The 56486-nt window shown below is 61.8% G+C and carries 54 protein-coding genes, 4 tRNA genes and 1 pseudogene (2 of these 59 only partly in view); 16 read left to right on the top strand and 43 right to left on the bottom strand.

Translation table 11 applies throughout. The annotated features are described in order from the left end of the window. The 8 genes in view from nuoG to ACS3WA_RS07415 are tightly spaced (at most 13 nt apart) and all read right to left on the bottom strand, a layout consistent with a single transcriptional unit that may run on beyond the window. Positions 1–857 carry the 5' portion of an NADH-quinone oxidoreductase subunit NuoG gene (gene nuoG / locus ACS3WA_RS07450; protein ID WP_438277885.1) on the bottom strand. Its footprint begins 1219 nt before the window's first position, so only the first 857 of its 2076 coding nucleotides appear in the window; its start codon is at positions 855–857; its stop codon lies off the left edge, out of view. Positions 858–861: 4 nt separating this feature from the next. Then, a complete protein-coding gene (nuoF, locus tag ACS3WA_RS07445; RefSeq protein WP_438277884.1) occupies positions 862–2187 on the bottom strand; it encodes an NADH-quinone oxidoreductase subunit NuoF in 1326 nt (441 codons plus the stop codon). Beyond that, entirely contained in the window at positions 2187–2942 is a 756-nt protein-coding gene (gene nuoE / locus ACS3WA_RS07440; protein ID WP_438277883.1) for an NADH-quinone oxidoreductase subunit NuoE, read from the bottom strand. The genes nuoF and nuoE overlap by 1 nt, the downstream gene beginning before the upstream one ends. A gap of 13 nt (positions 2943–2955) precedes the next feature. Continuing rightward, entirely contained in the window at positions 2956–3918 is a 963-nt protein-coding gene (locus tag ACS3WA_RS07435; protein WP_438278034.1) for an FkbM family methyltransferase, read from the bottom strand. Next, positions 3918–5126 carry an NADH-quinone oxidoreductase subunit D gene (locus tag ACS3WA_RS07430; RefSeq protein WP_438277882.1) on the bottom strand — a complete coding sequence of 403 codons (1209 nt, stop codon included), beginning with the start codon at positions 5124–5126 and terminating at the stop codon, positions 3918–3920. Before ACS3WA_RS07430 ends, ACS3WA_RS07435 begins: the two co-directional genes overlap by 1 nt. Next, positions 5126–5746, bottom strand: a complete 621-nt coding sequence (locus ACS3WA_RS07425; protein ID WP_438277881.1) for an NADH-quinone oxidoreductase subunit C — start codon at positions 5744–5746, stop codon at positions 5126–5128. The genes ACS3WA_RS07430 and ACS3WA_RS07425 overlap by 1 nt, the downstream gene beginning before the upstream one ends. A gap of 11 nt (positions 5747–5757) precedes the next feature. Further along, positions 5758–6372: a NuoB/complex I 20 kDa subunit family protein gene (locus ACS3WA_RS07420; protein ID WP_438274690.1), complete on the bottom strand. Its 615-nt coding sequence runs from the start codon at positions 6370–6372 to the stop codon at positions 5758–5760. Next, positions 6363–6728 carry an NADH-quinone oxidoreductase subunit A gene (locus ACS3WA_RS07415; protein ID WP_438277880.1) on the bottom strand — a complete coding sequence of 122 codons (366 nt, stop codon included), beginning with the start codon at positions 6726–6728 and terminating at the stop codon, positions 6363–6365. Before ACS3WA_RS07415 ends, ACS3WA_RS07420 begins: the two co-directional genes overlap by 10 nt. Positions 6729–7056: 328 nt before the next feature. Here ACS3WA_RS07415 and ACS3WA_RS07410 point away from each other — a divergent pair. Beyond that, a pseudogene (locus ACS3WA_RS07410) lies at positions 7057–7238 on the top strand (hypothetical protein). Positions 7239–7393: 155 nt separating this feature from the next. Here ACS3WA_RS07410 and ACS3WA_RS07405 read toward each other — a convergent pair. Continuing rightward, a tRNA-Asp gene (locus ACS3WA_RS07405) sits at positions 7394–7470 on the bottom strand. A gap of 177 nt (positions 7471–7647) precedes the next feature. Between ACS3WA_RS07405 and ACS3WA_RS07400 the strand changes: the two genes are divergently transcribed. The 3 genes from ACS3WA_RS07400 (at position 7648) to ACS3WA_RS07390 (ending at position 9839) form a co-directional block, all read left to right on the top strand. Then, complete coding sequence (locus ACS3WA_RS07400) at positions 7648–7983, top strand: HU family DNA-binding protein (RefSeq protein WP_319796536.1); 336 nt, start codon at positions 7648–7650, stop codon at positions 7981–7983. A 150-nt stretch (positions 7984–8133) separates the two neighbouring features. After that, entirely contained in the window at positions 8134–9387 is a 1254-nt protein-coding gene (pepT, locus tag ACS3WA_RS07395; RefSeq protein ID WP_438277879.1) for a peptidase T, read from the top strand. A gap of 125 nt (positions 9388–9512) precedes the next feature. Continuing rightward, positions 9513–9839, top strand: a complete 327-nt coding sequence (locus tag ACS3WA_RS07390; RefSeq protein WP_438277878.1) for a hypothetical protein — start codon at positions 9513–9515, stop codon at positions 9837–9839. A 9-nt stretch (positions 9840–9848) separates the two neighbouring features. On the opposite strand, the gene ACS3WA_RS07385 is transcribed toward ACS3WA_RS07390, so the two are convergent. The 7 genes from ACS3WA_RS07385 to ACS3WA_RS07355 all read right to left on the bottom strand — a co-directional run bounded on the left by ACS3WA_RS07385 (position 9849) and on the right by ACS3WA_RS07355 (position 18165). Beyond that, a complete protein-coding gene (locus ACS3WA_RS07385) occupies positions 9849–10706 on the bottom strand; it encodes a class I SAM-dependent methyltransferase (protein ID WP_438277877.1) in 858 nt (285 codons plus the stop codon). Between the two features lie 28 nt (positions 10707–10734). Beyond that, a tRNA-Val gene (locus tag ACS3WA_RS07380) sits at positions 10735–10811 on the bottom strand. A gap of 326 nt (positions 10812–11137) precedes the next feature. Then, a complete protein-coding gene (gene lon, locus ACS3WA_RS07375; RefSeq protein ID WP_438277876.1) occupies positions 11138–13564 on the bottom strand; it encodes an endopeptidase La in 2427 nt (808 codons plus the stop codon). Between the two features lie 318 nt (positions 13565–13882). Next, positions 13883–15157 carry an ATP-dependent Clp protease ATP-binding subunit ClpX gene (gene clpX, locus ACS3WA_RS07370; RefSeq protein WP_292614073.1) on the bottom strand — a complete coding sequence of 425 codons (1275 nt, stop codon included), beginning with the start codon at positions 15155–15157 and terminating at the stop codon, positions 13883–13885. Positions 15158–15600: 443 nt separating this feature from the next. After that, positions 15601–16236, bottom strand: a complete 636-nt coding sequence (locus tag ACS3WA_RS07365) for an ATP-dependent Clp protease proteolytic subunit (RefSeq protein WP_438277875.1) — start codon at positions 16234–16236, stop codon at positions 15601–15603. 330 nt (positions 16237–16566) lie between these two features. Next, positions 16567–17928: a trigger factor gene (gene tig / locus ACS3WA_RS07360; protein WP_438277874.1), complete on the bottom strand. Its 1362-nt coding sequence runs from the start codon at positions 17926–17928 to the stop codon at positions 16567–16569. A 152-nt stretch (positions 17929–18080) separates the two neighbouring features. Further along, positions 18081–18165: transfer RNA gene (locus ACS3WA_RS07355), tRNA-Leu, on the bottom strand. Positions 18166–18405: 240 nt separating this feature from the next. Here ACS3WA_RS07355 and ACS3WA_RS07350 point away from each other — a divergent pair. Next, a complete protein-coding gene (locus ACS3WA_RS07350; protein WP_438277873.1) occupies positions 18406–19737 on the top strand; it encodes a multicopper oxidase family protein in 1332 nt (443 codons plus the stop codon). A gap of 191 nt (positions 19738–19928) precedes the next feature. Here the strand turns inward: ACS3WA_RS07350 and ACS3WA_RS07345 are convergent, their stop codons facing one another. Then, positions 19929–21428, bottom strand: coding sequence for an NAD(P)H-hydrate dehydratase (locus ACS3WA_RS07345; protein WP_438277872.1), 1500 nt, complete (start codon positions 21426–21428; stop codon positions 19929–19931). A gap of 349 nt (positions 21429–21777) precedes the next feature. On the opposite strand from ACS3WA_RS07345, the gene ACS3WA_RS07340 reads away from it, so the two are divergent. The 3 genes from ACS3WA_RS07340 to ACS3WA_RS07330 all read left to right on the top strand — a co-directional run bounded on the left by ACS3WA_RS07340 (position 21778) and on the right by ACS3WA_RS07330 (position 25032). Continuing rightward, positions 21778–22116 (top strand): P-II family nitrogen regulator, encoded by a 339-nt coding sequence (locus ACS3WA_RS07340; RefSeq protein WP_011510702.1) that lies wholly within the window; start codon positions 21778–21780, stop codon positions 22114–22116. 104 nt (positions 22117–22220) lie between these two features. Continuing rightward, positions 22221–23630, top strand: coding sequence for a type I glutamate--ammonia ligase (gene glnA, locus ACS3WA_RS07335; RefSeq protein ID WP_438277871.1), 1410 nt, complete (start codon positions 22221–22223; stop codon positions 23628–23630). Positions 23631–23934: 304 nt separating this feature from the next. After that, positions 23935–25032, top strand: a complete 1098-nt coding sequence (locus ACS3WA_RS07330) for an AI-2E family transporter (RefSeq protein WP_438278033.1) — start codon at positions 23935–23937, stop codon at positions 25030–25032. On the opposite strand, the gene ACS3WA_RS07325 is transcribed toward ACS3WA_RS07330, so the two are convergent. The 4 genes from ACS3WA_RS07325 to ACS3WA_RS07310 form a co-directional block, all read right to left on the bottom strand. Then, positions 25029–25325 carry an antibiotic biosynthesis monooxygenase family protein gene (locus ACS3WA_RS07325; protein WP_438277870.1) on the bottom strand — a complete coding sequence of 99 codons (297 nt, stop codon included), beginning with the start codon at positions 25323–25325 and terminating at the stop codon, positions 25029–25031. The genes ACS3WA_RS07330 and ACS3WA_RS07325 overlap by 4 nt on opposite strands. 57 nt (positions 25326–25382) lie before the next feature. After that, entirely contained in the window at positions 25383–25604 is a 222-nt protein-coding gene (locus ACS3WA_RS07320) for a hypothetical protein (RefSeq protein WP_438277869.1), read from the bottom strand. 200 nt (positions 25605–25804) lie between these two features. Beyond that, a complete protein-coding gene (ldtR, locus tag ACS3WA_RS07315) occupies positions 25805–26320 on the bottom strand; it encodes a transcriptional regulator LdtR (protein ID WP_438276385.1) in 516 nt (171 codons plus the stop codon). Positions 26321–26711: 391 nt separating this feature from the next. Continuing rightward, positions 26712–27176: a DUF6163 family protein gene (locus tag ACS3WA_RS07310; protein WP_438277868.1), complete on the bottom strand. Its 465-nt coding sequence runs from the start codon at positions 27174–27176 to the stop codon at positions 26712–26714. Between the two features lie 164 nt (positions 27177–27340). Here ACS3WA_RS07310 and hemB point away from each other — a divergent pair, with 164 nt between their 5' ends. The 3 genes from hemB (at position 27341) to ACS3WA_RS07295 (ending at position 29938) form a co-directional block, all read left to right on the top strand. Beyond that, the gene (hemB, locus tag ACS3WA_RS07305; RefSeq protein ID WP_438277867.1) at positions 27341–28405 is read left to right on the top strand and encodes a porphobilinogen synthase; all 1065 of its coding nucleotides are present in this window, start codon (positions 27341–27343) and stop codon (positions 28403–28405) included. 127 nt (positions 28406–28532) lie between these two features. Further along, entirely contained in the window at positions 28533–29075 is a 543-nt protein-coding gene (locus ACS3WA_RS07300) for an RDD family protein (RefSeq protein ID WP_438277866.1), read from the top strand. 80 nt (positions 29076–29155) lie between these two features. Further along, positions 29156–29938: an arginyltransferase gene (locus ACS3WA_RS07295; protein WP_438277865.1), complete on the top strand. Its 783-nt coding sequence runs from the start codon at positions 29156–29158 to the stop codon at positions 29936–29938. A gap of 171 nt (positions 29939–30109) precedes the next feature. Here ACS3WA_RS07295 and ACS3WA_RS07290 read toward each other — a convergent pair whose 3' ends face one another. From ACS3WA_RS07290 to rpoZ, 12 genes are all read right to left on the bottom strand, one after another. Beyond that, the gene (locus ACS3WA_RS07290) at positions 30110–31498 is read right to left on the bottom strand and encodes an Nramp family divalent metal transporter (protein ID WP_438277864.1); all 1389 of its coding nucleotides are present in this window, start codon (positions 31496–31498) and stop codon (positions 30110–30112) included. Positions 31499–31638: 140 nt separating this feature from the next. Continuing rightward, positions 31639–32010, bottom strand: coding sequence for an arsenate reductase (glutaredoxin) (gene arsC / locus ACS3WA_RS07285; protein ID WP_438277863.1), 372 nt, complete (start codon positions 32008–32010; stop codon positions 31639–31641). Between the two features lie 28 nt (positions 32011–32038). Further along, complete coding sequence (gene parC, locus ACS3WA_RS07280) at positions 32039–34288, bottom strand: DNA topoisomerase IV subunit A (protein WP_438277862.1); 2250 nt, start codon at positions 34286–34288, stop codon at positions 32039–32041. A 107-nt stretch (positions 34289–34395) separates the two neighbouring features. After that, positions 34396–35142 carry a DNA repair protein RecO gene (gene recO, locus ACS3WA_RS07275; protein ID WP_438277861.1) on the bottom strand — a complete coding sequence of 249 codons (747 nt, stop codon included), beginning with the start codon at positions 35140–35142 and terminating at the stop codon, positions 34396–34398. A 42-nt stretch (positions 35143–35184) separates the two neighbouring features. Further along, entirely contained in the window at positions 35185–35562 is a 378-nt protein-coding gene (locus ACS3WA_RS07270) for a hypothetical protein (RefSeq protein ID WP_438277860.1), read from the bottom strand. 6 nt (positions 35563–35568) lie between these two features. Next, positions 35569–36480, bottom strand: a complete 912-nt coding sequence (era, locus tag ACS3WA_RS07265; RefSeq protein WP_438277859.1) for a GTPase Era — start codon at positions 36478–36480, stop codon at positions 35569–35571. Further along, positions 36477–37277, bottom strand: coding sequence for a ribonuclease III (gene rnc, locus ACS3WA_RS07260; protein ID WP_438277858.1), 801 nt, complete (start codon positions 37275–37277; stop codon positions 36477–36479). The genes era and rnc overlap by 4 nt, the downstream gene beginning before the upstream one ends. After that, a complete protein-coding gene (gene lepB, locus ACS3WA_RS07255) occupies positions 37274–38032 on the bottom strand; it encodes a signal peptidase I (protein ID WP_438277857.1) in 759 nt (252 codons plus the stop codon). Before lepB ends, rnc begins: the two co-directional genes overlap by 4 nt. A gap of 413 nt (positions 38033–38445) precedes the next feature. Next, positions 38446–38865: a holo-ACP synthase gene (acpS, locus tag ACS3WA_RS07250; RefSeq protein ID WP_438277856.1), complete on the bottom strand. Its 420-nt coding sequence runs from the start codon at positions 38863–38865 to the stop codon at positions 38446–38448. Next, the gene (locus ACS3WA_RS07245; RefSeq protein ID WP_438277855.1) at positions 38862–39632 is read right to left on the bottom strand and encodes a pyridoxine 5'-phosphate synthase; all 771 of its coding nucleotides are present in this window, start codon (positions 39630–39632) and stop codon (positions 38862–38864) included. The genes acpS and ACS3WA_RS07245 overlap by 4 nt, the downstream gene beginning before the upstream one ends. Before the next feature lie 259 nt (positions 39633–39891). Further along, positions 39892–42147: a RelA/SpoT family protein gene (locus tag ACS3WA_RS07240; RefSeq protein WP_438277854.1), complete on the bottom strand. Its 2256-nt coding sequence runs from the start codon at positions 42145–42147 to the stop codon at positions 39892–39894. Positions 42148–42565: 418 nt separating this feature from the next. Beyond that, a complete protein-coding gene (gene rpoZ, locus ACS3WA_RS07235) occupies positions 42566–42958 on the bottom strand; it encodes a DNA-directed RNA polymerase subunit omega (RefSeq protein WP_292620507.1) in 393 nt (130 codons plus the stop codon). A gap of 340 nt (positions 42959–43298) precedes the next feature. Here rpoZ and ACS3WA_RS07230 point away from each other — a divergent pair, with 340 nt between their 5' ends. Further along, entirely contained in the window at positions 43299–43928 is a 630-nt protein-coding gene (locus ACS3WA_RS07230) for a LabA-like NYN domain-containing protein (RefSeq protein ID WP_438277853.1), read from the top strand. Next, positions 43906–44595 (top strand): uracil-DNA glycosylase, encoded by a 690-nt coding sequence (locus ACS3WA_RS07225; protein WP_438277852.1) that lies wholly within the window; start codon positions 43906–43908, stop codon positions 44593–44595. Before ACS3WA_RS07230 ends, ACS3WA_RS07225 begins: the two co-directional genes overlap by 23 nt. Before the next feature lie 133 nt (positions 44596–44728). On the opposite strand, the gene ACS3WA_RS07220 is transcribed toward ACS3WA_RS07225, so the two are convergent. The 5 genes from ACS3WA_RS07220 to dapA form a co-directional block, all read right to left on the bottom strand. After that, complete coding sequence (locus ACS3WA_RS07220) at positions 44729–44893, bottom strand: hypothetical protein (RefSeq protein WP_438277851.1); 165 nt, start codon at positions 44891–44893, stop codon at positions 44729–44731. A 205-nt stretch (positions 44894–45098) separates the two neighbouring features. Next, positions 45099–45680, bottom strand: coding sequence for a peroxiredoxin (locus ACS3WA_RS07215; protein ID WP_438278032.1), 582 nt, complete (start codon positions 45678–45680; stop codon positions 45099–45101). A gap of 95 nt (positions 45681–45775) precedes the next feature. Beyond that, on the bottom strand, positions 45776–46249 hold the full coding sequence (gene smpB / locus ACS3WA_RS07210) for an SsrA-binding protein SmpB (RefSeq protein ID WP_438277850.1): 474 nt from the start codon (positions 46247–46249) through the stop codon (positions 45776–45778). Between the two features lie 147 nt (positions 46250–46396). Further along, the gene (gene mscL / locus ACS3WA_RS07205; protein WP_438277849.1) at positions 46397–46816 is read right to left on the bottom strand and encodes a large conductance mechanosensitive channel protein MscL; all 420 of its coding nucleotides are present in this window, start codon (positions 46814–46816) and stop codon (positions 46397–46399) included. A gap of 64 nt (positions 46817–46880) precedes the next feature. Continuing rightward, a complete protein-coding gene (gene dapA, locus ACS3WA_RS07200) occupies positions 46881–47771 on the bottom strand; it encodes a 4-hydroxy-tetrahydrodipicolinate synthase (protein WP_438277848.1) in 891 nt (296 codons plus the stop codon). Positions 47772–48000: 229 nt separating this feature from the next. Here dapA and ACS3WA_RS07195 point away from each other — a divergent pair, with 229 nt between their 5' ends. Continuing rightward, a complete protein-coding gene (locus ACS3WA_RS07195) occupies positions 48001–50256 on the top strand; it encodes a transglycosylase SLT domain-containing protein (RefSeq protein WP_438277847.1) in 2256 nt (751 codons plus the stop codon). Between the two features lie 81 nt (positions 50257–50337). Here the strand turns inward: ACS3WA_RS07195 and ACS3WA_RS07190 are convergent, their stop codons facing one another. The 3 genes from ACS3WA_RS07190 to ACS3WA_RS07180 form a co-directional block, all read right to left on the bottom strand. Next, the gene (locus tag ACS3WA_RS07190; RefSeq protein WP_438278031.1) at positions 50338–50637 is read right to left on the bottom strand and encodes a DUF3551 domain-containing protein; all 300 of its coding nucleotides are present in this window, start codon (positions 50635–50637) and stop codon (positions 50338–50340) included. A 291-nt stretch (positions 50638–50928) separates the two neighbouring features. Continuing rightward, positions 50929–52443, bottom strand: a complete 1515-nt coding sequence (locus tag ACS3WA_RS07185) for a porin (protein ID WP_438277846.1) — start codon at positions 52441–52443, stop codon at positions 50929–50931. Positions 52444–52753: 310 nt separating this feature from the next. Then, the gene (locus ACS3WA_RS07180) at positions 52754–54271 is read right to left on the bottom strand and encodes a porin (RefSeq protein WP_438277845.1); all 1518 of its coding nucleotides are present in this window, start codon (positions 54269–54271) and stop codon (positions 52754–52756) included. A gap of 602 nt (positions 54272–54873) precedes the next feature. On the opposite strand from ACS3WA_RS07180, the gene ACS3WA_RS07175 reads away from it, so the two are divergent. Continuing rightward, positions 54874–54967, top strand: a tRNA-Ser gene (locus ACS3WA_RS07175). Between the two features lie 105 nt (positions 54968–55072). Here the strand turns inward: ACS3WA_RS07175 and ACS3WA_RS07170 are convergent. Beyond that, complete coding sequence (locus ACS3WA_RS07170; protein ID WP_438277844.1) at positions 55073–55528, bottom strand: VOC family protein; 456 nt, start codon at positions 55526–55528, stop codon at positions 55073–55075. A gap of 158 nt (positions 55529–55686) precedes the next feature. On the opposite strand from ACS3WA_RS07170, the gene arr reads away from it, so the two are divergent. Next, on the top strand, positions 55687–56109 hold the full coding sequence (arr, locus tag ACS3WA_RS07165) for an NAD(+)--rifampin ADP-ribosyltransferase (protein WP_438277843.1): 423 nt from the start codon (positions 55687–55689) through the stop codon (positions 56107–56109). A gap of 369 nt (positions 56110–56478) precedes the next feature. On the opposite strand, the gene ACS3WA_RS07160 is transcribed toward arr, so the two are convergent. Further along, positions 56479–56486: the 3' end of an I78 family peptidase inhibitor gene (locus ACS3WA_RS07160; RefSeq protein ID WP_438277842.1), read on the bottom strand. The gene runs 289 nt beyond the window's last position; only the last 8 of its 297 coding nucleotides appear in the window; its start codon lies beyond the right edge, outside the window; the stop codon is at positions 56479–56481.

The following is a 56486-nucleotide window of genomic DNA, read 5'->3' as shown; positions in this document are numbered from 1 at the left end:
CGGACGTAGGGGCGATCGAGCCGCTGGGTGCGCAAGCCGTCGACGATGTGGCGGGTCTTGTCGGAAATCCACTCCTCGTTCACCGCCTCGTTGACACGCGGCAGGATGCGCATCACCTCGCGCCCGCGCGTATCGACCCGAATGGCGGAGCCGACCGCATCCATCACGTCGATCGATTGGGTCTTGCCGAGTTCCCAAGGCCGCGCCGCGAACGCATAGGGCTTCGACGTCAGCGCGCCGACCGGACAGATATCGACGAGGTTGCCTTGCAGTTCCGACGTCAGCGCGCTTTCAAGATAGGTGGTGATCTCCATGTCCTCGCCGCGGCCGATCGCGCCCATTTCCGGCGCGCCGCACACCTCCGCGCAGAAGCGGACGCAGCGCGTGCACTGGATGCAGCGGGTCATCACCGTCTTGACCAGCGCGCCGAGATACTTGTCTTCGACTGCGCGCTTGTTCTCGGCGAAGCGCGAGGTATCGACGCCGTATCCCATCGCCTGATCCTGCAAATCGCACTCGCCGCCCTGATCGCAGATCGGACAGTCGAGCGGATGGTTGATCAGCAGGAACTCCATCACGCCTTCGCGCGCCTTCTTCACCATCGGCGAGCGCGTGGAGATTTGCGGCGGCTCTCCGTTGGGACCGGGACGGCAGTCGCGCACGCCCCAGGCGCAGCTCGCGACCGGCTTCGGACCGCCTTTGATCTCGACCAGACACATCCGGCAGTTGCCCGCGATCGACAGCCGCTCGTGGTAGCAAAAGCGCGGAATCTCGGCGCCGGCGGCCTCGCACGCCTGCAACAGCGTGTACTCGGCGGGGACGTCGATCTCTTTGCCGTCGATGATAAGCTTCGTCATGGCCCTACTCCGCCGCCACCATGTGCGCGGGATCGAGGATGCCCTGATCGTCGCGGTCGGCCTTATGCGAATAGTCGGCGATGCGCTCCTCGATCTCGTGACGGAAGTGCGCGATCAGCCCCTGGATCGGCCAGGCCGCCGCATCGCCGAGCGCGCAGATGGTGTGGCCCTCGACCTGCTTGGTGACTTCGAGCAGCATATCGATCTCGCGCTTGTGGGCGCGGCCCTCCGCCATCCGCGTCAGCACCCGCCACATCCAGCCGGTCCCCTCGCGGCACGGCGTGCACTGGCCGCAGCTCTCGTGCTTGTAGAAATACGAAATCCGCGCAATCGCCCGGATCAGGTCGGTCGAGTTGTCCATGACGATGACGGCGGCGGTGCCGAGGCCGGAGCGCAGCTTGCTCAGGCTGTCGAAATCCATCGGCGTATCGATGATCTGCTCGGCCGGCACCATGCGCACCGAGGAGCCGCCGGGAATGACTGCCTTGAGATTGCCCCAGCCGCCGCGGATGCCACCGCAATGGGTATCGATCAGTTCGCGGAACGTGATCCCCATCGCCTCTTCGACGTTGCAGGGGCGCTCGACGTGACCCGAAACACAGAACAGCTTGGTGCCGACATTGTTGGGACGGCCGATCGCGGCGAACCAGGCCGCGCCGCGCCGCAGGATGTCCGGCGCCACTGCGATGGACTCGACGTTGTTCACGGTGGTTGGGCAACCGTAGAGCCCGACATTGGCCGGGAACGGCGGCTTCAGCCGCGGCTGGCCCTTCTTGCCTTCCAGGCTTTCCAGCAGCGCCGTTTCCTCGCCGCAGATGTAGGCACCCGCGCCATGGGCGACATAAAGATCGAACGGGAAGCCGTGGATATTGTCCTTGCCGATCAGCCGGGCCTCATAGGCCTCGTCGATGGCGGCCTGGAGGTGCTCGCGCTCGCGGATGAATTCGCCGCGAATGTAGATATAGCCGGTATGGGCACCCATGCCGACGCCGGCCAGCAGACAGCCCTCGATCAAGAGATGCGGATCGTGCCGCATGATCTCGCGGTCCTTGCAGGTGCCGGGCTCGGACTCGTCGGCATTGACGACGAGGTAGCTCGGGCGGCCGTCGGCATTGTCCTTCGGCATGAAGGACCATTTCATGCCGGTCGGGAAACCCGCCCCGCCACGGCCGCGCAGGCCCGACGCCTTCATCTCGCTGACGATCCAGTCGCGGCCCTTGTTGACGATGGCCTTGGTGCCGTCCCATGCGCCACGGCGGCGGGCGCCGGCGAGCCGCCAGTCGTGGAGGCCGTAGAGATTGCGGAAGATGCGATCCTTGTCGTCGAGCATCAGGTCTTGCCCTTCCTGGTCGCGTCGTCAGCGGGCGGTTTCGGCGTGGGGCTTTCCCGCCGGCTTGCGGAGTCGGTCGGCTTCTTGGCGTCCGCATCCGTCAATGCCGGCTGAGCGCTCGCACGCCGCCCGCCCTCGCCCTTCCCGGCCGCCGTATCCAGGGTGGTCGGACCGCCGACGGGAGCGGAAAACTGGCGATCAATCTGCGGGCCGGGCTTCGGCGGATTGCCGGAAGCAAACCCGTCCAGCACCTTGCCGAAGTTCTCCTTGGTCAGATCCTCATAGGTATCCTTCCAGATCAGTACCATCGGCGCGTTGACGCAGGCGCCGAGGCACTCGACCTCTTCCCACGAGAAGTCGCCGTCCTTCGAAAGATGGAAGGGCTCGTGATGGATGCGGCTCTTGCAGACGTCGAGGATGTCCTCGGCGCCGCGCAGCCGGCACGGCGTGGTGCCGCAGACCTGGATGTGGGCCTTCCTGCCGACGGGCTGCAACTGGAACATCGTGTAGAAGGTGGCGATCTCCAGCATCCGGATGTAGGGCATGTCGAGCAAATCGGCGACCGCGCGGATCGCCGCCTCGGAGATCCATCCACTGTTCTGTTCCTGCGCGCGCCACAAAATAGCGATGGCCGCGGACGCCTGACGACCCGCCGGGTATTGTGCGATCTGCTTCTTGGCCCAGGCAAGATTCTCCGCGCTGAACGCGAAGCTCTCGGGCTGCTTTTCTTTTGGTGCCAGGCGACGAACGGACATCGTACTCCAGCTCTCAATGAACACGTTGCGACGCGGTCGCGTTCAGGCGACGAAAACGATCTTGCCAGAATGCGCTCGAGGTTCCGAACACGTTGTAGCCGACGTGGGAAGCGACCTTGATGCGATCCAGAATGGAGAGTTCGGTCAACGTCTCGAAGCGGCCGTTGGCCGGATCGTGCACGATCAGCGTGAGCGGCGTCTGCTCAAGAATGTAACGCGAGACGGTGTGGTTCGGATCGTTGCCGTGCTCCTCGCACAGGACCACGGCGTCGCCTCGCAGCACGCGGGTGCCGCCCTTGATGGCTTCGATCTCGACGCCTTCGACATCGAGCTTGATGAGGTACTTGCCGTCGGGCGAAATTTTGCCGTCGTCGAGCAGATCATCGAGCGCCAGCACCGGCACGCTCTCCCCGCCCGCACCGGCACCGCCGGCGATGCTGAAGGCCTCGTGCTTGGTGCCGGACAGGCGCGCGGTGCCGCGCGATGCGCCGATGGCGCTCTGCATCACCTCGAAGCGGTTGCCGTTGATCCTGGCGTTGCTCGAAAGCTTGGCGAAGTTCTTCGACGACGGCTCGATCGCGATCGCCTTGCGCGATCCGAACGGTTTGCTGGTGACCAGCACCGACCAGTAGCCGTAATTGGCGCCGCAATCGAGCAACGTGTAGTCGACGTCGGCGGAGTCGCGAAACAGCAACTCAAGCTCGTCTTCATACTTGAAGGAGCGATTGAGCAGCTTGCTCCAATAGCCGTCGCCATAGGGAAACGCGAACGTGGCATCGGAATTGAGCCTGACGGCGATGTCGCGCTCGGGCAACGTCTTGCGCAGCAGGTTGGCGCAAATGTTGTAGCCGCGATGCGAAAACAGCGACGACACCTTGGAGCCCGCAACCAGCGCCAGTGCCGCCGCGCGTTCCCAGGCGCTGGCGCCTTCGAGAACGCCGGAGGTCCGGTCGAACTGGATCGGCGGCTGTGCGATCACCGGTCAACCTCTCCGAACACGATGTCGAGCGAACCGAGAATGGCGGAGACGTCCGCCAGCAGATGCCCCCGGCAGATGAAATCCATCGCCTGCAGATGCGCGAAACCCGGCGCGCGGATCTTGCATTTGTAGGGCTTGTTGCTGCCGTCGGAGACGAGGTAGACGCCGAACTCTCCCTTGGGCGCTTCCACCGCCGCATAGACTTCGCCCGCCGGAACGTGGAAGCCTTCGGTGTAGAGCTTGAAGTGATGGATCAGTGCTTCCATCGAACGCTTCATCTCGCCGCGACGCGGCGGGAAAATCTTGTTGTCCTCGACCGCCACCGGCCCCTGCCCGTCGGCGGCGCGCAGCTTGGCGATGCACTGCTTCATGATCCGCGCCGACTGCCGCATCTCCTCCATGCGGATGAGATAGCGATCGTAGCAGTCGCCGTTCTTGCCGATCGGAATGTCGAAGTCCATCTCGGCATAGCATTCGTAAGGTTGCGACTTGCGCAAATCCCAGGCCGCGCCGGAGCCGCGAACCATGACGCCGGAGAAGCCCCATTCCCAGGCCTGCTTCAGGGTCACCACGCCGATATCGACGTTGCGCTGCTTGAAAATGCGGCTGGCGGTCAGCAACTGGTCGAGGTCGGCGACGACCTGCAGGAACGGATCGCACCAGGCATCGATGTCGTCGATCAGCTTCGGCGGCAGGTCCTGATGCACGCCGCCGACGCGGAAGAACGCGGCATGCATCCGCGAGCCGGAGGCGCGCTCGTAGAACATCATCAGCTTTTCGCGCTCTTCGAAGCCCCACAGCGGCGGCGTGAGCGCGCCGACGTCCATCGCCTGCGTGGTGACATTGAGGAGATGCGAGAGAATGCGGCCGATCTCGCAGTAGAGTACCCGGATCAACTGGCCGCGGCGGGGCACCGCGATCCCCAAAAGTTTTTCGGCCGCGAGACAGAAGGCGTGCTCCTGATTCATCGGCGCGACGTAATCGAGCCGGTCGAAATAAGGAATCGCCTGAAGATAGGTCTTCTGTTCGATCAGCTTCTCGGTGCCGCGATGAAGCAGGCCGATGTGCGGATCGACGCGCTCGACCACCTCGCCATCCAGTTCCAGCACCAGGCGCAGCACGCCGTGCGCTGCCGGATGCTGCGGACCGAAATTGATGGTGAAGTTGCGCATACCGGGGGTTTCGGTACCAAGTGCTTCGGTCATCAGCCACCCGCCTTGCCGCCGGTCGCCTTCTCGTCGCCCGGCAGCGGATAATCCGCGCCTTCCCATGGCGACATGAAATCGAACTTGCGAAATTCCTGATTGAGACGCACAGGCTCGTACACTACCCGCTTCTCGGTATCGTCGTATCGCACCTCGACGAACCCCGTGAGCGGAAAGTCCTTGCGCAGCGGATGTCCGTCGAAGCCGTAATCGGTCAACAAGCGCCGCATATCCGGGTGTCCGGTGAAGATCACGCCGTAGAGGTCGTAGGTCTCCCGTTCGAACCAGTCGGCGCCGGGAAACACCTCGATCAACGACGGCACCTGCGTGGTTTCCGAGGCCTCGACCCGCAGACGAATGCGCCTATTCAGCGTCGGCGACAGGAAGTGATAGACCACGTCGAAGCGCTTCTCCCGGCCGGGATAATCGACCGCGGTCACGTCGGTGATATTGACGAAGCGGCAGCGCTGATCGTCGCGAATGAAACGGGCGACCTCGACGATCTTCGCGGCCTCGACCGTAACGCTCAATTGACCGAACGACACGGAATGCCCGATCGCCGCGCCGGGAAGCGTGGCAACGATCATCTGACCCAAGGCATCGAGTCTGCTGTCGTCCATTCCTTCAACCTCTAGCGTTCGATGGTTCCGGTGCGCCGGATCTTTTTCTGCAGCAGCAGGATGCCGTAGAGAAGCGCCTCCGCCGTCGGAGGACAGCCAGGCACGTAGACATCGATCGGCACGATCCGGTCGCAGCCGCGCACCACCGAATAGGAATAGTGATAGTAGCCGCCGCCGTTGGCGCACGATCCCATCGAGATGACGTAGCGCGGTTCCGGCATCTGGTCGTAGACCTTGCGCAGCGCCGGCGCCATCTTGTTGGTCAGCGTGCCGGCCACGATCATCACGTCCGACTGGCGCGGCGAAGCGCGCGGCGCGAAACCGAAACGCTCGACGTCGTAGCGCGGCATCGAAACCTGCATCATCTCCACCGCGCAGCAGGCAAGCCCGAAGGTCATCCACATCAGCGAGCCGGTGCGCGCCCAGGTGATGAGATCGTCGGCTGCAGCGACGAAGAAGCCCTTGTCGGACAGTTCGTGCTTGACCTCGAGGAAATAGGGATCGCCGGCGCCCACCGGCCGGCCGGTCCGAGGGTCGAGAATCGAAGCTGCTGCCGGATCCGCGACCGGACCGCCGGCAGAGGAAGCAGCATTCGCGAACCTGGCGGTAGGGGAGCTCAATCCCATTCGAGCGCGCCTTTCTTCCATTCGTAGGCAAAGCCGACGGTCAGCACACCGAGAAACACCATCATCGACCAGAAGCCCGTGGCGCCGAGCTTGCCGAACGTGATCGCCCAAGGGAATAGAAATGCGACCTCAAGGTCAAAAATGATGAAAAGAATTGCGACGAGGTAAAACCTGACGTCGAACTTCATGCGGGCGTCATCAAACGCATTGAATCCGCATTCGTAGGCCGAAAGCTTCTCCGGGTCGGGCTGCTGATAGGCGACGATAAAAGGAGCGATCAACAGCACGGCACCGATGACGGCCGCTATACCGATAAACACCACAAGCGGGAGATAGTTCTGTAAAATGCCGGTCATCGGCGCTTCCCCTCGCTGCGGCCGCTCGACCCCGCAGTTTTGTTAGACTTTGGAACTTTTGAGAGGCTTTAGCTTAGTGCAACAGGGGTGGCAAGATAGCCCATTTTGACGCACCCGAGAGGGAGATTTTGCGGGTTGACAGGAGCCGCGGATGACGCGGCAGTTCCCCCCGCGCCCGCCCGCGCAATTCCATCGAACTCCGCCCGCCCGCCTTTGGAAAAACAGGGAACGAAACCATTTTGGGAAGGCCGCGAAGCCTTTTTGAAACAGACCGGATTTATTCCTTCTGCCAACGGCGCATGCGACGCCGGAAGAACAGGAGGCAACCATGAACCATTCGATCAAGAGCGCGGACCGCACCACCCACCTGAAGATCGTGGCCGTCGCGCCGCGCTGGCGACGTTCGGCACCTCCGTCCGGCCGGGCACCGACGCCGTCCAGACCGTTCGCGTCCTCAAGGCCGGCCAGCCGACGATGATATCCAGTTCGGGGACATCGCTGGTGAGGTGATCCTGGGTTCGGATCAGTGACCAAAGCGACCCTCGGATGGCCCGCGATGTCAGGGAAACGCTCAGCCGAACGAAACGACGCACGGAGTCGGATCGTTGCTTATCCTGATGAGTCGAATCGGAACGATCGGATTGAGGCTAAATATCTGAAAACACTGGCGCGAGAGACGGGACTCGAACCCGCGGCCTCCGCCGTGACAGGGCGGCGCTCTAACCAACTGAGCTACTCCCGCGGACGCCATGTATCCGCGCAGGTGTCAGGGCTTAAAGGCGGGGCCTTTCCAAGTCAAGGCGGTTGCAAATCCCCTTGGACGACGGGCATTTTCGACGGATCAATGCAAAAAACAGGCTGTTTACAGGCAAAACCGGGTGGTCGGCACCTCCCCGAATCGACCAAGGCCTGATACGCCTTGGCTTCCGAAGCCAGCAACGACGAGGAAAGCCATATGGCGAAGAAGGCAGCGACCCCGAGCACCGTGACGCTGAAGCATCTCGCGGCGGCATTGGCCGACGACCATGAGTTGTCGAAGAAGGCCACCGAGGCCATCCTAGGCGATATGGTCACCCGCATCACCAAGCACCTCAAGAAGGGCGACCGCATCCGCATCGTCGGTCTCGGCATCCTTCAGGTCCGCAAGCGCGCGGCCCGCATGGGTCGCAACCCCGCCACCGGCGAAGCCATTCACATCAAGGCTTCGAAGAAGGTCGCGTTCCGGGCCGCAAAAGAGCTCAAGGAAGCGGTCTGACCAAAGGCGCGGGATCGGAACGGTCCGGTTTGAACGCCTAAGGTTTTTTCGGCAAACCGGATCGCCAGGCCGTCGTCATGAACCGGATCGTCATGGTCAGTTGACCTGATCTCCGGCTAGATTGCCGCGCTGCGATATCCTTTCGATACGATGGCCGCTCCGATGATATTCAACCACACGGTGACGGAGCGCTTCCTGCGCTACGTCGTCATCGATACCCAGTCGGACCCGACGTCTCCGACCTGTCCGTCCACGGAGAAACAGAAGAACCTTGGCCGCCTGCTGGTGCGTGAACTGCAGGAGATCGGCGTGGCGGACGCCCATCTCGATCAGCACGGTTATGTGTACGCGACGATCCCGGCGAACAGCACCAAGCAGGTGCCGGTAATCTGCTTCTGCTCGCACATGGACACCTCGCCGGACTGTTCAGGGGCAAACGTCCGGCCACAGATCGTCAGGAATTATCGCGGCGGCGACATCAAGCTCTGCGGCGATCCGTCGCAGGCAATCCGTACGGCCGACAACCCGGTGCTAGTCGAGCAGATCGGCAATGACATCATCACGTCCGACGGCACGACGCTGCTCGGCGCCGACAACAAGGCCGGCATCGCCGAGATCATCGACGCCGCCCAGGTTCTGCTTGCCAATCCTCAGATCAAGCATGGCACCATCAAGATCCTTTTCACGCCTGACGAGGAAATCGGGCGCGGCGTCGACAAGGTCGATCTGAAAAAACTGGGCGCCGCCTTCGCCTACACCATCGACGGCGAGACCGCGGGTCACATCGAGGACGAGACGTTCTCCGCCGACGGCGCCGTCATGACCATCGAGGGTGTCAGCGCCCATCCGGGCTTCGCCAAGGGCAAGATGGAGCACGCGATCAAGATCGCATCCCGCATCGTCGAGCGGCTTCCGAAGGACACGTGCTCGCCCGAGACCACCGACGGGCGCGAGGGCTTCCTGCATCCGACCGGCATCAGCGGCACGCTGGAGCGCGCCACGCTTAGTTTCATCGTGCGCGATTTCACCGATGCCGGCCTGAAGGAAAAAGAAGCCCTGCTGGAGAAAATCGTCCGCGAGGTCATGGCGGATTTCCCGCATTCAACGTACCGGCTGGAGATCCAGCCGCAGTATCGCAACATGAAGCAGATCGTGGAGCGCTATCCGGAGATCATTGACAACGCGGTGGAAGCCATTCGCCGCGCCGGGCTCTCGCCGGTCAAGGGCAGCATTCGCGGCGGCACCGACGGCTCGCGGCTGTCGTTCATGGGCCTGCCCTGTCCGAATATCTTCGCGGGCGAACATGCGTTCCATTCACGCACCGAATGGGTCAGCGTGCAGGACATGGAAGCGGCCGTCCGCACCATCGTGCATCTCGCGGCGATCTGGGAAGAACGCGCCTGACGGCTGTGACACCGCGGTAACCGAAGGCGTGGATTGCCGCAGCGGATCGGGCGCAACCCGATCGACATCGTTAATCTTTCCTAAATGTCGGGCGATATGATCCTCGAAACAACGAGGACAGAAAAATGCGCACCAGCTTGCTCGCGGTCATCGGCCTCGCCGCGATGGGATCGACCGGGTTGGCTGCCGACCTTCCCGTGCATAGCCGCATCGGCAAAATCTTCGCCGAGCCTGCCGCTCCTTCGCGCGCGAGCATCGTGCGTGAGGAAGACAAGGATTATCCCGAAAGCGCGCTCTATCGTTTCCGGTTTCCGCCGCCGCCAGTGCCGGGCTATTACGGAAGACCGAACGATTTCTACTATCGTCCCTACTACGAAGATCGTTCGGTCCTGAGCTATTATTTCGACCGGCTGCCCTACGCCTGCGGATTCTACGGCTACTGCCAGGACTAGAGGCGCCGCTCAGGAATTTTGCGCGGTCACGACCCAGATCGACGCCGGAAGCATAACCGCCTGCCCTTCGGCGAACGGAGCGAGCGCCTCATGGACTGACTTCCTGACGATGGCAACGACGTCGGCAGGCTGACCCTCAATCGCGCGGCTGGTGGGGCCGACCTGAAGCGCAGACTCGACCGCGGCATCGAGCCCACCGCCGATCGCGATATCCAATGTGAGGTCGCAAGCCTCCATTGACGTGTCGGAAAAGCCAGCCTTGCCGAGGACGCGGTGAACGCGGGCTTCGGACGCGAATGAAAACGGACCCGGATCCTCCGGTCCGACTTCGGGCAGTTTCGGGACATGACGGTAGGCAGCCTGCAGCGGCGCCATCAGCCAGGGATTGGCACGCGCTTCGCGCCAGCATACGAAGGTCAGGCGGCCGCCCGGCCGCAATGCCTTCCTGAGATTGGCGAACGATGCGGCCGGCTCGGCAAAGAACATCACGCCGAACCGGGAGACGATCAGGTCATACCAATCCGGCTTGAATGGATAAACACTCGCGTCGGCGAGCCGGAATTCTATCCGCGCGTTTCGCGGCGCGATTTGCCTCGCCCGTTGCAGCATCGGCGCCGAGACATCGACACCGAGAACGCGGCCGGCAGCGCCGACCTTCTCGGCAAATGCCCGCGTGGTGGCGCCACAGCCGCAGCCGACATCGATGACGCGCTCGCCCGGACGGGATTTGGCGCGATCGAGCAGGATGGCCGACACCGGCTCCAGCATCTCATCCTGAGCCTGCTGCCGATCGACCCAACGCTGACCACCGGGTCCATTCCAGTAAGCGATCTGGTCCGCGTTCGGTGTCTGGGGACCTTCCGCCATCGCCGCTCCCGCAGGAACCTGAAATCAATGGTAGGCGGCGAGAGATTCGAACTCCCGACCCTCTCGGTGTAAACGAGATGCTCTAACCAGCTGAGCTAGCCGCCCTCGCCTCCTGTTTATAGCGTTTTCGAGCGAAGTGGAATCCGGTTCGCGTGAACAAAACGCGTCAAATCAAGAATCTAGAATCTTCTACCGTTTCCATGAAACGTAGAAGACTCTAGCGCCGACGCCTCCCGGCGCGCAAGCCGCCGGTCGCGGTCACATGTTCGGATTCGTCGGATACACGTTGCGGGTTGAGAGCCGAGAAACCGCACACGCGTTGCGGTCCTTGTTCCCTTCGGCGCTCTGCCGCCAGTCACGACCGCCTCATAACGCAAACGGCGCCCGCGAAGGGCGCCGTCTGGTCGAGTCGTTTATGACGCTCCGTGCACTCAGTGCGCGGTCAGGCCACCCGCCGCCTCGTCAGCCGCATCGGGATTGACCGGGAGTTTGGTATCCTCCTCCCAGACAATCGGCTTTGGCTGCCGCACCAGCGCCTTGGCGATCACCTCGTCCATCCGCGCGACCGGAATGATCTCCAGTCCACCCTTGATGGCGTCGGATATCTCCGTCAGGTCCTTGGCGTTTTCGTCCGGGATCAGCACCGTCTTGATGCCGCCGCGCGATGCAGCCAACAGCTTCTCCTTCAGGCCGCCGATCGGCAACACCCTGCCGCGCAGCGTGATCTCGCCCGTCATCGCGATGTCGCGGCGGATCGGAATGCCGGTCAGCACCGAGACGATCGTCGTCGCCATCGCAACGCCGGCCGAGGGACCATCCTTCGGCGTGGCGCCCTCGGGCACGTGGACGTGGATGTCGCGCCGCTCGAACAGCGGCGGCTCGATCCCGAAGGTGATCGCGCGCGAGCGGACATAGGACGCCGCCGCCGAGATCGATTCCTTCATCACGTCGCGCAGGTTGCCGGTGACCGTCATGCGCCCCTTGCCGGGCATCATCACGCTTTCGATCGTCAGCAACTCGCCGCCAACGTCCGTCCATGCCAGACCGGTGACGACACCAACCTGATCGTCGGTCTCGATCTCGCCGAAGCGATACTTCGGGACTCCGAGAAATTCCTCGACGACCTTCTCGGTCACCTTCACCGACTTCTTCTTCGAGAGCATCAGCTCCTTCACCGCCTTGCGGGCGAGTGTGGAAAGCTCACGCTCCAGATTGCGCACGCCGGCTTCGCGGGTGTAGCGGCGAATGATCAGCAGAAGCGCGTCGTCATCGATCGACCACTCCTTCGAATCAAGGCCGTGCTTGCTGAGCGCGTTCGGGATGAGATGCTTGCGGGCAATCTCGACCTTCTCGTTCTCAGTGTAACCCGCGATCCGGATGATCTCCATGCGGTCCATCAACGGTCCGGGAATATTCAGCGTATTCGCGGTCGTGAGGAACATCACGTTGGAGAGATCGTAGTCGACCTCGAGATAGTGGTCGTTGAAGGTCGAGTTCTGCTCGGGGTCGAGAACCTCAAGCAGTGCCGACGACGGATCGCCACGAAAATCGGCGCCCATCTTGTCGATCTCGTCCAGCAGGAACAGCGGGTTCGAGGTCTTGGCCTTGCGCATCGACTGGATGATCTTGCCGGGCATCGAGCCGATATAGGTCCGGCGATGGCCACGGATCTCCGCCTCGTCGCGCACGCCGCCAAGCGACACGCGCACGAACTCGCGGCCGGTCGCTCGCGCGATCGACTTGCCGAGCGAGGTCTTGCCGACGCCGGGCGGACCGACGAGGCACAGGATCGGTCCCGTCAGCTTGTTGGCGCGCGACTGCACCGCGAGATACTCCACGATGCGGTCCTTGACCTTCTCCAGCCCATAATGATCGGCGTCCAGCACCTCCTGCGCGGCGTTGAGATCCTTCTTGACCTTGGACTTCTTGCCCCACGGAATCGACAGCAGCCAGTCGAGATAGTTGCGCACCACGGTGGCTTCCGCCGACATCGGCGACATCTGCCGCAGCTTCTTCAACTCATGCTGGGCCTTCTCGCGAGCTTCCTTCGAGAGCTTGGTCTTGGCGATCTTCTCTTCCAGATCGGCGAGTTCGTCGCGGCCCTCGTCGTCGCCGAGTTCCTTCTGAATCGCCTTCATCTGTTCGTTGAGATAATACTCGCGCTGGGTCTTCTCCATCTGGCGCTTGACGCGCGAGCGGATGCGCTTCTCGACCTGCAAGACCGAGATTTCGCTCTCCATCAGTCCGAGCACCTTCTCAAGGCGCGCCGTCACCGACAGCGTCTCCAGGATGCCCTGCCGATCCGCGATCTTGGCGGCGAGGTGCGAGGCCACGGTGTCACCGAGCTTGGCAAAATCCGTGATCGCCTGCACCACTCCCACCACTTCGGGCGAGATCTTCTTGTTCAGCTTCACATAGCTTTCGAAATCCGACACGACGGAACGCGCAAGCGCCTCCGCTTCGACGCTGTTGGTGTCGGTGTCGGCCAGCGCGACGGCGGTCGCTTCATAATAATCGGAGCGGTCGGAATATGTCTCCACACGCGCGCGCTCGAGGCCCTCCACCAACACCTTCACGGTGCCGTCGGGGAGCTTCAGCAATTGCAACACGCTGGCGAGCGTTCCGATCTTGTAAATCGAGTCCGGCGCGGGATCATCGTCCGACGCGTTCTTCTGCGTCGCGAGCATGATCAGCGCATCGTTCTTCATGACCTCTTCAAGCGCCTTGATCGATTTCTCGCGGCCGACGAACAGCGGCACGATCATGTGCGGAAAAACAACGATGTCGCGAAGCGGAAGTACCGGATAGGTATTGGTTTCGCCGTGAACGATAGCTGGCCGGGGTTTTGAGGCGGTCATAGCCTTGTTCCTTTTGTTGCGCCCCCTTGTACGCAGCCCGCTAATCACGCGCAACCGCCACAAGGTGCCGAGTTTTCCGGAGAAGGATGGGGCTTTGCGAACCGATGCCTCACCTGCCCTGGCAGCCGCGAACGCTATATGCGTCGCCGCCGATAGCATTAGGTGGCCATCGACCGTCAGCGTGTCAAGTTAAAGGACAGCAGCCATTTCAATGGTCTGCTTCCAGCGCGCAGATTGCCGCTTGTATAGCCGACGGCCGCCGCACGGAACGACCGGCGGCGAGCCTTGTGGCAACATGAGCGCCTGAAAACGCCTGGATCAGGCGCTGGCGCTGGTCTCGCTCGCGCGATCGGAGCGGTCCGCATAGATGTACAGCGGCCGCGCGGTTCCCTCAACCACTTCCCGCGAGATGACGACCTCTTCGACTCCTTCAAGACCCGGAAGGTCGAACATGGTCTCGAGCAGGATGCTTTCGAGTATCGAACGCAATCCGCGCGCGCCGGTCTTGCGCTCGATCGCCTTGCGAGCGACCGCACCGAGCGCCTCGTCGGCAAAGGTCAGTTCGATGTTCTCCATCTCGAACAACCGCTGATACTGCTTCACCAGCGCATTCTTCGGATCGGTCAGGATCTTCTTCAGCGATGCTTCGTCGAGATCCTCCAGCGTGGCGACGACAGGCAGACGCCCGACGAACTCCGGGATCAGGCCGTACTTCAGCAAATCCTCCGGCTCGACATGCCTGAAGATTTCACCGGTGCGGCGATCTTCCGGCGCAAGCACCTGCGCCGCGAAACCGATCGAGGTGGTCCGCCCGCGCGCCGAGATGATCTTCTCCAGGCCGGAGAACGCACCGCCGCAGATGAACAGGATGTTCGTCGTATCGACCTGCAGGAATTCCTGCTGCGGATGCTTGCGGCCGCCCTGCGGCGGCACGCTCGCAATCGTGCCTTCCATGATCTTCAGCAACGCCTGCTGCACGCCCTCGCCCGATACGTCGCGCGTGATCGAGGGATTGTCGGACTTGCGCGAAATCTTGTCGATCTCGTCGATATAGACGATGCCGCGCTGCGCGCGCTCGACATTGTAGTCGGCGGACTGCAGCAGCTTCAGGATGATGTTCTCGACGTCCTCGCCGACATAGCCGGCCTCAGTGAGCGTCGTGGCGTCGGCCATCGTAAAGGGAACGTCGAGGATGCGCGCCAGCGTCTGCGCAAGCAACGTCTTGCCCGATCCGGTGGGACCGATCAGCAGGATGTTCGACTTCGCGAGTTCGACGTCGTTGTGCTTGGTCTGGTGATTGAGCCGCTTGTAGTGATTGTGAACCGCGACCGACAGCACCTTCTTGGCATGGCCTTGTCCGATGACGTAATCGTCCAGGACCTTGCAGATTTCCTTCGGAGTCGGAATGCCGTCGCGCGATTTCACCAGCGAGGACTTGTTCTCCTCGCGAATGATGTCCATGCAGAGTTCAACGCATTCGTCACAGATAAATACGGTAGGACCCGCAATCAGCTTGCGCACTTCGTGCTGGCTCTTGCCGCAAAATGAGCAATACAGCGTGTTCTTGGAGTCGCCCGTACCGACCTTACTCATTCCTGTCTCCGTCCGCCGTTCGGTCTCGCCTGTTCGTCTGCTCGCCCGTTCCGGTCCGGCACATCCGGTGAAACGGGGTTACATAGGAGCAAACTTCGTACCAGAAAAGACCCTGCGCTTTCAGTCCCGCGCGAATCGCGGTTAATTCGATTCTCCTGCGCATCCTCGTTAGCTGAACTCAGCTAGCCAACCATGGTGCGGGCCGACTATCAAGAATTCGCTAATCGGCCAGCCTCCTGCATCGTGAGAATAGCGCGATTTGGCTCTGCAACGCGACTCTCTTTGGCCAAATTCAAGCCAGCGTTGCGCGATTGTCACGCCAGTCAAGCGGAAATGCCAATAATAAGGAACTTTTCAGAAAGTATCGCAGTGCAATCACCGGTAGCGCCCGAGTCGGGCCGAATCAACCGGCCCGCTCTGCTTCAGGTCGCCGCCTGATACCTCTACGAAGCCTTGGGAGCGGCCGGCTCTTCGGCGCGCTTGTCGATCACCTTGTCGACGATGCCGAAATCGCGGGCCATGTCGGCGGTGAGGAACTTGTCGCGCTCCAGCGCGTCCTCGATCGCCTGATAGGTCTGTCCCGTGTGCTTGACGTAGATCTCATTGAGCCGCTTCTTGAGGCTCAGGATTTCCTGAGCATGCAGCATGATGTCCGTCGCCTGCCCCTGGAAGCCGCCGGAGGGCTGGTGGACCATGATGCGCGCGTTCGGCAACGCATGCCGCATATCCTTTTCGCCGGCAGCCAGCAGCAACGAACCCATCGACGCGGCCTGCCCGGTGCAAAGCGTTGCGACCGGGGGACGAATGAACTGCATCGTGTCGTAGATCGCGAGCCCCGACGTCACCACGCCGCCCGGCGAATTGATGTACATCGAGATTTCCTTCTTGGGATTCTCGGCCTCGAGAAACAGGAGCTGGGCGACGATCAGCATCGACATATTGTCTTCGACCCCGCCGGTCACGAAGATGATGCGCTCCTTCAGCAGCCGGGAAAAGATGTCGTATGCCCTCTCGCCGCGGTTGGTCTGCTCGACCACCATCGGCACGAGATTCATGTAGGTTTCGACTGGATCGCGCATTGATCACCCAAAAGTTTGTGTCAGCAGTTGGCGGCGAGGATCATCCGAGGCAAAACCGGCAGTCTCCAGTCTTTCCGGCGCGGATGAACGTGGCGTGATGCAGGACAGGCAAGCACGGCTCCAAGATATGAGCCGATAACTCGGACGACAAGGGAGCCGCGCAGCCACGTGCCCCGGTGTTTCGATTCGGACATTGGCATCCCAGCGCCGCCAATCCAAGCCCGATCGCAGCGCGTGACGTGGCGCCGACGGCGTCGCCACGCCGGTTTCAGCCGATATCATTAACGGCGAGCACGGGCCGAACCCGACGTCCGATCGGGGCGCGGCCCCTCAGTCCGGGCCATGGCTCGCCTCGTAGTCCTTATAGAGATCCTCGCGTGTCACCGTCTTGTCGGTGATGGTGGCGAGTTCGAGAATGTAGTCGACGACCTTGTTCTCGAAAAGCGGCGCGCGAATCTGGGCCATGGCCTGGGGATTTTTCTGGTAGTAATCCCAGATCTCCTTCTCGCGGCCCGGCATCTGACGCGCGCGATCGATCAATGCGCGGTTGATTTCGTCGTCCGTGACCGAGATCCCGTTCTTTTCCCCGATCTCGGACAGCACGAGGCTGAGCCGTACCCGGCGGTCGGCGATCCGGCGGTACTCTTCCCTGGCGGCTTCCTCGGTGGTGTCCTCGTCGGCGAAGGTCTTGTTGTTCGACTCCATCTCCTTCGTGATCGAGTTCCACACCTGCTCGAATTCCTCCTCGACCAGCGTCGGCGGCGTGGCGAACTTGTGAGTCTCATCGAGGCGATCGAACAGCGCGCGCTTGACATGCTGCCGCATTGCGCGGGCAAATTCAGCGGCAAGCCGCTCGCGGACGGCTTTTTTGAGCTGATCGAGCGTGTTCAGACCGATGCTCTGAGCGAACTCATCGTCGATCTTGGTTTCTTCCGGCATCTCGATCATGCTTGCCGTGGTCTCGAACTCGGCATCCTTCCCGGCCAGTTCGGTGTCTGCGTAGTTCTTGGGGAACGACGCCTTGACGGTGCGGGTCTCGCCGACGCCAATCCCGACCAGCTGCTCTTCGAACCCCGGAATAAGAGCGTTCGACCCCAGCACGACCAGAATATCCTCGCTGCTGCCGCCATCGAACGGCTCCCCGTCGATGGTGCCCTTGAACGAGATGGTCACGCGATCGCCGTTCTCGGCCTTCGCGCCCTCTCCGCGCGCGGAGTAGTTGCGATTCTGGTCGGCGATCCGCTTGATGCCTTCGTCGACATCGGCGTCGGACACCTCGACCACCGGCTTTTCGATATTGAAGCTCTTGAAGTCCGCGAGTTCGATCGCCGGCACGACTTCCATGGTCACGGTGTAGCTGAGGTCGGCTTTGCCCGCGAGGATGTCCTCGATCTCCTTTTCATCCGAAGGCATAGCCACCTTGGGATTACCCGCCAGCTTGAAGCTGTGGTCGGTGACAATTTGCATGTTGGTCTCGCGGATCATGTCCTCGATGGTTTCAACCATCAAGGAACGGCCGTAGACCTTTTTGAGGTGGCTGACAGGCACCTTGCCCGGACGAAAGCCGTCCAGCTTCACCCGGCCCCTGAGTTCGGCCAACCGCGCGTCCGCCTTGGCCGCGATTTCGGTGGCCGGAACGCTGATCTGGAAATCGTGCCTCAGTCCCTCGGCGAGGATTTCGTTCACCTGCATGGCGTCAATCTTCTTCTTCCGCTCGGCCCGGCTGAAACGGCCGGATCATTGTCAATCGGTCGATGCGCGGCGGAGCGCCTGCATCGTGGTACAGCCGGCATATATCCATCGGGATAGCTGCCTGAAGTCGTTTGCTCAAACGCTGTGGCGCTTGGTGCGGGCGGAGGGACTCGAACCCCCACAACTTTCGTCACTGGAACCTAAATCCAGCGCGTCTACCAATTCCGCCACGCCCGCATCAATCCGGCCTGCGGTGCCGAGCATGATGCCGAAAAATGCGAAGCGGCTTTCGGTGGACGTCATGCTCCAACGAGTTGAACCGGACGCGCCGACGGCACCGGTTCTTCTTCCGGCGTCGTCAGTACGCTCAATGCGGCGGGCTTATAACATGACGATACCGGTTCGCAGCAAAAAAATGGCCACTCGGCGCGCCGGAGACTGCTGGACAGAAACCGGAGAAAATGGTCCGCATCGGCGATGACGCGTCCTCCTGTCCACCTCACCCGGCGGCATCTGCTGGCCGGCATCGGGGTCGCCGCCGCTGCTCCGGCGACCGTGATTCGCGCGCAACCGCAGCATCCGCAGACCCTTGCTTTTGACGCGACGTCCGCCCCTCTCCGGCTTGGGCCGGATCGAGACGAAACCGCCATCTGGTCGCTGCGGACCGACTGCTCGGCGATCCCGCGTTTCCGTCAGGGCGAGACGCTCGATCTGGCACTGCACAACGGCCTCCCGGCGCCGGTAGTCCTGAACTGGTACGGGATCGACGGCGCGTCTTCCATCGAGCCATTGACTGCCCGAAGGCCGACATCACCGGGCGAAACCGACCGCTTTTCGCTCCCGTTGCGGCAGGCCGGAACTTTTCTGTGCGACACCCGCCTGCTGGGAGACGGTCTTGCGCAGTCCTCACCCGCGCAGGCGATGGTTGTCGAGGAACGCGCACCGGCCGAGGTCGACCGTGACGAGGTGATGCTGATCGAGGACTGGCGGCTCGACCCCAAAGGGCTTCCGATTGCTCCCGGCACCGGCGGTCAAGCGGTCGGAGCACCGCTTTATCTGGTGAGCGGAAAGCCCTCGCTCGATTTGACTTTGCGGTCCAACGAACGACTTAGATTAAGGATCATCAACGCTTGCCAGCGCAATGCAGTTGCTCTCAGAATCCAGAATCTGGATGTTCGGGTCATGGCGATCGACAGCCAGCCGGCGGAGCCGTTCCTGGCGCGCAACGGGCGATTGGTGCTGGCGCCGGGGTCCCGGATCGACGCCGTCATCGATGCAACGCTCCCCGCAGGAACGGCATCGGCGGTCACACTGCATGACGGCGGCAGCCCGCGGCCGATCGCCCAACTGCACGTCTCCGCGGACGGGCCGCTGCGGCCGGCACCGTTGCCGACACCTGCTCCGCTGCCGTCGGAGAGTTTGCCGGCGCGGCTCGATCTCAAAGCTGCGCTGCGCGTCGATGTGCCGCTGGCCGCCTCCGGAGGGACGCCAACTTCGTGGGGTATGCCGACGCACTTCAATATGGGCTCAAAGCCGGCGTTTCGCGTCAAGCGCGGCCGAACCGTGGTGCTCACGCTGACCAACCCGGCAGCAACTCCCATGGTGTTTCATCTGCATGGCCACCACTTTCGTTTGCTCGATCGGCTCGACGACGGCTGGAAGCCGTTCTGGCTCGATACCGTTCTGGTCGATGCCGGGCAGACGCAGCGCATCGCTTTCGCCGCGGACGTTGTCGGAGCCTGGCTGATCGAGACCATGGCGGTGGAATGGAGCGCGCCGCGTCAGGTGCGATGGTTCGCGGTGGATTAGCGTTTCCAGGCGAAGCGAAGGGGGTACCGGCTCGCGTGAAGAAAACACGTCAAATCAAAATTGCCCGCTTCTGATTCCATTAAAACCGCACTCTGGAGTCGTTTCAACTGCGTTGAAGCAGACTCGTCGCTCATCTTTTTGTTTGATCATGATCTTTCCGAAAACCGGTTTCCGCTTTTCGGGATCATGCTCTAGTAATCGATCCCGAACCGGTCACAGAGCCGCCGCAGCACGGCGGGCAAAACCTCCGGCAGGTCCTCCGCGATCAGTCCAGGACCCGCTTCCTGTCCGGCTTCGCCATGCATCCAGACGCCGATGCATGCCGCCTCGAATGCCGGCACGCCCTGCGCCAGCAGCCCACCGATCATTCCGGACAGCACGTCGCCAGAGCCCGCCGTCGCCAGCCACGGCGGCGCATTGGCCGCGATCGTCGCGCGGCCGTCGGGCGAAGCCACCACGGTGTCCGGCCCCTTGAGCAGCACGATCGCGCCCGAACGCTCGGCCGCGGCGCGCACCCGCTCAAGTTTCGAGCGAAGTGGATATTTGTTGCTCATCTCGCTGAAAAGGCGATGGAACTCGCCTTCGTGCGGGGTCAGGATAATGTCGGTTCTCCCGGCGGATTTGATGGCGTCGAACAGCCGAGCCGGCGCATCGGCAAAGCTCGTCAAGGCGTCGGCGTCGAGCACCATCGCCGGCATCGCGGCGAGCGCCGTCAACACCAGCGCGCCAGTGTGCTCGCCGATTCCGGCGCCAGGTCCGATCACACAGGCATTGATGCGCCGGTCCGTCAGAATGTCCGCAAGTTCGGTTGAGCCATTCATGCGCCGCACCATCACCGCGGTCAGCGACGCCGCGTGCACCTCCAGCGCGTCGTCCGGCGAGAGCACGGTCACAAGACCGGCCCCGGCCCGCAGGGCTCCGCGCGCCGACAATCGGGCTGCTCCGGTCGAGGTCAGATCGCCGGATACAACAACGGCATGCCCTCGCGCGTATTTGTGCCCGTCGATACGCGGCACCGGAAACGCGCCCTCCCAGTAATCTGAAATATTCTCAAAGGTTACAGGGCGGATTTCGTCCAGAACCGCATCGAGGATGCCGATGTCGGCGACGCGCACCCTGCCGCAATAAACCCGGCCCGGCAGCAGCAGATGCGCCGGCTTCTTGCGAAAGAAGGTCACGGTCTCGGTGGCGCGCACCGCAGCCCCCATGATCGCGCCGGTGCTGCCGTTGACGCCACTCGGCAGATCGATGCTGAGCACCGGCGCGCCGTTGGCGTTGATGACTTCTATCATCGCCAGAGGATCGCCCCTGACCGGGCGGTTGAGCCCCGCGCCGAACAGCGCATCGACAATCAGCGCGGGCGAGCCGAGCGCGGACAGGTCGCAAGGCATGACCGGCCCTTTCCAGCCCTTGGCCGCGAGCGCCGCGTCGCCCTTCAGGCTGTCCCGCGCGCCCAACAGGATCACCGAGACATCGTGGCCGCGCGCAGCCAGTTCGGTCGCCGCGACAAACCCATCCCCACCGTTGTTACCGGCCCCGGCAACAACCAGGATGGAGCCCTGACCGACGAGGTCGGTTGCCGCGTCCGCCACCGCTTGCCCGGCCCGCAGCATCAGCGCGAAACCCGAGGCTCCGCCCGCAATCGCGAGCCGGTCGGCCTGCTCCATTTCCCCGGTCGTCAGAATCTCCATGGCCTCACCACTCGAGTCCATGGGCAAAGACGAACCCGCCGACGCACGCAGGACTGCACAGAAAATAACCCCGCTGCCTAATTTGTAATCTGACAATCACGCCGGGGTGCTGCCATAACATACCAAAGCTCGCTTAATCGACTGATAAGGCTTGAAAATTGAAGGTTCCGGCGAGTTGGCACAAACACTGCTTAGGGAAAGTGGTTCGATCTGCGATGTCTGTTGGCGAAAATGAAGCGCGTCCCGCGACTTTTGTCCGTCCGAAAACCAGTGCATGACCGTGTTCAAGACAACAGCGTGAGCGTGCATCGGCCGCTGGCTGGAATTTGGAAGTGCCAGGAGACGTTCAGTGAAAAAAATCGAAGCCATCATCAAACCGTTCAAGCTCGACGAAGTAAAGGAAGCGCTTCAGGAGATCGGATTGCAAGGCATCACCGTGATCGAGGCAAAAGGCTTTGGGCGGCAGAAGGGACACGCCGAACTCTATCGCGGCGCGGAATATGTCGTGGACTTCCTGCCCAAGGTCAAAATCGAGATCGTGATCGGAGATGACCTGGTCGAAAAGGCCATCGACGCCATCAGGCGCGCCGCCCAGACGGGCCGCATCGGCGACGGCAAGATTTTCGTATCCAATATCGAGGAAGCCATTCGAATCCGAACGGGGGAATCCGGCCTCGACGCCATCTAGATCGTTTTGACAGTCACATCCGCACGGAGTCACCACCCACGGCCGCCTTGCGCCGTAAAATCGCAAAAACCAGCCACGAAGACCAGCAGAGACAAGGGGTATTTATGAAGACCGCCAGCGACGTCCTGAAAGCTATCAAGGACAACGACGTGAAGTACGTCGATCTGCGATTCACCGATCCGCGCGGCAAGTGGCAGCACGTCACCTTCGACGTCAGCATGATCGACGAAGATATTTTCACCGAGGGCACGATGTTCGACGGTTCGTCGATCGCCGGCTGGAAGGCGATCAACGAGTCCGACATGATGCTGATGCTCGATCCGACCACGGCTTCGATCGATCCGTTTTTCGCGGAAACGACGATGGTCATCACCTGCGACATTCTGGAGCCTTCCACCGGCGAGCCCTATAACCGCGACCCGCGCGGCATTGCCAAGAAGGCCGAGGCGATGGTGAAGTCGATGGGCGTCGGCGACACCGTGTATGTCGGTCCCGAAGCCGAGTTCTTCGTTTTCGACGACGTGCGTTTCTCGGCCGATCCGTACAACACCGGTTTCAAGCTGGATTCATCCGAACTGCCGACCAACTCGGCAACCGAATACGAAGGCGGCAACCTCGGCCACCGCATCCGCACCAAAGGCGGCTACTTCCCGGTTCCGCCACAGGACTCGGTACAGGACATGCGCTCGGAAATGCTCGGCGCCATGGCCAAGATGGGGGTCAAGGTCGAGAAGCATCATCACGAAGTGGCGTCGGCCCAGCACGAGCTCGGCATGAAGTTCGACACGCTGACCCACATGGCCGACCAGATGCAGATCTACAAGTATTGCATCCACCAGGTGGCGCATATCTACGGCAAGACCGCCACCTTCATGCCGAAGCCGATCTTCGGCGACAACGGCTCGGGCATGCACGTCCATCAGTCGATCTGGAAGGACGGCAAGCCGACCTTCGCCGGCAACAAGTACGCCGACCTGTCGGAGACCTGCCTGTACTACATCGGCGGCATCATCAGGCATGCCAAGGCGATCAACGCCTTCACCAACCCGTCGACCAACTCCTACAAGCGTCTGGTCCCGGGCTATGAAGCGCCGGTATTGCTCGCCTACTCCGCGCGCAACCGTTCGGCATCGTGCCGCATCCCCTACACAACCTCGCCGAAGGCCAAGCGCGTGGAGGTTCGCTTCCCCGACCCGATGGCCAATCCATACCTCGCCTTTGCGGCGATGCTGATGGCGGGCCTCGACGGCATCAAGAACAAGATCGATCCGGGCCCGGCGATGGACAAGGACCTCTACGACCTGCCGAAGGAAGAGCTGAAGCAGATTCCGACAGTGTGCGGCAGCCTGCGCGAAGCGCTGGAAAACCTCGACAAGGACCGCGCCTTCCTGAAGCATGGCGGCGTATTCGACGACGATTTCATCGACGCCTATATTGAGTTGAAAATGACCGACGTCATGCGTTTCGAAATGACGCCGCACCCGGTCGAGTTCGACATGTATTATTCGTATTGATCGCTTTTCGCTTCGGAACAATCAAAGACAGGCGCTCCTGACGGAGCGCCTTGTTCTTTGGCGCCACCCGTGCCTCAAACCTGTGGCGTTGCTGCCGGACCACAAGTAGCAGGATGGCCTCGCTCATTTCAGAAGGCGGTCCACTTATTGCCCGGCGTCACAGGCTCCAGCAGACTGGCGCTTGATTCCGTATGGCGTTTAACGGAACACTGCGGGCTCAGAACCGGAGGCGACCGTGACGGACCACACCACAGGCAAAGGGCAAACCCGCACCGATCTGGCGTGGGCGATCGCGACCGGCGGGATGGCCGTCGTCCTGTTCGCGGCGCTGCTGCTGCTCGCCTGGGAATTCGCGGCGACGCTCTTCCTGATCTTTGCCGGTGTGCTGCTTGGCGTTGCTCTCAACGCCATCACAAGTCTGCTCGGCCGCGTCATTCCCCTGCCTCATGCGTTGCGGCTGACGATCGTCTGCGTCGCGCTCGCCGCCGTCCTGGCGGGCGTCATGGTGCTCGGGGGAACGACGATCGCGCAGCAGACCGCCGTGCTGAGCAATACGATCAAATCCCAGCTCGTGACCGTCAAATCCTTCCTCGAGAAAAATGGCGTCGACACCAGCTACTTCAATTTGAGCGGTCTCAATTCGTCCGAATCCTCGAAAACGTCCGAGCCCTCGAGAATTCCCGGAACCGCGAAAACCGAGGAGACGCCTGCTGCAAATGTTCAGCACAACCTGCCGAGTGCCGGCACGCTTGCCTCAAGCGGCACCGCGATCGTCAGCCAGACGCTGAAGCTCGTCCTCGGCACCGTCAGCGCCGTCGGAAATTTCTTCATCGTGCTGTTCCTCGGCCTTTGCTTTGCCGCTCAGCCGGCCGTCTATCGCAAGGGCCTGCTCAGCCTGACGCCGGCCAAACATCGTGCGACCGCGGCGATTCTGGTCGACAGGATCGGCGATACGCTGGAGCGCTGGCTGATCGCCCAGATGGTCACCATGGCTGCGGTGTTCCTGGTGACCTGGATCGGCCTCGAGATCATCGGTATCCAGAGTTCCTTTATCCTCGGCATTCAGGCCGGTTTGCTCGCCTTCATTCCCACCATCGGCGCGCTGCTCGGCGGGTTGATCGTGGTGCTGGCGAGTCTGGCGTCAGGATGGGTGGCGGCCGCAAGCGCGTTCGTGCTATTTCTCGGCGTCCATGCGCTGGAGAGCTACGTGCTCACGCCGATCATCCAGCGTCAGGCGCTCGACATTCCGCCAGCGACGCTGTTCGCATTCCAGATCCTGCTCGGCATCGTCTTCGGCGTCTGGGGACTGGCGCTTGCCCTGCCCCTGCTCGCGATCGGTAAAGTCGTCATCGACTTCGCGCGCGCGGATGGCGAAAAGCACTCCGTCAAGGCGGCAAGCTAAAAGGTCGTAACCGTATTGGTGTGTTCCACCTCGGGAGGTGAAGCGAAGTGCGGCCCGACCAGCGCACGCCATTCGGTGAAATTCGCCGATTCCCGAAAGTCCACCACATGGTTCTCAAGCGTGTCCCACTTGATTACCAGACGGTAACGCGACGGCTTCTCGATGGAGCGGTGCAGTTCGAAACTTCTCCAGCCCTTGCAACGCTTGAAAATCGTCTGCGCCTGGTCGATCGCGGCCTCGAAATCCGCTTCGCTGCCCGGCTTGATGTCGATTTGCGCGATTTCGGTAATCATCTGAGGAGACCTTTTGTGCCTCCTCATCTGTACAGCAACCGACAGCAGCCGTGAAGATCAGGAATCGGCCTGAAACCGCGTGATGGCCTTGTTGGCCAGCTTGATGCGGTTATGTTCGCCGCCGTAATACAGCCCGACAATGATCTCAAGCAGCCGGTCGTTGGTCTCGATGCCGTCGCTGCTCAGAACGCCGCTCCTGCGCAGGTAGTTCGCTGCGATCGCGTAGGCCTCGCCCACGGCGTCGAAATTCAGGACTTGCACATCACGTTCGATCAGCATGATCGATCATTCCATTCTCAACTTCGGATCGACAACCTTGCAAACCGGCAAAGGTTCCTGATGACTCGAACAGCAAAACGCACCGGCGCCGGACGGACCGGGCCGATGCGTTCAGGTTGGGGGGAAGTCGTGTTTCTCAGGAGATCCGGAGAACGAGCGGCCGATCTTGCCGCCGGCTTCGCTCTGTTCCCGGAGAAAACTCAGAGCCGATACAAAATCTGATCGGTCCAGAAGCGCTCGAGACGATGCAGCGATTTGTTCAACGTCGCAAACTCCTCATTGGAGATGCCGCCGACCTGTTCGACGGTCTTGACGTGCTTCTGGTAGAGCGCGTCGACGATGCGGCGGATTTCCTGGCCCTGCGCGGTGAGGCGGATGCGCACCGAGCGGCGATCAACGCGCGAGCGTTGATGATCGAGGAAGCCCAACTCGACGAGCTTCTTCAGATTGTAGGAAACGTTTGAGCCGAGATAATAGCCGCGCGTGCGCAGTTCTCCGGCCGTCAGTTCCTTGTCGCCGATGTTATAGAGCAGAAGCGCTTGTACCGAATTGATGTCGGCACGACCGCGACGATCGAATTCATCCTTGATGACATCGAGCAGGCGGCGGTGCAGCCGCTCGACCAACGTCAATGCTTCGAGATAGAGCGACTGCACCGGCGCTTCGCCGGCGACCTGTTCCGCGGGCTCGTGAGCCTTCGCAACGGCTTTCATGATGACTTCCCCTGTTGTCGTTTATCGACTTATTCGACGAAACTTGTGTTCCGCCTGATAGCTGGACCTTAGGGGGGGGCGTTTGAATATCCGCTTAAATAAGACAATAAAGACATCATGAATTTAAGAGAGTGAATTGCTGATTAATCTCGTCAGATCAGGGGCTTCCGCAACCTTTCCTTGACGTTGCGGCCATGCTGTTCACGCTTCGTCTACGCCAACTGTCGCATTCAGGAACAGGACCGCTCAAATTCGAAATATCCTGTCAATATCCGTGGCCGCATCGTCAGAGTGACCGAATTCTTACCCGGAAAAAATCGCGGACAATTTGACGCAAGCCGTCAATCGGGATTCAGGAGCCGCCTTCAATGCCGGTTTCTGACCTCGCCTGTGGCTATGGCGGCCGTTCGCGCGCCGCCATCCAGGCCAGTCCCAGATAGGCGACAAGCATCGCCGTTTCGATGCCGACGACGGCCAGATTGCCGCCGTAGATCGCCGGGAACATCAGTTCGACCACGGCCATTGAGACAACGGTGGTGAGCCAGACGACAGCCCCCCATGGCGTCGCGAGCCACAGACCCACGGCGGCCACCAGCTCGATGACCGCGAAGTAGACCGTCGCCGCCTGCCAGGCCACCGTCTGATTTTCGAAGGCATTGTCTTCGCCGCCGATGAAACCGGTTACCTGGGCCCAATGATAGAGTCCCGCGGCAAGCGACAGCACCGCCATGATGCGGAGGAAGAGCACAAGCCGCCCGGTCCAGAGACTTTCTTCGGTTTCCACCCGGGTGGACGGAATCCCGCCCGCGGACATGGCATTGTTCCGCCGGGCCTGCTTGCGCGATGAGGTTTCAGACATCAGATGCTCGAAGCCGCGGGTGTGCGACGCCGATTCATGACTTTTTGAGACCACAAAATCAATTGCATTGCGTTGAGAACATGAGCGCGGTGACGAAGCCGGTTCCTGATGCTAGAATTGAAACAAAATCAAATTGGTTTCTGGTTTTCGGGAGTGTCGGCACCATGGCGATAAAATACGGGCGTCCCATTGAAATGCGGGATGGACCTCGCCGCGAGGCCGCCGCATCAGCTCCCCTGCCGCTCGATCTGGTGGCCCGGCTGCGCCGCAACCGAAAGGCGGAATGGGCCCGCCGCCTGATCCGTGAAAACGTCCTGACCACCGACGACCTGATCTGGCCTCTGTTCGTGGCTGATGGCATCGACGGGCGGACGCCTGTGCCTTCGATGCCCGGCGTCGACCGCCTCAGTGTGGACCAGTGCGTACGCGACGCCGAACGCGCGCTGAAGCTCAATATCCCCTGCATCGCGCTGTTCCCCTACACCGATCCCGCCTTGCGGGACGACAGCGGCAGCGAGGCCCTCAATACCAAGAACCTGGTGTGCAGGTCGGTCCGCGCGATCAAGCGGGAATTTCCGGACCTCGGCGTGCTCTGCGACGTGGCGCTCGACCCGTTCACCAGTCATGGCCATGACGGTTTGATCGAGGACGGCAGGATCCTCAACGACGAGACGGTCGCGGTGCTGGTCCGGCAGGCGCTGGTGCAGGCGGAAGCCGGATGCGATATCATTGCTCCATCGGACATGATGGACGGACGCGTGGGCGCGATTCGACGGGCGCTCGACGAGGCCGGCTTCGTCGACGTGCAGATCATGGCCTACGCCGCCAAATATGCGTCGGCGTTTTACGGCCCCTTCCGCGACGCCATCGGCTCTGCGAAGGCGCTCACCGGCGACAAGCGGACGTATCAGATGGACAGCGCCAACTCCGATGAGGCGCTGCGCGAGGTCGAACTCGACATCGCCGAGGGCGCCGACATGGTGCTGGTGAAGCCGGGCATGCCCTATCTCGACATCGTGCGGCGCGTGAAGGACACCTTCGGAGTGCCGACCTTCGCCTATCAGGTCTCGGGCGAGTACGCGATGATCGCCGCCGCCGCCGGCAACGGCTGGATCGACCGCGACCGGGCCATGATGGAAAGCCTCGTCGCCTTCAAACGCGCCGGCGCCGACGGCGTACTCACCTATTTCGCGCCCGCGGCAGCGGAGAGGCTCAACCAGAAGGGCTGACGAACCACTGCCCTCGGTCGCGATGATTGCCGTTCCTTAACGTTTGCGAGGCCTTGCAACTCCGGCGCCGCGTCGCCATTTCCGGGGACGGCAAGCAATGCCGTGGACGAGCCGTGGAGGATCTGTCATGGCCGACAATGGCTTCAACACTGCGCAGAGCGGCAACTCAGCCGAGTTCCGGCCTCATGCGTTCGACCCCTGGATGCAGCCCGAACTGTTTCGCGGCGTCCTGACGCGGCGCTTTTTTGCGTTCCTGATCGATCTCGTGGTGCTTTCGATACCCGTTATTTTCGGCGTGATTTTCATCGCGGTGTTCGGCGTCGTCACGCTCGGGCTTGGCTGGGTGCTGTTCTGGCTGGTGTCGCCGGCTACCGTGATCTGGGCTGTCGTCTATTACGGCTTTTCGCTGGGCGGCCCACATTCGGCGACCATCGGGATGCGGCTCATGGACCTGGAAATGCGCACCTGGTACGGCGATCCGAGCTATTTTCTGCTCGGCGCCATGCACGCGATCCTGTTCTGGTTCTCGATCTCGATCTTTTCGCCGCTCGTTCTTCTGGTTGGCCTCTTCAACGGACGCCGCCGGCTGCTGCATGACATGCTGCTGGGCACCGTGGTTATCAACAATTCGGTTCTCGGACCGGTTGCGGAGCCTCACCGAAGTTATTGATATCGCGGGAACCGGATTGACGGTCGGCTCCGAGAGCGCGATGCTCGGCGTGACCTGCTTCGGAGGCCTGCAAGACCGCCGTGACCCAACATTCGCGCGATACCCCGCAATTCTATCTGACGGCTCCTTCGCCGTGCCCGTATCTGCCCGATCGCAGCGAACGCAAGGTCTTCACGCATCTTGTCGGCGAGAAGGCCGGCGACCTCAACGACCTGCTGACCCATGGCGGGTTCCGCCGCAGTCAGTCGATCGCCTACCGTCCGGCCTGCGACCAGTGTCGCGCCTGCGTTTCGGTACGGGTGATCGCCCACGAATTTCGGCCTTCGCGCAAATTCCGCAAGGTGAAGGCGCGCAACGCCGACATCGTCGGCACCATGCGGGCCGCGGTGCCGACGTCGGAGCAATATTCGATATTTCGCGCCTATCTCGACCAGCGTCACCGCCACGGCGGCATGGCCGATATGACCGTGCTCGATTACGCGATGATGGTGGAAGACAGCCATGTCGAAACCCGCATCATCGAGTATCGCAAGCGCGACCTCGACAACGGCATCGACAAACGCGGCGATCTGGTGGCGGTGGCGCTCACCGATGTTCTCAGCGACGGGCTCTCGATGGTCTATTCGTTTTTCGAGCCGTCGGAGCAGAGCCGATCGCTCGGCACCTTCATGATCCTCGATCATATCTCCCGCGCGCGGCAACTCGGCCTTCCCTATGTGTACCTCGGCTACTGGATCGATGGGTCACGGAAGATGGATTACAAGGGCCGCTTCCTTCCGCAGCAGCGCCTTGCGCCAACGGGCTGGTTGCGCGCCGATGGGGAGAGCGAAAACGCAGCGCGAAACGCGGGACTGAACACCTAGAGCGTTTCACATATTGATGGAAATGCAGTCACTTGACGTCATTGCGAGCGAAGCGAAGCAATCCAGCCTTCTTGCGAAGCTTTCTGGATTGCTTCGGCGCGCTGCGCCTCGCAATGACGGCGCTTGATTCCATGTAACGATGAATGGCTATGGACCAGATCCGCAACCGCTCTAACCGGTGATCGTGTCGAACAGCAGTTTCACGTTCAGGATCACGATGACACCCGCGACAATCCAGGCCGCCGCCGCCCATGCGCGGGAAATCGCGAACTCGCCCATCTTGCGCCGGTCCGAGACGAAGCGGACCAGCGGGATTACCGCGAACGGCAACTGCATCGACAGGACGACCTGACTGAGAACGAGAAGCTGCGCGGTGCCGCGCTCGCCGTAGATGGCCGTGACGGCGATCACGGGTATGATCGCGATGCCGCGGGTGACGAGCCGCCGCGCCCACATCGGCATCCGCAGGCGCAGAAAGCCTTCCATCACGATCTGGCCCGCGAGCGTGGCCGTCACCGTGGAGTTGATGCCCGATGCGAGCAGCGCGACTGCGAGCAGCGTCGATGCGATGCTGAGACCCAATAGCGGCGACAGCAGCCTGTAGGCATCGCCGATTTCGGCCACCTCGGTATGGCCGCTGCCGTGAAACACCGCGGCGGCCACGATCAGGATGGCCGCGTTGACGAACAGGGCCAGCATCAGCGCCAGCGTGCTGTCGGCGGTTGCCCACCGGATCGCGGTCCGCCGCCCCTCCTCGTTGCGCGGATAGGCGCGCGTCTGCACGATCGATGAATGCAGATAGAGGTTATGCGGCATGACCGTCGCGCCGATGATGCCGATGGCGATGTAAAGCATTGCCGGGTTGGTGACGATCTCGCGCGACGGCGCGAAGCCGCCCAGAATCTCGGCGACCGGCGGCGCGGCGGCAACGACCTGGATCGCAAAACAACTCGCGATCACGATCAGCAACACGACCACAAAGGCCTCGAGGAAACGGAAGCTCCTGTTCATCAAGAGCAACAGCAGGAAGGCATCGAGCGCGGCAATCAGTGCGCCGCCGATCAGCGGAATGCCGAACAGCAACTGCAGCGCAATCGCCGTGCCGATCACTTCGGCCAGATCGCAGGCGATAATCGCGGCCTCGCAGACCAGCCAGAGCATGAAATTGACCGGGCGCGAATAGGTGTCGCGGCAGGCTTGCGCGAGATCGCGATCGGCAGCGATGCCAAGCCGCGCGGCCAGCGCCTGCAACAGGATCGCCATGAGGTTCGACAACAGGATGACCGACAGCAGCGTGTAGCCGAACTGCGAGCCGCCCGCGATATCGGTGGCCCAGTTGCCGGGGTCCATGTACCCCACCGAGACCATGTAGCCCGGACCCGCGAAAGCCAGCAGGCGGCGCACCCAGTGCCCGGTCGATGGCACCCGCACCGTCGCATGGACCTCCTCCAGGCTTGGGCGGGCGGGCGCTTCCGAACGCCAGCCGGCCTTATCCGGAAGGGGTCTCTGCGACGGCTCCGGCGCCGGTTCGGGCGACAAAGCAGGTGTTTTTACATCCATCCGCTGCAATATGGGTCAAACCATCCTTTATTGCAACTCATTTGCAAATGCATCTAGTGACTGATGCGCGCAGGCCCGCGACGCTCGCCCACGCGGCGGTCGGCCGTAGACATCGCGATCCGGGTGCGCCCAGACACCACTTATTTGCGGGAAGCGGCGGGGGAATCGAGCAGTTCGAGCACCGTCTCGGACGGACGGCATATCCGCGCGCCCTTCGGCGTTTCCACGATCGGGCGCTGAATCAGGATCGGGTGCGCCAGCATGAAATCGAGAATCTGGTCGTCATTCCATTTGGGATTGCCGAGATCCAGTTCGGCGTACGGCGTTCCTTTCTCCCGCAGCAGCGCGCGGATCGGAACACCCATAGCGTCAGCCAGCGCGCGAAGCCGCGCGCGATCCGGCGGATGCTTGAGGTATTCGACGATGACAGGCTCCTCGCCGCTCTGCCGGATCATCGCCAGCGTATTGCGAGACGTGCTGCACGACGGGTTGTGATAGATCGTGACTGTCATGGTCATCCGCTCGGTTTGATGCGCGATGTCATATGGCTCGGCCGAACTTGTTCGACTTCGGCAGGCCGTGCGCGAGGCGGCCGGCGTCGGCGCGGTTGCCACGCCAGTCGGACAAGTCCTTCCAGCTCAGGCCCTGCTCGCGACCCGCGGAATCCTTCCACGTCAGTCCGGCTTTTGAATCGAAAACAGTGACGTCCGACAGACCCGCGCCCTTGTACTTCTGCAGCCGCACGCCGCGGCCGCGCGCCATCTCCGGCACCTGGTCGAGCGGAAAGACGACCATCTTGTGGTTGGTGCCGATGACCGCGACCTGATCGCCTGCGACCGTCGTGATCGCCTTCGCCTCGTTCGGCATTTCGACGTTGAGCACCTGCTTGCCCTTGCGCGTGGTGCCGACGCAATCGTCCTCGTTGACGACGAACCCCTGCCCCTCGTGGCTCGCGATGAGGAACTTGCGGCCGCCGGTGTTGACGAACAGGGACACGATCGCCGCATCCTGTTCCAGATCGATGAACAGCCGGATCGGCTCGCCATGACCGCGCCCGCCCGGCAGTTTTGCGACATCGAGCGAATAGAATCTGCCGTTGGTGGCGAACAGCAACAGCTTGGACGTGGTCTCGGCGAAGAACGCAAAGCCCAGCTTGTCGTCGGTCTTGAACGACAAACTCGACAGGTCCTCGACGTGGCCCTTCAGCGTCCGCACCCAACCCTTGTCGGAGACGACAACGGTGACCGGCTCGCGCTCGACCAGCGACTCTTCCAGCGCGGCAAGATCGTGTTCCGGCGCGTCGGCGAAGACGGTGCGGCGCTTGCCGAGCGGCGTCTTGGGTCCGAACATGTCGCGCACGGTGCGAACTTGCTCGCCGACCTTGGCCCATTGCTCGGTTTCCGAGCCGAGGATCTTGTTGATTCCTTTCAGTTCGTTGCGAAGGTTCTTGTCCTCGGTGCGGATTTCCATTTCCTCGAGCTTGCGCAAGGAGCGCAGGCGCATGTTGAGAATGGCGTCGGCCTGTATCTCGGTCAGCTTGAACGCCTTCATCAAGGCCGGCTTCGGCTCGTCCTCGGTGCGGATGATCTTGATGACCTTGTCGATGTTCAGGTACGCGATCAGATAGCCACCGAGCACCTCCAGCCGGTGCTCGATCTCCGCCTTGCGATAGGCGGAGCGCCGCAACAGCACATCCCGCAAATGGTCGAGCCATTCGCGAAGACATTCAGCAAGGCCGACAACCTTCGGAATCTTGCCCTTGATGAGAACGTTGAGGTTGAGCGAAATCCGGCTTTCAAGCTCCGTGAGCCTGAACAGCGATTCCATCACCAGCTCGGGGTCGACGTTGCGCGACTTCGGCTCGATCACGACGCGGATGTCTTCGGCCGACTCGTCCCTGATGTCGCCGACCAGCGGCAGCTTCTTCTCGTTGAGCAGTTCGGCGATCTTCTCGATCAGCCGCGACTTCTGCACCAGCCACGGGATTTCGGTGACCACGATGACCCAGGTGCCGCGCGCTCCCTCCTCGCGGTGCCACTTGGCGCGGGTGCGGAAGCCGCCACGTCCGGTGGCGTAGGCCTCCGCGATGCTTTCCTTGGAGTCGATGATGATGCCGCCGGTCGGAAAGTCCGGCCCCTTGACCCAGCGCAGCAGCGACTTCGACTTCGCGTCCGGCTTGTCGATGAGATGCAGCGCGGCGTCACAGAGTTCGGCGGCGTTGTGCGGCGGAATCGCCGTCGCCATGCCGACCGCAATGCCCTGCGCGCCATTGGCGAGCAGATTCGGAAAACCGCCCGGCAACACCACCGGCTCACGGCTCTGGCCGTCGTAGTTGGGGCGGAACTCGACGGCGTCCTCGTCGATACCGTCGAGCAGCAGCCGCGCCACGTCGGTCATGCGCGCTTCGGTGTAGCGATAGGCGGCGGGATTATCGCCGTCGATATTACCGAAGTTGCCCTGACCGTCGACCAGCGGATAACGCGAGGCGAAATCCTGCGCGAGCCGGACCATGGCGTCGTAGATCGCCTGATCGCCGTGCGGATGGAACGAGCCCATCACGTCGCCGACGATCTTGGCGGATTTCTTGAAAGCCGATCCGGGATCGAGCCGCAGCAACCGCATGCCGTAAAGGATGCGGCGATGCACCGGCTTGAGGCCATCGCGCGCGTCAGGCAGCGCGCGGTGCATAATGGTGGACAGCGCATAGGCGAGATAGCGCTCTTCCAGCGCATCCCGCAGTTGCACATCGTGAATTTCGGCGGGCTCCGCCGGAATCAATCGTTTTCCCATGCAGACGGGTTAACGCCTGCGGGGTGCGGCGACAAGGCGCGAATCATCCCCGTGGGTGGTCCCGGCGAATGTCGCGACAACTCGCGGAAAGCGGATCGCGTCATCCTTCAAACGGCCGCCCGGGCGCCCCGCCGCAACACCGCGTTGATGAACCCCGCTCTGGCATCCGAATGCCTCTGCCCGCGCGGTTCCAAAACGTTGCGCAACAGGAAGCGACCGGTCAGTTCGAACCCGTCCCGCACATCCTGTTCGGACCAGCCCTGCCCAACACTGTCATCCTCGCGCAAGAACGATGGCAGCCGCAAAAGCCGGTCGCGCCACGGCTCGCCGGCCTGCCGCGACACCGCCCCACCCGATTTCGGCGAAACATAAACGAGGTCGGTGGTGGCACCGCTCGCCGCGCAGACCGACAGATCGAGACCGAAGCCAAGTTCGGACAGCATCGCCAGTTCGAACCGGATCAGATGGATCGCTGCCTCACCCGCCGTGTCAAAGTCGTCCAGCGTCCGCTCCAGCATCTCAAAAATATCCGCATGCGGATCGCGCTCGGGCAGCAGCCGCGCCAGCGCCGCCAGATGGGTCACGCCATAGGCCGCATGGGACGCCGCGAGCAGGGTCGCCGCGCGCATCCGCGTGGCCTCCAGCGCGTAAGTGCCGAGATGGTCATCGAGCCGCGCACGCCACAGCGCACTGACGGAATTTCCGGGCTGCAGCAGCGGACGCATCCGCGATCCGGCGCCGCCGCGCACAAGGCCGAGATGGCGGCCATGGGCGCGCGTCAGAAGCTCGACGATGGCTGAGGATTCGCCATGCCGCCGCACGCCGAGCACGATGCCATCGTCGGTCCATTCCATGGCGTCAGCCTATACTATCGCGCGGCGTTTCGCAGCCGCCGATCAGACGGAGTCGAACCAGTCCTTCGCGTCGTCCGTGAATGAGAAATACATTCCGGCTCCGGCCAAGACGGTCGAAAACAGATCGATGCCTGAGGACAGCGTCAACCCGCGGGTCAGTGAATCGAACAGCGAAAGCACCGAAAGCGCGAGCGCCGCCACCAATGTCCATCGCGCCCAGTTCTTCCGGTACCGCGCGGCGAGCCAGACCAGAAGCAGGAAAAACACGAACACGAGAACGACAAACATATCGCCGCCTGAGTCCGCGGCATCGCCACCGTATGGCGGCGCGCGTTCCACGAACGCAGCCGACAACGTATCGATCAGAAGCGACAGATACAGCAGGACTTCAAACCGCAGTACGTTTCTCGGGATGATCATGGCACCCTACGACTTTGGAAATTCCAGTCCCATTTCGCGATAACGGTTCGGATCGTCACCCCAGTTCTCGCGCACCTTCACAAACAGGAACAGGTGCACCGGCTGGCCCAGAATTTCGGCGATCTCCTTGCGGGAGGCGGCGCCGATCGCCTTGATGGTCGCGCCACCCTTGCCGAGCACGATCTTACGCTGGCTGTCGCGTTCCACAAAGATGGTCTGTTCGATGCGAACCGATTTGTCGCTGCGCTCAGTCCAGGTGTCGGTTTCGACCGTCGATTGATACGGCAATTCCTGATGCAGATGACGATAGATTTTCTCGCGCGTGATCTCGGCAGCGAGATGACGCAGCGGCGCGTCCGACATCTGGTCTTCCGGATAATGAAACGGTCCCTCCGGCACGCGTGCTGCGAGAGCGCGGCGGAGATCGTCAACGCCGTCGCCGGACAGCGCGGAGATCATGAACGTATCCTCGAAGGCAAGGCGCGCATTGGCCGCGCCTGCAAGTGCCAGCAGCTTGTCGCGGGGCACGAGATCGATCTTGTTCAGCACGAGAATTTTCGGATGCGCCACACTTGCGAGTTTCGTCAGGATGGCGTCGGCCTCGTCATCGATCCCGGCGCGCGCATCGAGCAGCACGCAGACGAGATCGGCGTCGTGGGCGCCGCTCCAGGCGGTCGAGACCATGGCGCGGTCGAGCCGGCGCTTCGGCGTGAAGATGCCGGGCGTATCCACCAGAATGATCTGGGCGTTGTTCTCCACAACGATGCCGCGGATGAGCGCACGGGTGGTCTGCACCTTGCGCGAGACGATCGTGACTTTCGAGCCGACCAGCGCATTGACCAGGGTGGACTTGCCGACATTGGGCGCCCCGATCAACGCGACGAAACCGCATCGGGTCGCCGCACCGGCCTCGCTCACTTGACACCTTCACGGGCAATCATCGCCGATGCCGCAGCCTTTTCCGCCGCGCGCTTGCTGCCGCCGACGCCCTCGGACGCTTCCAGCCCCGGCAACTCCACCGCGACGCGGAAGCGCGGGTCGTGATGCGGCCCGGTGCGCTCCACTTCGCGATAAACCGGCGTCGGCAGTCCCTGGCCCTGCGCCCACTCCTGCAGCACGGTCTTCGGATCCCGCAGCGGCCGCACCGGCTTGCGCATCCGCTCCAGCCAGTTGCGCTCGACGAAGGCAGCCGCGGCCGCATAGCCGCCATCGAGATAGACCGCGCCGATCACCGCCTCGCAGATATCGCCGAGCACGGACCGGCGCAACCGCGCGCCGGCGCCGGCGCCGACCGCGCCGAGCTTGATGCCCTCGAGCAGATCGAGCGACTTGGCGACGTCGATACAGGTCTCCTTGCGCACGAGATCGGCAAGCCGTTTCGACAGTTCGCCCTCGTCCGCCTTGGGAAAGGCGCGATAGAGCATGTCGGAGACCACCAGGCCGAGCACATGATCGCCGAGGAATTCGAGACGCTGATAACTGTCGGCGCGCCCGCGCGAGGACTTCAGCGCCGAGACATGGGTGAAGGCCGTGGCCAGCAGCGAAACATCTGTGAACTGGTGACCCAGCCGCTGCTCGATCGCGGCCATGATCGCCTTGGTGCTGGTCCGCGCCCGTTTCTTCTTCGGCGCAGGCGCCGCGGGCTCCGTGCCGGACAGCACGGCTACGTTGTCGGAACTCGGCACTGGCTTGATGTCAGCCGATTCGTCGATCATCGCACGATGGAGAAGATTCGCTTCCACCGCACTGCGGTGGGCCAGCGCCAGATCTGCCAGGCGTGCTCGCCCTCCTCGATCGAGAAGAAGATCATCTGCGCCCGTCCGACCAGGTTTTCAAACGGCACATAGCCGACAGCGGAGAGCACGCGGCTGTCGGTGGAATTGTCGCGGTTGTCGCCCATCATGAAGAAATGACCGGGCGGCACCGTGTAGACGCTGGTGTTATCGTAGAAGCCGTTGTCGACGCAATCGAGCGTCTTGTAGGTGACCCCGTTCGGCAGCCTTTCCTGCCATTGCTTGACCCGCGCGGTCGCGTCGGAGCCGCAAGGGTCCTCCCCGACGAAATCGGGCAGCCGCTCGCGCTGCACGGGCGTGTCGTTGATATAAAGCAGCCCCTCCTTCATCTGGATGCGGTCGCCCGGCAGCCCGATGACTCGCTTGATATAGTCGGTCGTATTGTCCTTCGGCAGACGAAACACCACGACGTCGCCGCGGTTCGGTTCGGAGCCGAAAATGCGCCCGGAAAACAGCGGCGGCGAGAACGGAATGGAAAAGCGACTGTAGCCATAGGAGTACTTCGAAACGAACAGGTAGTCGCCGACCAGCAGCGTCGCCTTCATCGATCCCGAGGGAATATTGAATGGCTGAAACAGGAAGGTCCGGATCACCAGCGCGATGATGAGAGCATGGATAACGACACGGACGGTCTCGCCGACGCCGCTTTCAGTTTTGGTTCGGGATGTCACGCTCATCGCTTCCTATATCCGTCCCTGCCGCCTGAAGCGGCGGCAAAAGCGTCCGAGGCGAAGCGTATCCGTTCCGCACAAAACGCTGTCATTCTGTTGTCTGGACGAATCTGCGCGCACCCCGCCACGATTCGTACTGAATTCACCTAGCGTCCCGATCCTGCAGTTCGCACGTTCCTTGCAGCATCCTTGATGCGATCTTTGGAATCAAAGGAACACTAGCAACTTTTATGATTTCCGGTGTGGTTTGAGGTTCAGAAGTTCGCGACCCGCCGAAGTATCACACCAGCCCGAAGCACCCCCGGCTTTTTAGACCGTTGTTTGCGGCTGTGCAATCGACCGCGCCACAAGAATTCTGTAACATATTGATATAACGTTATTTTTTGTTCTGACGCAACGTGAGGGTCGAAAACCGGGAATCAAAATCTGCCCGGCGCGACAGCCGAAATTATGACGAAGGCCTGAGCTACCGGCCAATCGTCGGTGAGACTGAGGTCGATCCGCGCCTCGAGGCCCTGCGGCGTCAGCATCTGCAACTGCTTCAGCGCCCCGCCGGTGAGCGTCATGGTGGGCCGACCTGCCGGCAGATTGACGACCCCCATATCCCGCCACCATACGCCACGCCGGATTCCGGTCCCGAGCGCCTTGGAGCACGCCTCCTTCGCGGCGAACCGTTTTGCGTAAGTCGCTACCACCATCTTTTCATTATTGGCGCGGCGCTCGGCCTTTGCCCTTTCGGCGTCCGTGAAGATACGATCGAGAAACCTGTCACCGTGCCGCTCGATAACCTTCGCCACCCGGCGGATGTCGACCAGGTCGGAGCCGATGCCGATGATCATGCGGGGGGCGCCTTCAGCCTGGCACGGCCGCGATCCATGGCCGCGCGCATCATGCGCACGGTTTCAGCGATGCCGACGAGCAGCGCCTCCCCCATCATGAAGTAGCCGATGTTCAGTTCGACGATCTCGGGCAACGCCGCGATGGTCTCCGCCGTGGCATAATCGAGACCGTGCCCAGCGTGAACCTCGAGGCCAGCCGCCTTGGCCAATGCGGCCCCTTCGACGATGCGCCGCCATTCGGCATCCGCCTTTTCCTTGTGACCGTCGACCACGGCATCGCACCAGCCGCCGGTGTGAATCTCGATGGCCGGCGCGCGCAGTTGCGCCGCCGTCTCGATCTGCTGCGGATCGGCGGAAATGAACAGCGACACGCGGATGCCGGCGTCGTTGAATTTCGCGATGAACGGCGCCAGCGTGTCGCGCTGACCGACCAGATCGAGCCCGCCTTCCGTGGTCAGTTCCTCGCGTCGCTCCGGCACGAGGCAGACCGCATGCGGCCTGGTGGCCAATGCGATTCGTTGCATCTCGGCCGTCGCAGCCATTTCGAAATTCAGCGGTTTTGAAATTTCGGCCTTCAGCCGCGCCATATCGGTATCGCGAATGTGGCGCCGATCCTCACGCAGATGCGCGGTGATGCCGTCGACGCCCGCCTCGATCGCCGCAAGCGCGATGCGGACCGGATCAGGCCGCGCGCTGCCCCGCGCGTTGCGCAGGGTGGCGACGTGATCGACATTGAGTCCGAGACGGATCGCGCGAGGATGAAGCATGGAAACAGACCGCCGTTTGTCACGCCCGGACTTGATGCGGACGCAGATTTCTTTCGGGTAAACAGGTTGCCGGCTCGTACCCGGCCATGACACGCCTGGTTGAGGGAATTCGACAATCGCTATTCCCTTTGCAGCAAACCCGGCAAGCGAATGTCAAACTCAAACTCCTCCACTGGAAACTAACGGTTACCAGGGTCCTTTAATTCCAGCATCAGCAAGAACTCCTGCCGCAACGGGATGCGATGTTGGAATCGGATCACTAGCCATTGACCCGCTCGATGCGCGCCACGACGTCCTTGGCGCGCAACTGGGCGATGATGGCGCTGAGATGCTTGAGGTCGTAGACCTCGAGGTCGATGGTCATTTCGGTGAAGTCGTCCGAACGCCTGCTCATGCTGATATTGTCGATGTTGCCGTCGTGCTCGGCAATCACGGTCGCAACCTGCGCGAGGCTGCCGGGCTCGTTAAGGCTGTCAAGCACGATCCGCGCCGGAAACCGCTGCAGCGTGGTGTCGTCGACGTCCCAGCGAACATCGAGCCAGCGCTCGGGCTCTTCCTCGAAATCCTTCAGCGCCGGGGACTGGATCGGATAGATCGTGATGCCCTCGCCCGGCGTGACGATGCCGACGATGCGGTCGCCGGGCACCGCGCCGCCGTTGGGCGCAAACTTGACCGGCAAATTCGAATTGATACCGCCGATCGGGATCGCCAGCGGGCTGCGGGCAGGATCCGGCGGCGATTTCAGTTTCAGCTTCTCCGCCAGGCTCTTCTTGACGCCGAAACGGCCCGACCGCTCTTCCTTGTAGTCCGGATACATCGCGCGTGCGACATCGGAGGCGCGCATTTCGCCGCGACCGACCGAAGCCATCACATCGTCGATCGTCGTGCGCGCCAGTCGCGGCAACGCACCTGTGAGCTTGTCGTCGGCGTATTCGATCTTGGCGCGAATGAACAGGCGCTCCACGATCCGCCTGCCAAGGCTGACATACTGGCCGCGCACGGCCGCCCGGGTGGCGCGCCGGATCGCGGCCCGCGCCTTGCCTGTGATGGCAAGCGATTCCCAGGCGGAGGGCGGCGCGGCCTGGGCGGCGGAGGTCAGGACTTCGACCTCGTCGCCGTTCTGCAACTGCGACGTCAGCGGCGCGAACTTGCCGTTGATCTTGCAACCGACCGTGCTGTTGCCGACATCGGTGTGCACGGCGTAAGCAAAGTCGATGACATTGGCGTGCCGCGGCAGCGCGATCAGCTTCCCCTTCGGGGTGAAGCAGAACACCTGGTCGTGAAACAGCTCCAGCTTGGTGTGCTCAAGAAACTCTTCCGGATTGATGCTCTCCGACAGCATCTCGATGGTGTGGCGCAGCCACGCAAAAGCATTGGACTCGCGGTTGAGTAGCTCGGTCGGCGAACCCGCCCTGTCCTTGTAAAAGGCATGCGCGGCGATGCCGAATTCGGCGATACGGTCCATATGCGCGGTGCGCAACTGCAATTCGACGCGCTGGTTGCCCGGTCCGATCACGGTGGTGTGAATCGAGCGATAGTCGTTCTGCTTCGGCGTCGAAATGTAGTCCTTGAAGCGCCCGGGCACGACCGGCCACGTCGTATGGACCACGCCGAGCGCGCGATAGCAGGCTTCGACATCGGGCATCACGACGCGGAATCCGAAAATGTCCGAAAGCTGCTCGAAGCCGACCGATTTTCTTTCCATCTTGGTCCAGATCGAAAACGGCTGCTTGCGACGGCCGCTCACCCGCGCGGTGATGCCCTTGTTCGCAAGACTGGTCGTAAGCTGGCTCTCGATCTCGCCGATCAAATTGCGGTTCCGCTCGGCCAGCGCGTCGAGACGCTGGGCGACCACGGCGTGGGCCTCCGGGTCGAGGGTGCGGAACGCCAGATCCTCCAGCTCCTCGCGCATTTCCTGCATGCCCATGCGGCCAGCCAGCGGCGCGTAGATGTCGAGGGTCTCCTCGGCGATGCGCTGACGTGACGCGGGCGCCACGAATTCCAGGGTGCGCATGTTATGCAGACGGTCGGCGAGCTTGATCAGCAGCACGCGGACATCTTCGGCGATCGCCAGCAGCAGCTTGCGCAGGTTTTCGGCCTGCTTGGCCTCGCGCGAGACCAGCTCCAGCCGTTTCAGCTTGGTCAGGCCCTCGACCAGCGCGCCGATCTCGTGACCGAACATGTTGTCGATCTCGGCCCGGGTAGCCTCGGTGTCCTCGATGGTGTCGTGCAGCAGCGCCGCGACGATGGTGGCATCGTCGAGCTTGAGGCCGGTCAGGATGGCGGCGACCTCGAGCGGATGGGAGAAATACGGATCGCCGGATGCCCGCGTCTGCTCGCCGTGGGCCTTCATGGCATAGACATAGGCTCGATTCAGCAGATCCTCATCGGTGTCCGGATTGTAGGAGCGAACGCGCTCGACCAGATCATACTGGCGCATCATCCGCGGGCGCGGCGGCCTCGTCGGGGCGACCGGCGTCGGCGCCACTCCGACCGAATCGGTCGCAGTCTGCATCTGCCCCTTTCTGCGAGGCCAACTCGCCATCGAACTCAACGCCTTCATCACACAGGAACCGTCCGCTTGCCTCCAATATCTATCCTAGATTGTTCCGACTGAAAGTCGAATTCGAACTTTTGCCGCACGCGGTTGTGGTTATCGGAGCAAAGGAGGGTCCATCCCGGACGGCCCCCCGCCTCCGCGGCACTCGTTCCGCCCGTTGGCGCCCGCTGAAACCCCGCGCAAATGCCAGAATCGGATCATGAACCTTCTGATAGAATCAGAAGCGAGGTTCTATGTCTTGACACGTTCTCTTGACGCGAACCGGTATCGCTTCTTCTTGACGCCCACCGGCATCCCTTCACCCGAAACGCCCTAAAACGCAAAAGCCCGGACCAGAGTCCGGGCTTGCAATCTTGGCGGGGGCGACGAGCGCTCACTCGTCTTCCTCGGGCTGCTCTTCGGGAGGAGCGAGTCCTTCCAGACCCTTCAGCAACTCCTCCTCGGTCATGCGCTCGACCGCGACCTCGGTGTCATCGGCATCGACGCTCGCTCCGGCCGAGCCGATCAAGGGCACAGTATCGGGCTCCGGCTCGTCGACCTCGACAAACTTCTGCAAGGAATGAACGAGCTCCTCGCGCATGTCTTCGGGCGAGATGGTCTGCTCCGCGATTTCGCGGAGCGAAACCACCGGATTCTTGTCGTTATCGCGGTCAATCGTAAGTTGCGACCCCGACGAAATCATCCGCGCGCGATGCGCGGCCAACAGCACGAGGTCGAACCGGTTGTCGACCTTGTCAATGCAATCTTCCACGGTGACGCGCGCCATCGTCTGTCGCTCCGTTAAGGGGACCGAAACTATGAGATATAACTGCTAGGTATAGTGGGTTTGCAGATTTCGCAACAGGGAATTTAACATTTGGCGTGAAAGCCGGTCTCTGGTAGCCACTATCGAAGCCAGAAGGCAGACGTCCGAAGAAGCGGAATAAGTCCTGATCGGACAAGAAATCGCTTCATTGCTTCCTCATCGTATCCTACGCTGCCTTTGCCTCACATCATTGCGTTATTGTTTGCTTAAGTCTGATCCGCAGGATGCGATTTGCATCATTGGAAAGCGTGGCTGGCCTCGGCCGCACCAATAACGCCAACAACGATCACGAGAACGCTTGATGTCACCCGCTTCCAACAAGATCGCGCTCTTTATCGATGGCGCCAATCTTTACGCAACCGCCAAGACGCTCGGCTTCGACATCGACTACAAGCGCCTGCTGAAGGAATTCCAGTCGAGGGGCACGCTGCTTCGCGCCTTCTATTACACTGCCATCATCGAGGACCAGGAATACTCCTCGATACGGCCGCTGATCGACTGGCTCGACTACAACGGATACACGGTGGTCACGAAAGCCACCAAGGAATTCGTCGACACCAGCGGCCGCCGCAAGGTCAAGGGCAACATGGACATCGAACTTGCGGTCGATGCGATGGAGCTTGCCGAACACGTCGACCAGATAGTGCTGTTCTCGGGTGACGGCGACTTCCGCTCGCTGGTCGAGGCGGTGCAGCGCCGCGGCGTGCGCGTGACCGTCATCTCCACGATCGCAAGCCAGCCGCCGATGATCGCCGACGAACTGCGCCGCCAGGCGGACGTTTTCACCGATCTCGTCGACCTGCAGCCGAAACTCGGGCGCGATCCCTCGGAGCGGCAGGCGGCTCGCGAACCGCGCCACCATGCGCCGCAATTCCTGCAGCGGTCCACCGCCATGGCGCATCGGGGTGATGACGACGATTTCGAGGACTGACGCGCAGCGCGCCGAACCTGCTCCCTCCGGCGCGAACCCCGCAAACGCAGAACCCGGCCGCGATTGCCCGCTTTGTCCGCGGCTGGTCGACTATCGCCTGTCGGTGCGGGCGCGCGAACCGGAGTGGTTCAATGCCCCCGTTCCCTCTTTCGGCAGCCCGGATGCGGCCCTGCTGATCGTCGGCCTGGCGCCGGGCGTGCAAGGCGCCAACCGCACCGGGCGACCCTTCACCGGCGATTACGCCGGCGACCTGCTCTATGCCACGTTGCTGAAATACGGCTTTGCCGCGGGTCACTACCGGGCCCGTTCCGACGACGGCCTCACCTTGCTCGATTGCCGCATCAGCAATGCGGTGCGCTGCGTCCCGCCGCAAAACAAGCCGCTGCCGGCCGAGATCAACACCTGCCGCACGTTCCTTAACGCCACACTGACATCGATGCCCCGGCTACGAGCGGTTGTCGCGCTCGGCCGCATCGCTCACGATTCCGTGGTGAAGGGGTTCGGGCTGCGCGCCAGTGCCGCGCCCTTTGCGCATGGCGCCGTGCATGACGCCGGCGCCGTCAGGCTTTACGACAGCTATCACTGCTCCCGTTACAACACCAACACCCGCGTGCTGACGCCCGAAATGTTCGAGAGTGTGTTCGCGCGGGTGCGCGCCGGCCTCTAATCATTCACCGTTTCAGGAAAACGGTGAATGATTAGAGGATCCTGATCTGACGCGTTTTCTTCACGCGAACCGGTATCCATCCTCGGGTCAAGCCCGAGGACATGCTTCGCTCGAAAACGCTATAGCCGGCAACCTACCGCGGCTCAGTGAAACGGACGCCCATCATCTCGCCGTTCCGCCAGACGCGTTCACACTCCCGCGGCGGCGAATTCGGGACCAGGGCGACGCCGAAACGCTTTGGCACGGTGAGGCCGGCGGAGGCGATCACGAGACGCGCGCCGTCGCTGGAGATGTCCATGACCTCGCACTCCGATCTGCCCTCGACCGAGTCGAGCACAAGCCAGGCCCGTTGATGCCGGCGTCGCATGCGCCGCGTGGCGCGCTTCTGTTTGATCCGCATGCCGTGAGCAAATCACGGTAAAGCTGAAATAACCTTGAATCGATCGATCAAAGTTTAACGGCTGGGGCCAAAACCCACCAAGGCAGGCGATTCTCGTTCGCATCTATCGCGAAACGGGATTCGCTCGCAGCCACGCCAATACCTCGCCCGCATTCCGGTCGGGCGGGAATACCGGATAGAATACGTGATTGATCCTGCCGTCGTCGACGATCAGCGTCAGTCGTCTGATCAGGGTCAGGCCGGCGACGTCCATGGTCGGCAATTCCAGCGCGTGGGTCAGCAAAAGCCTCTCGTCAGACAGCACGGCGAACGGCAGATGCAGTCGCGCGGCCATTTCGCACTGGTAGTCGTGATCCTGAGTCGACAGACCAAACACATGACGTGCGCCGGCCGCCATCAACTCGGCGAACAGATCGCGGAACGCGCAAGCCTGCGGCGTGCAGCCTCGCGCGCCCGGAATCATGTCCCAGTCATCGACCGGACTGACCTTGTCCGGTTCGCCAGTGCGCGGATAAGCAAACACAACCGTTCGACCCTTCAACGCCGAGGGCCTCACCGAAGAATTGTCGGTTGCAATCAGATCGAGAGGCGGAATCGTTCTTCCGGGCAAGTGCCGCGCAGCGCCATCGTCGACCGGCGGCGGAATCTTGCTCCAGTCGACCTCGAATAGGTTCTTCTGATTCATCGCGAGGTTCTCCACGAAGTTCGCGGTCTCGTCGCGAATCACGAAGCCGTCCGAACCCGATCGCTTCGCTGCATCGTTGGCGATGAAGGGTGTTCTCATCCCCTCGCCCGCAGCAACCGGCCTTTCTCGCGGCCCCAATCGCGCTTCTTCTCGCTCTCGCGCTTGTCGTGCAGCTTCTTGCCCTTGGCGACCGCCAGCAGCAGCTTGGCCCGTCCGCGTTCGTTGAAATAGAGCTTGAGCGGGATCAGAGTCATGCCCTCGCGATCGACCGCGCCCATCAGCTTGTTGATCTGCTTCCTGTGCAGCAGCAGCTTGCGCGGTCGCTTCGGCTCGTGATTGAAGCGGTTGGCTTGCAGGTATTCGGGGATGTTGGCATTGATCAGCCAGATCTCGCCGTTTTTCGAGTCGGCGTAGGATTCGGCGATCGTGGTCTTGCCGTGGCGGATCGACTTGACCTCGGTTCCGGTCAGCGCAATGCCGGCCTCGACGGTGTCCTCGATCGCATAGTTGAACCGCGCCTTGCGATTTTCAGCGACGACCTTGATAGCGCGTTCGTTCTTCTCGGCCATATCTGAAAACCTCCGGACGTCGCCTTTTCAAGGAATGGCTGCGACGCCCGATCCTAGAGTCTGTTTCACGTGCGTTGAAGTCAGACTCGTCGCTTATCGCCGCGACAATGAAGAGAACTTTCGATCCATCACACCAGACCCCGCGCCTTATCTTTTCGCTTTCAGTAGATCGCGGATCTCGGTCAGCAATTCTTCCTCGCGGGTCGGCTTTGGCGGCGCCGCGGAGGCTGCTTCGTCCTTTCGCTTCATTTTGTTCATGCCTTTGATGACCATGAACAGCACGAAGGCGACGATCAGGAAGTTCAGCGTCAGGGTCAGGAAGTTGCCCCACGCCAGCACCGCACCCTGTTTCCTGGCATCGGCGAGGGTCGTGGCGTTCACCGCCTTCGACAGCGGCGTGAAGTGGTTCGAGAAGTCGAGGCCGCCCGTGACGGCGCCGATGATCGGCATGATGATGTCGGCGACCATCGAGGAGACGATGGCTCCGAACGCAGCGCCGATGATGACGCCGACAGCGAGATCGACGACATTTCCCTTCATCGCGAATTCGCGAAATTCCTTCAGCATCGCAATTCTCCCCGATATTTCGCGGCAGCGCGCAGCAGCGGCAACCCAAGTGAGAGACCAGGGCTCAATTCAGCAAGCCCGCATGCACCATGGCGTCGCGAATGATCTTTCCGGTCGCCGGCGTCACTGGCATCAGCGGCAGGCGCACGATTTCATCGAGACGGCCGAGCAGCTTGAGACCGTGCTTGGCTCCGGCGACGCCCGGCTCCTTGAAAATGGCGTCGTGCAAAGGCACCAGCCGATCCTGAATCTTGAGCCCGGCGGCATAGTCGCCGCTCAGTACCGCCGACATCAGGCTCGCACACAGCTTCGGCGCCACATTGGCGGATACCGAGATGCAGCCATGTCCGCCCGCCGCCATGAAAGCGAGCGCCGTCATGTCTTCGCCCGACAACTGGATGAAGTCGGGGCCCATCGCACGGCGCTGCAGGGAAACCCGCGCCACGTTGGCGGTGGCGTCCTTGACGCCGGCGATGTTCTTGAGTTCGAACAGCCGCGTCATCGTTTCCACGGAGAGATCGACGACCGAGCGCGACGGAATGTTATAGACGATGATCGGGATGCCGATCGCATCGTTCACCGCCTTGTAGTGATGATACATGCCCTCCTGCGTCGGCTTGTTGTAGTAGGGCGTCACCACCAGCACCGCATCGGCTCCGGCCTTCTCGGCGTGGACAGCCAGGTCGACCGCCTCGCGGGTCGAATTCGAGCCGGCGCCCGCAATCACCGGAACACGGCCTTTCGCCTCGTCGACGCACCATTCCACAACCTTGCGGTGTTCATCGTGGCTCAGCGTCGGGCTCTCACCGGTTGTGCCGACCGGCACGAGCCCGTGGACGCCCTCGCCGATCTGCCAACTCACCAGTCCGCGGAAAGCCGCTTCATCAACGGAGCCGTTCTTGAATGGCGTCACCAGGGCGGTATACGACCCCTGGAATCTCGCCCTGCTTGCCATGATCCGCTCCAAACGCTGCGCGACTTCGCCGCGCCAATTCAATGTTTCCTCAGTCATATCGGGTCTGACGCCGCGACGAAAGGTCCGCGCCTCTAACCAGACAGCCGCGATTTTGCCGCTGTTGGGGCGCATATAAGTCAGCCACCCGAATTTTAGTGTTTTGTCCACATATTCAATGAAATAGTCAGGGGATTTTTAGGGTCTGCGTGATTTGCCGAGAGGGGTTGCCGTGACATTGCCTGCCCGTGCATCAAGGTTGCGAACGGCCGTGCTCGGCGCGAGCCTGTTGGCAGCGGCCGGACTCGTGACCGAGGCCGCAAATGCCGAGAAGGCCCCGAAGACCGAGAAGACCACCAAAACTCCCGCGCCGAAGCCGCGGCCGGCTTCACACCACGCCTCCCCGAAGTCCGTCACCGCCCCGAAGACAGCCGCTGGCCACGCGCATGGCAAGACTTCAACTCCGGACAAGGACAAAGCCACCCGAGCCCCGGCAATTCAACCGGCCACGCGCAAGCACGCCGTGCTCCCGCCGCCGCCGAAACGCGCGCCCGTTCCGAGGGCCGCGATGGCTGCGACATCGTCGACGCCGCGCGCCGATCTCGAGGCGCTTCAGAACATCATCGATCTGACACGCAAGCGCAGAACGTCCGACGCCACGCAGGTCGAGGCCGGCATGACGGACCCGGTGGCGCGCAAGCTCGCCGAATGGATCATCCTGCGCAGCGAAGACAACGGCGCGCCAACCGAGCGCTATCGCGCCTTCATCGAAGCCAATCCAAGCTGGCCATCGCAGACATTCCTGCGCCGGCGCGCGGAAGCTGCGCTGTGGGACGACAGCCGCGACGATCGCACTGTGCTGGCCTGGTTCGAGAACGAACGACCGTTGTCGGCCAAGGGACGGTTCGCGCTGGCGCGCGCCCTACTCACGCGCGGCGACCGCGCCAACGCCGTGCAGTTGGTTCGCGAAGCATGGCGGACCGATTCGATGTCGGAAGCGCTCGAGGAAAAGGCACTCGAGGTATTCGGCGCAATGCTGACGCCGGGCGACCAGAAAGCACGGATGGATTATCTGCTTTACGGCCGCGAAAGCGATGCGGCGCTGCGCGCGGCAAAGCGACTCGGAAGCGCCGAGGTCGCCCTCGCAAGAGCGCGGATCGCCGCCGACCGCAAATCGTCCAGCTTGCGCGCGCTGCTTGAAAACGTTCCGCGCGAGCTGCACGGCGATCCCGGCTATATCTTCGCCCGCATTCAGCTTCTGCGGCGTGAGGAGAAGTTTGGGGAAGCGGCGCGGCTGATGCTGAATGCGCCACGAGATCCCAACCGGCTTTACAACGTCGATGAATGGTGGATCGAGCGCCGGCTGCTTGCGCGCAAGATGATCGACGTCGGCGAGTATCGCACCGCATATCTTATTGCGCGCGATGCGGCGCTTCCTGCGCGGGATATCTACAAGACCGAGCAGGAGTTCACCGCCGGCTGGATCGCGCTGCGTTTCCTGAAGGACCCCAACACCGCCGCCCGACATTTCGCCCGCATCGGCGTCGGCAGCGTCAACCCGACCGCGTTGGCGCGAGCCGGCTACTGGCAGGGCCGCGCCGCCGAGGCGGCAGGCCGCATCCAGGAAGCCCGTCACGCCTACGCGGCGGCGGCCGAGCACTCCACCAGCTACTACGGCCAGCTTGCGCGCGCGAAACTCGGACTGCCGCAGATCGAACTGCGCGGCGTTCCCGGCAGCCGGTCGCGCGGTGTCGAGCGGTTGGAGGTCGTGCGCGCCGTCCAGCTTCTTTATGCGATCGGCAACGGCGAGTTCGCACTCCCGATCTTTGCCGACATGGGCGAGAACGGCGATCCGGACGCCGTGCTCGGACTTGGCGAACTCGCTGCGCGCCAGGGCGACGCCAGGGCAATGCTGCTGGCCGGCAAGGCCGCGCTCAATCGCGGACTGCCGTTCGATTTCTATGCCTATCCCGTCAGTGGGATTCCGTCGTTCAGGCCGATCGGACCGGACATCGAGCGCAGTATCGTCTATGCGATCGCGCGGCAGGAAAGCGCCTTCAATCCGTCGGTGGTGTCGCCGGCCCACGCCTACGGCCTGATGCAGGTGACGCCGGATGCCGGACGATATGTCTGCAAGAAATACGGCGTCGGCTTCGACCTTCAACGCATGAAAAACGAGCCTGCCTATAACGCCGCACTCGGTGCGGCGGAACTCGGCGGCCTGCTCGAAGACTATCGCGGCTCGTACATCCTGACGTTCGCGGCTTACAACGCCGGACGCGGCAGCGTCAAAAAATGGATCGCGCGCTACGGCGATCCCCGTGATCCCGGCGTCGATGCGGTGGACTGGGTCGAACTGATCCCGTTCTCGGAGACGCGCAACTACGTGCAGCGCATCATGGAGAATCTGCAGGTCTATCGCGCTCGCTTCGGCGGAGGCTCGAAGTTGCAGATCGAGGCGGACCTGCACCGCGGTTCAATCGAATAGATGCAGGGTCTTTCCGCGCGGCTATTTTAACTCGCATTCGCGGCGCGAGATGAGCCTTCGTGCACCGTCACCGCGTCCGAACTATCGCCGAAAATTACGTCGCATGTCGGGATATGCGGCGGGGCCATCGTCCGGGAAACGATAGAACGGATTCACGTCGCAATAGGCGCGGCGGCCAGACGCTGTCGCCAAGCATTGCTGGTAGGTGTCGAAACTGCAATCGCCGGTGCCACTCTCGTAATACTCGCCCTTGATGCAATATGGATATTCCCGAGCCTGCGCGACTGAGGGAGCAAGGGTAAGGAATGAGACCGCAACGCCGGCGCATACGGCTGCAAGCGAAAACCTGTCAGTCGCTACCTTATGTTTAGCCGTGCGCATTTCACTGTTACCCATTGATATCTCGCTTTGTCTGCTGGACTTATATTGCGAAAGCATTCAATCGGCCAGCGTCGCCTTCGCGATCACCGCAATTTGCTGGAAGATATCCCGCTGTGTTTGCCGGGCAGTACCGTCACATGGCTCGTCACGGGGAACACAGGGATATCTGAAGAAACGACGCGGGCTGATCGTATAACGGATCGCGCGACTGATTCCCCCCTCGCCGGAAAAACAAAACCCCCGGCAGTTTCCTCCCGAGGGTTCGTTCAGTGTCGTGGTCAACGACCGATATTACCAGGTGCGCTGCGCGCGGAACATGACGGTCCAAGTGTCCTGGTCCTTCAAGGCGTAGACACCCGCCGGCTTGCCGACGGCCGGGTTGGCTGGAAGGATAGCCATGCCGGCATACTTCTGATCCAGCATGGTATAAACCCCTTCCGTCGTGAACGTCAGGTTCTTGACCGGAGTCCAGCGCAGGTTCGCACCGATCTGCCCGATGTTGTAATCCGGGTTGCAGGTGGTGACACCTGCACCGAGGGCAATAGGGATCGTCACATTGCACATAATGTTCTTGGCAGCACCAGTGTACCTGACCGATGCGTAAGCGCCGAAAACGGAAGTGGCCCAGTACGGGTTCCAGTTGTGGTTGAAGGCACCGCGCATACCCCAGGTCGAGACCAACTCAAGCTGACCGCCAGGGCCAAATACCGCATCCGGCGCAAAGCCGTATCCAATGCCGGTTATGCCGGTATAGATCGTGTTGACACCCGCCGCAGCGGCCAGATCCTGGATGTTGTAACGGGTCGCTCCGTCGGTATAGACACCCTGAAAGTCGATCGTGTCGCCCGGACCGGTCGGAAGGTTCTTAATTGACAGAGCGAGCTGACCGGCCCAACCCCACTTGTCTCGCGGACCGCCACTTGCTTGATCGGTATAGTAGGCGGGATTGTTGTTGTGGGCCGCAACCGACGCCTGGAACGAGCCCCAGGCCTGATCGACGCGAAGTTGACCGACGACGTCAGGAGCGGTGGTCCCACCATAATCATTCGCACCGTAGCCAAGGTTGGCTGTGCCGAAGGCGGCGTTTGGCGCTACGCCAAGGTTCAGAATGCCAGCCTGGTAGTACTGGACCGGATCCTGCACGCCGATCGAACCTGACACCCCGTTGCCGAACTCGGCCGTATAGGTGAACTGGTTCACGCCGATGATACCGCCGCCGCCGCCGACGAGACCGTCGAAGATGTTGTTGCCCAGATAGTTTCCCCACGGAGTGCTGAACTGGGAAGCAGCTCTACCTACCGTGAAACCGGCGAACTGGATGAAGGCGTAGTACACGCCAAGCTGGCCGCCGGAGACGGCACCGTTGCCGCTCGCTCCAGGCGGAGCCGAATTGTAGACAGTCGCACCAGTACCGTCACCGGCATAACCGCCCGAGGTCCAGGTGAAGACCGTGTCCATGTAGGTACGGACCACGCCGTATTCGGTAGCGGTACGGGTATCGACGTTCAGGTCTGCGCGGGACCGCCAGGTGAAGGCGTTGCCGAAACGATTTCGCGCGGCCGGGGCGCCCAGGGTATTACCCGCAAACATCAAGTTGGTGTTGATGCCCATGTCGGCACGTACATAACCGCCGAGCTTGATGCAGGTGTCAGTGCCAGGAATGTAGTAGAAGCCCGCGCCGTACAGGGAGCATATCTTCACGTATTCGACGGCCTTGGCCTTCAACGGAAGATCAGCGGCCTGCGTCCCGCTTATGATGACGAGACCTGCCGCCGAGCCAAGAAAAAGGCTCTTCATGATTTTCATTTGAAACTTCTATGTTGCCCAGTAGTGAAGCTTGCGCACCGCTGTTCGCAAGCTCCCAAGAGAATCACGGAAGATGATTGACAGAGTACTATTGCGGCCAAGCAAGCCTCAAGAGGTTGTGATGCCTCCAGGCCGCGCAAGCTTAAGGACAGCACGACTGCCCCGCCAGTGCGGGCCCATCATGGCATCAAGCTTCGATCGTCGCTCAGCGGCATTGCGTCACAACCTTCGCCTTGCCGATAAACAAAACCCCCGGCAGTTTCCTGCCGGGGGTTCGTTCAGGATGTCTTCAGCAACCTGTAACCTGTAATTACCAGGTGCGCTGAGCGCGGAACATGACGGTCCAGATGTCCTGGTCCTTCAGGGCGTAGACACCTCCCGGCTTGCCGATGGCCGGGTTGGCGACAAGGTTAGCCGTGCCGGCGTACTTCTGATCCAGCATGGTATAAACCCCTTCCGTCGTGAACGTCAGGTTCTTGACCGGTGTCCAGCGCAGGTTCGCACCGATCTGCCCGATGTTGTAATCGGGGTTGCAAGTGGTGACATTTGGACCAAGGGCAACAGGGATCGTCACGTTGCACATCACGTTCTTGGCAGCGCCGGTGTACCTAACCGATGCGTAAGCGCCGAAAACCGACGTGGCCCAGTACGGGTTCCAGTTGTGGTTGAAGGCACCGCGCATACCCCAGGTCGAAACGAGCTGAAGCGAGCCGCCCGGGCCATACACCGCATCTGGCGCAAAGCCATATCCAACGCCGGTTACGCCGGTATAGATCGTGTTGGCACCCGCCGCAGGGCCCAGGTCCTGAATGTTGTAACGGGTCGCACCGTTGGTGTAGACGCCCTGGATGTTGATCGTGTCACCCGGTCCGGTCGGGATGTTCTTGATCTGCAAGGCGAGCTGACCGGCCCAACCCCACTTGTCTCCGGGACCACCGGTCGTTTGATCGGTGCCGTAGTAAGCGGGATTGTTGTTGTGGGCCGCAACCGACGCCTGGAACAAGCCCCAGGCCTGATCGACGCGGAGTTGGCCGACGACGTCCGGAACGGTCGTTCCGCCGTAGGCGTTGACACCGTAACCGAAGTTGTTTGCCGCCGCCACGGGAGCAATCGCGTTCGGGCCGAGGTTGTTGATACCAGCCTGATAATAGGCGCTCGGATCCTGCACGCCGACCGATGCCGACACGCCATTGCCGAATTCCGCCGTATAGGTGAACTGGTTCACGCCGGTGAGCGCGCCGCCGCCGCCGACGAGACCGTCGTAGATGTTGCCGGGGTAGCTGCCCCATGGCGTGCTGAACTGCGAAGCAGCTTTACCCATCGTGAAGCCGGCGAACTGGATGAAGGCGTAGTACACGCCGATCTGGCCGCCGGAGACAGCGCCGTTGCCGCTCGCTCCAGCCGGAGCAGCGTCATACGTGGACAAGCCGGTGGACGAACCGGCATAACCGCCCGAGGTCCAGGTGAAGACCGTATCCATGTAGGTGCGGACCACACCGTATTCGGTGGCGGTACGGGTATCGATGTTCAGGTCCGCGCGGGACCGCCAGGTAAAGGCATTGCTGAAACGGTTTTGTGCGCCGGCGGCGCCTGAAGTGTTGCCGCCGAAGATCGAGTTGGTATTGACGCCCATATCCGCGCGGATATAACCGCCGAGCTTGATGCAGGTATCAGTGCCGGGGATGTAGTAGAAGCCCGCGCCGTACAGGGAGCAGATCTTCACGTATTCGACCGCCTTGGCCTTCAACGGAAGATCGGCAGCCTGTGCCCCGCTCATGGCGATCAGACCCGCCGCCGAGCTGAGGAAAAGGCTCTTCATCAATTTCATTTCAACCTCCAAGTTGCTCTTTAGGGCAGGTTCCGGATCCGTTAAGCGCGCATCGCTCGAAGAAACGTTCCCTCAGTCCCTGACTAACCGCCCAGCCGTTCGCGCTTGTTCGGACACTCCCGCCTACGCGAGGGACTCAAGCGAACTACCCAAAAACAGCGAACCACCAAAAACGGAACGACCTCGGGATGCCCCCCTCCGTCGTGTGACCACAATTACCGAACCGATGTGCACACGCAATGAAGGAACGTCTCAGAATAGAACGCGTCTAACCGTTTTTGGCGGTGTGTTGCACAAACACCACGCCTTCCCGTTGCAAACGGGCGGACAAGTCATTGCTTTGTCACATCTTTTTCAAAGGCTCCGTTCGAGGGGTCGCGACCAGGCGCCGCCGCTTCGCGAACCTCCTGGCCGTCGGGCACCCCGATCGCGACGAATCATCGAGAGCGTCGCACGTCCTGATTCGGCAGGCGTTTTGCGTCGTACGAACTCCCCGAGCAGCGCGCCCATCGTTGAAAGTCTCGGATGATGGCGTGCTAAGGACACATCTCACGATCCGGCGCTTGCGGCTGGCGAGCGTGTCGGGCATATCGAGCATTGACGGAGCTGTGGCCGAGTGGCTGAAGGCGGCGGTTTGCTAAACCGTTATAGGGTTGTAAAGCCCTATCGAGGGTTCGAATCCCTCCGGCTCCGCCAACCCCAACGATTGTCCTCTATGGCGCGATATTGCCGCCGATCAACGCATTCGCACCAAACGGCGTTGAAAACCGCCGAGCGCGCGATGTTGTTTGGGTAACGGTCTCAGTTGTCGACAACATTCACGAGATTTCCTGCAGGGTCGCGGAAAAAGAAACGGCGAAGTCCCCAGCTCTCCTTGACCGGGCCGTAAACTATTTCCGCACCGGCGGCGCGAACGGCGGTCTCGGTGGCCTCAAGATCGTCCACGCCGATGGAAATGACAGGCAACTCTGTGCCAGAGCCTCCTTCAGAGGCGGTGTGCAATTCGATTTTCTGAGTTGTGTCACTGCTCAAAAAGACGATCCATCCCATATCGAAAGGAAGGTCGAGATCGAAAACCTCCTGATAAAATTTCGCCAGTGCCATCGGGTCCGGCGCAGCGAGATTAGCAACGATCCTGGTGACGGCCATCCTGGAACAACTCCCCGTCATGACATCGGCGCTCAGGCGCAATCCGCTTGTACCCTTTAAGACAAGACCAACGGCATCTACGCCACCTTCATAACCCGGAGGGGCCATTCCGTTCCCCCCTTTGTCAGTAACCTCTGCATCAATTTTGGAGGACTATAGCGTATCTGTCTTGAAGATCAGCGACGGCAGCAATCGACCTCATCGCGGACGGTGGCATCGCTTAGTTCACGACTATAAGCAGACTCACAAGCTAAGGACGATGACCAATGACCGAAGTGCTGGATGAGGGACCGTTCTTTCACGGCACAATCGCAGATTTGCGCGTGGGTGATTCCCTCACCGCAGGATACCGGTCGAACTATCGTCCTGAGGTGGTGATGAACCACATCTACTTCACTGCCATTGTGGACGGTGCCGGGCTTGCCGCTGAAATCGCGGCGGAACTCACCGACCGCGGCGCAGTCCCGCGTATTTATGTCGTAGAGCCGACCGGGACATTCGAGAACGACCCGAACGTGACCGACAAGAAATTTCCCGGCAACCCCACTCGGTCGTATCGCAGCAGCGCACCGCTCAAGGTCATTGGCGAAATCACGCATTGGACCAGATTGACGCCTGAAGCACTACAGGTGTGGAGAGAACGACTGACCGCGCTGCGCTCAGACGAACGAGGCGAAATTATCAACTGATGCGAGGCGACACGCATCTTGTGCTCATCACGCGATCGAGTCGCTAAAGGAAGCCAACAAGCCACCCCATTCTGGCCATTCGCTCGTTCCTCAATTTTGGGCGGCTATAGCGTAAACGCAGTTCTCCGCTCCATCGCTCTCCGCTCGCCAATCAATGTTCATGCGGGTTCTTGCATTTTCTTTCCAAGGAGGCGACCCGCGGCTGGCGCGGTTTGCCGCAAATAAAAGCGGTTTCCGTCGACACAAACCCCGCACAGTGCATTTTCGGTTCGTTCGCGATAGGTCCGGGCCAACGTCACCGCGCGTGATCCAGAAGCCGCTGGCCGCCGGCGACCGGCAGGCACATCCTGCTGAACGGATGGATTTCGCCTAGCCGC

The sequence above is a fragment of the Nitrobacter sp. genome, assembly GCF_051535235.1.
In the GTDB taxonomy this organism is placed as follows: Bacteria; Pseudomonadota; Alphaproteobacteria; order Rhizobiales; family Xanthobacteraceae; genus Nitrobacter.
Note: the sequence above shows the minus strand (reverse complement) of the source record. Positions and strands in the feature narration are given on the sequence as shown.

Excerpts from the sequence above, each read along its gene's own strand:
- ACS3WA_RS07290 (WP_438277864.1), bottom strand. The coding sequence starts at position 31,498 with ATGGATGTAAAAACACCTGCTTTGTCGCCCGAACCGGCGCCGGAGCCG.
- tig (WP_438277874.1), bottom strand. The coding sequence starts at position 17,928 with ATGCAGGTGAACGAAATCCTCGCCGAGGGACTGAGGCACGATTTCCAG.
- ACS3WA_RS07350 (WP_438277873.1), top strand. The coding sequence starts at position 18,406 with ATGACGCGTCCTCCTGTCCACCTCACCCGGCGGCATCTGCTGGCCGGC.
- smpB (WP_438277850.1), bottom strand. The coding sequence starts at position 46,249 with ATGGCCGAGAAGAACGAACGCGCTATCAAGGTCGTCGCTGAAAATCGC.
- ACS3WA_RS07270 (WP_438277860.1), bottom strand. The coding sequence starts at position 35,562 with ATGATCATCCCGAGAAACGTACTGCGGTTTGAAGTCCTGCTGTATCTG.
- ACS3WA_RS07420 (WP_438274690.1), bottom strand. The coding sequence starts at position 6,372 with ATGGGATTGAGCTCCCCTACCGCCAGGTTCGCGAATGCTGCTTCCTCT.
- ACS3WA_RS07300 (WP_438277866.1), top strand. The coding sequence starts at position 28,533 with ATGGCCGACAATGGCTTCAACACTGCGCAGAGCGGCAACTCAGCCGAG.
- ACS3WA_RS07220 (WP_438277851.1), bottom strand. The coding sequence starts at position 44,893 with ATGGACATCTCCAGCGACGGCGCGCGTCTCGTGATCGCCTCCGCCGGC.
- ACS3WA_RS07365 (WP_438277875.1), bottom strand. The coding sequence starts at position 16,236 with ATGCGCGATCCAGTCGAAACCTACATGAATCTCGTGCCGATGGTGGTC.
- ACS3WA_RS07325 (WP_438277870.1), bottom strand. The coding sequence starts at position 25,325 with ATGATTACCGAAATCGCGCAAATCGACATCAAGCCGGGCAGCGAAGCG.
- rnc (WP_438277858.1), bottom strand. The coding sequence starts at position 37,277 with ATGATCGACGAATCGGCTGACATCAAGCCAGTGCCGAGTTCCGACAAC.
- ACS3WA_RS07230 (WP_438277853.1), top strand. The coding sequence starts at position 43,299 with ATGTCACCCGCTTCCAACAAGATCGCGCTCTTTATCGATGGCGCCAAT.
- glnA (WP_438277871.1), top strand. The coding sequence starts at position 22,221 with ATGAAGACCGCCAGCGACGTCCTGAAAGCTATCAAGGACAACGACGTG.
- ACS3WA_RS07385 (WP_438277877.1), bottom strand. The coding sequence starts at position 10,706 with ATGGCGGAAGGTCCCCAGACACCGAACGCGGACCAGATCGCTTACTGG.
- pepT (WP_438277879.1), top strand. The coding sequence starts at position 8,134 with ATGGCCGCTCCGATGATATTCAACCACACGGTGACGGAGCGCTTCCTG.
- ACS3WA_RS07190 (WP_438278031.1), bottom strand. The coding sequence starts at position 50,637 with ATGCGCACGGCTAAACATAAGGTAGCGACTGACAGGTTTTCGCTTGCA.
- ACS3WA_RS07170 (WP_438277844.1), bottom strand. The coding sequence starts at position 55,528 with ATGGCCCCTCCGGGTTATGAAGGTGGCGTAGATGCCGTTGGTCTTGTC.
- arr (WP_438277843.1), top strand. The coding sequence starts at position 55,687 with ATGACCGAAGTGCTGGATGAGGGACCGTTCTTTCACGGCACAATCGCA.
- ACS3WA_RS07390 (WP_438277878.1), top strand. The coding sequence starts at position 9,513 with ATGCGCACCAGCTTGCTCGCGGTCATCGGCCTCGCCGCGATGGGATCG.
- ACS3WA_RS07330 (WP_438278033.1), top strand. The coding sequence starts at position 23,935 with ATGGCCGTCGTCCTGTTCGCGGCGCTGCTGCTGCTCGCCTGGGAATTC.
- mscL (WP_438277849.1), bottom strand. The coding sequence starts at position 46,816 with ATGCTGAAGGAATTTCGCGAATTCGCGATGAAGGGAAATGTCGTCGAT.
- recO (WP_438277861.1), bottom strand. The coding sequence starts at position 35,142 with ATGGAATGGACCGACGATGGCATCGTGCTCGGCGTGCGGCGGCATGGC.
- ACS3WA_RS07345 (WP_438277872.1), bottom strand. The coding sequence starts at position 21,428 with ATGGAGATTCTGACGACCGGGGAAATGGAGCAGGCCGACCGGCTCGCG.
- lepB (WP_438277857.1), bottom strand. The coding sequence starts at position 38,032 with ATGAGCGTGACATCCCGAACCAAAACTGAAAGCGGCGTCGGCGAGACC.
- dapA (WP_438277848.1), bottom strand. The coding sequence starts at position 47,771 with ATGGCAAGCAGGGCGAGATTCCAGGGGTCGTATACCGCCCTGGTGACG.
- ACS3WA_RS07430 (WP_438277882.1), bottom strand. The coding sequence starts at position 5,126 with ATGACCGAAGCACTTGGTACCGAAACCCCCGGTATGCGCAACTTCACC.
- clpX (WP_292614073.1), bottom strand. The coding sequence starts at position 15,157 with ATGAGTAAGGTCGGTACGGGCGACTCCAAGAACACGCTGTATTGCTCA.
- parC (WP_438277862.1), bottom strand. The coding sequence starts at position 34,288 with ATGGGAAAACGATTGATTCCGGCGGAGCCCGCCGAAATTCACGATGTG.
- ACS3WA_RS07180 (WP_438277845.1), bottom strand. The coding sequence starts at position 54,271 with ATGAAATTGATGAAGAGCCTTTTCCTCAGCTCGGCGGCGGGTCTGATC.
- ACS3WA_RS07240 (WP_438277854.1), bottom strand. The coding sequence starts at position 42,147 with ATGCAGACTGCGACCGATTCGGTCGGAGTGGCGCCGACGCCGGTCGCC.
- nuoE (WP_438277883.1), bottom strand. The coding sequence starts at position 2,942 with ATGTCCGTTCGTCGCCTGGCACCAAAAGAAAAGCAGCCCGAGAGCTTC.
- hemB (WP_438277867.1), top strand. The coding sequence starts at position 27,341 with ATGGCGATAAAATACGGGCGTCCCATTGAAATGCGGGATGGACCTCGC.
- lon (WP_438277876.1), bottom strand. The coding sequence starts at position 13,564 with ATGACCGCCTCAAAACCCCGGCCAGCTATCGTTCACGGCGAAACCAAT.
- ACS3WA_RS07215 (WP_438278032.1), bottom strand. The coding sequence starts at position 45,680 with ATGAATCAGAAGAACCTATTCGAGGTCGACTGGAGCAAGATTCCGCCG.
- ACS3WA_RS07320 (WP_438277869.1), bottom strand. The coding sequence starts at position 25,604 with ATGCTGATCGAACGTGATGTGCAAGTCCTGAATTTCGACGCCGTGGGC.
- ACS3WA_RS07225 (WP_438277852.1), top strand. The coding sequence starts at position 43,906 with ATGACGACGATTTCGAGGACTGACGCGCAGCGCGCCGAACCTGCTCCC.
- ACS3WA_RS07185 (WP_438277846.1), bottom strand. The coding sequence starts at position 52,443 with ATGAAAATCATGAAGAGCCTTTTTCTTGGCTCGGCGGCAGGTCTCGTC.
- acpS (WP_438277856.1), bottom strand. The coding sequence starts at position 38,865 with ATGATCATCGGCATCGGCTCCGACCTGGTCGACATCCGCCGGGTGGCG.
- ACS3WA_RS07245 (WP_438277855.1), bottom strand. The coding sequence starts at position 39,632 with ATGCTTCATCCTCGCGCGATCCGTCTCGGACTCAATGTCGATCACGTC.
- ACS3WA_RS07310 (WP_438277868.1), bottom strand. The coding sequence starts at position 27,176 with ATGTCTGAAACCTCATCGCGCAAGCAGGCCCGGCGGAACAATGCCATG.
- rpoZ (WP_292620507.1), bottom strand. The coding sequence starts at position 42,958 with ATGGCGCGCGTCACCGTGGAAGATTGCATTGACAAGGTCGACAACCGG.
- arsC (WP_438277863.1), bottom strand. The coding sequence starts at position 32,010 with ATGACAGTCACGATCTATCACAACCCGTCGTGCAGCACGTCTCGCAAT.
- nuoF (WP_438277884.1), bottom strand. The coding sequence starts at position 2,187 with ATGCTCGACGACAAGGATCGCATCTTCCGCAATCTCTACGGCCTCCAC.
- ACS3WA_RS07425 (WP_438277881.1), bottom strand. The coding sequence starts at position 5,746 with ATGGACGACAGCAGACTCGATGCCTTGGGTCAGATGATCGTTGCCACG.
- ACS3WA_RS07415 (WP_438277880.1), bottom strand. The coding sequence starts at position 6,728 with ATGACCGGCATTTTACAGAACTATCTCCCGCTTGTGGTGTTTATCGGT.